Consider the following 57,671-nt stretch of genomic DNA (forward strand, 5'->3'; position numbering starts at 1 on the left):
AGACTTTGTGGGCGTTGGTGGCACCTGGCGTTCCAATACGGCTCATATACGGCTCCTGCAATGCAATTGCGCAGAGCATATCAAAACTTGCCTGCAGTGGCCGACTTTTTCCGGCCACTGGGCTATAGTCTGCGCAAAAAAGTAAGAGTACTTTGAATGAACATAAAATTATGCCCGCGTTGTGGCCAGTCCAATGCCTGTATGGCGCAAACTGACAGGCCACAGGACTGCTGGTGTATGCAGCTAACGTTGTCAGCAACCTTAAAGGGCCAATTGCCTGAAAGCAGCCAGTGTTACTGCGAGCGCTGCCTGCGACAACTGCAGCAACAGGCCGAGGCACAGCCGCAAATTTATCGGCCGGTTCAGCCCTGAGGCGGGTCGGATTTATCGTCAGCTTTAGCGGTTTGGGCGGCCGCTTGTTGCCACTGGCCTGAACGCTTCATTGCGCCCCAGCTGCTTTTACTGTTGCGCATCCAACGCCACAACCCCTTCAGCCGCCACCAGGAGTTCAGCTGGCGATAACCAAAGTTTTCAATAATCGCCAGGCTAAATAGCCGCAAAATGCTGCGCCGCCCCGGGTATACCGGGTATGACATTTCTTCCAGCACCAAAGCCACCACCGAAATCAGCACACCAAAGCCAATAGTGGCGACCAGAAACGCCAGCATAGCGACCGGATCCAACCAGCCGGCCAGCCATGCAGTCAACATAAAGAGGTAACCAGCCACTTCAATGGCAGGACCAAAAGCTTCAAAAATTAGCGAAAACGGATAAGCCAGCCAACCGACAGCGCCAGCTTTGCGGTGAAATAACAAGGAACGGTTGGCCATCAGACTTTCCAGCAAGCCGCGCTGCCAGCGTACCCGCTGGTTGCTCAGTGTCGCCAGGTCTTCAGGCGCTTCAGTCCAGCACACCGGGTCTGGAATAAAGTAAACCCGGTACGGCCGCTGCGTTAACCGGAACAACTTATGCAGCCGCACCACCAGCTCCATATCTTCACCAATGGTGTTATGCCGGTAGCCACCGGCTTCAATCACAGCCGATTTACGGAACACCCCAAAGGCGCCACTGATAATCAATAAACAATTCAGTGGTGACCAGCCCAAACGACCGAACAGAAAACCGCGCAGGTATTCAATGATTTGCAGCTGAGGCAACAATTTTTCCGGCAACGCGGCCTTGAGCAATAAGCCGTCTTTCACTTCGCAGCCATTGGCAATGCGCACCGTGCCACCGGCAGCAATCGCATAGGGATCATCCAGAAAAGGTCGGATAATGCGCTGCAAACTGTCGCGTTGCAAAATAGAATCGGCGTCCACCCCACAAAACAACGGAAACCTGGACAAATTAATGCCCGCGTTTAAAGCGTCGGCTTTACCACCGTTTTGTTTGTCGATGACTTTCAGGTTTGGATAACGGCTGGACTGGTAAATTCCCAGTATCGGTTGGCAAGCCAGGTGCAGTGGACAAGTGGCCGAAGAAGGCACCAGCTGAAACTGTTCTTTCAGCACCTGCATGGTTAAATCTTTTGAGCCGTCGTTGACGACTATGACTTCGTATTCAGGGTAGGTCAGCTGTAACAAGGAATGAATAGAACCAGAAATGGTTGCTTCTTCATTGTAAGCAGGCACCAGCACCGAAATAGGCGGTAAAAAGCTGGCATAACTGGCTGGCATGAGTTCGGTGCGGGCAGACTGGATCTGCCCACGCATCACCCACAGCGCAATCAGGTTCAGTGCCAGATAACCTAAAGACAACAACACGAAATAGCCGATAAACAGCCATTGCAATACAGCCACCACCGGGCTGCCCAGGCCAAACTGCAGGTCCTGCTGCAACTGAGTTAACCAGTCCATGCTGTCCTCTTCATACGTTCGGTTTCATCCAGTACCTGATGCAATATATCCCGGGCGAAGGGGTCGTCCAGTTGCAGCCAGTGTTGCTGTTCTTCCACACTGACATCCGGTAGCTGCAACAACGACTGTGCAGCCCGGTAGCGCACCCACCAGCTTTTATCCTGTAACAGGATCAGCAACAAGGGCACATCGTCTTTGCTACCCAAGCGTCCCAGCGCTTTGGCCAATTGAACTCTGACCTGCCAGTGCGGCGAGTTATGCAATAAACGCAGCGCAGGCAACAGATCCGGGGAAATGGTACTGGAGCAGGCGGTGGTCATCAGCTCCATCTGGTCCGGGTATTTCTCCAGCGCCAGCAGCACCAGCGGCTGACAATCGAGCGGCGACAACAAGGACATCAGTTTGATCAAGCGGCCCAGCTCTTTTACTGTGGCGCGTTCAGCGCTTTCAGTTAAAGCCCGGACAACTAACTCCGAAGGCAATCGCACCAATAACCCGGCCAACCGGCTGACCGACCAGTCGTCCCTGTGTAGCTGAGACAGCACCACAGGCAGCCCCAGCCAGGGGTCGATAGATAATAAAGAGCGGGCGGCCACCAGCGAAAACAGTGTTCTGGAATCAATCACATAAGGCATTAATTTGGCGAAGGCTTTTTTGTCCTGCACCAATCCGAGCGTCATAATCGCCGTCAGTTTTTTTTCATTGTCAAAGCTATCCAGCCATTGGTGCATCACGGGCACAAAACCCAAGCGTTGCGCCAAATCGGCCAGCCGCTCCGACGCAGAGCCCCGCACCGTTTGCTCCAGCTGCAACCACAACTGCACCACCACACCAAAACCAGCAGCGTCTAATGAAGGCAGCGGCTCCGCTGTTTGTTCCGTGTCATAAATCCAGCTAAACAGCAGTGGTGTCCATTGCTCGGTCGCCTCTTTGCGGTGCAAGTTACGCTTATCCCGCTCCTTGTGCATCACCAATGCCAGCACCAGCAGCAGCAAGGTCAGCACCAACAACGCAGCAGTGCTGTACCAGACTAATTGCAACAGCGGATCAGAAACTGTAGCGGACACTCAGACCATACTCCGTTTTCTCATACAACACGTCCTGTTCAGACCAACTGGCGTTGTAGAGCAATTGCCAGTTCGGGCTCAGCCCGAGCTGACCAAAAAAACCATAACGGCTGACATCCATCACCAGTACCCGGTTAGGTAAACGTTCCAGCTCCTTGCCTCGGACTGCCAGCAGTGTGATGGAGTCCGTGTCATTGAAGTAGTAACTCAGTTGCAGTAAATGGGTGTTGGCCGTTCCAGCGTCTTCTGGCCTTGAATGATAAAAGGTATAAGCCAGCCGGTAAGCCCCTATATAATGCTCATTCATCAGGCTGTAACTGTGGCTGTCCTGCTCGTCGTCCTGACTGAGCATCACGCCAGGAGTCACCACCCAGCCCGGAGTCCAGGACCAGGCCAGCTGCGAGCCGTAATTCAACTCAGGACGCACCCGGTTTTGTGGGCTGTACGCCGCCTGCCACAACCAGGTCAGTTCATTATTGAGTTTGTAGTTACCATCAAACAACCATTCCTGGTCCTGCAAGCCAAAACGCTCGCTGCGCTGATAACGGCCACCCCAGCCATAGGCGTCCTGCTGCTGGCGCAGGCCGGCAAAATAAAACCAGCCATCGGCCAGACCATTGCTCAATTGCTCTTGTCCCGAGCCTATTTCCAATTGCGTCGCACCAGCAAGCCCAGGGGCCAGCACCAACGCAGCCACGCATAACATTCTCATCAGCGCCTCTCCATCAGCCGTTTTAAACGGGCACTGAACTCATGAGGCTGAAAGGGTTTCACCAGATAATCATCGGCACCTTTTTTCAAGGCCGAGGCAATGTCCGATTCGCCCATTTTGGCGGTCAGTATCAACACCGGAACTTTCTGGCCGTGCGGCTGTTTACGGAGCTGCTCCAGCAAATACACGCCGTCCAGAAAAGGCAGCATCAGGTCCAGAATTACCGCAGAAAACCCTGGCTCGGCAATACGCTGTTCCGCCGCAATACCGTCTTTCAGCCACTCCACCTGATAGCCTTCACGCTGCAGAATAAACTGCAACAATTTACCTATCAGCTCATCATCTTCAATCAACAGTACAGTGGGTTTCATCGGATTTCCCTTTCAAAGCTCCCTTCTAGATATTCGATTTCGGTAGCAGGTTCAAGCCATCACCGGAAAAAGTCCTGCTTTCAGCTCTCAACCTTGATTTTTGTATACATTTTTAATTAATGTGTACAAGCAATTTCGAGGTGACTATTTCGAGGTGAGCATGCTGCTCAAAAGTTTACCGGCCATCAGTGCAGGTTTTGTCGCTGTTTTAGTGGGATTTGCCAGTTCGGTGGCTATTGTGTTTCAGGCCGCTGCCAGCGCCGGTGCCGATCAGGCAGTGCTGAACTCCTGGTTGCTTGCTTTGGGGTTGGCATTGGGGCTGACGGGGATCAGTCTGTCCTGGTATTTTCGTATGCCTGTGCTGACCGCCTGGTCAACGCCAGGAGCCGCTTTGCTGGTCAGCAGCCTGCAGGGTTTTAGTCTGGCAGAAGCGACCGGAGCCTTTATGCTCAGTGCAGCGATAAGCCTGGTGCTGGCACTGACCGGCTGGTTTGACAGTCTGTCCAGGCGCATTCCACTGCCGGTCGCCAGTGCCATGCTGGCTGGTATTTTGTTTAACTTTGGCGTCGCCCTGTTTAGCGGTTTGCAACAGGACTTTGTCTTGGTGCTGGGCATGCTGCTGTGTTTTTTAATCAGCAAAGAGTACTGGCCCCGTTATGCCACAGTGCTAACACTGGTCGTCGCGTTGATTTATGTCAGTCTGACCGGCCAGTTTCAGCCCGGTGAGCTGAGCCTGAGTTGGCCCAAGCCAGTCTGGGTCAGCCCAGAGTGGTCACTGGCCGCATTGATGGGCGTGGCTATTCCCCTTTGTATCGTCACCATGACGTCGCAGAATATTCCTGGTCTGGCGGTGTTACAAAGTGCCGGCTATCAGGTGCCCGCCCGTCCTGTACTGGCCGGTTGCGCGTTAAGCAACCTGCTGTTGGCGCCTTTGGGTGCCTTTTCAGTGAATCTGGCGGCCATCACCGCCGCAATTTGCGCCAGCCCGGAAGCCAACCCAGACCCGGCACAGCGCTACAAAGCCGCCATTGCAGCTGGTGTGTTTTATCTGCTCAGTGGCTTATGCGGCGCTGCGGTGGTTGCTTTATTTCTGGCGCTGCCTGCTGTGCTGGTCAGTGCTATTGCCGGTCTGGCGTTGCTCGGCACCATCAACAGCAATCTGGGGGCCAGCCTGCAGCCTGGTCCGGCCCGGGAAGCCGGCTTAATTACCTTGCTGCTGACGGTGTCCGGCATCAATTTCTTTGGCATAAATTCAGCCTTCTGGGGTTTAATTGCTGGCTTGGCGGTCTATACACTGCAGCAATGTATCCAGCGGAGAAAAACGGCGTGAAATCATTAAGTCTTTATCAACGCTTACGGCAGGATATCCGCCAGGGTATCTGGCCCGCGGGTCAGCTGATGAATCAACAAAAATTGTCAGACCATTACCAGGTCAGCCGCATTCCGGTGCGGGATGCGTTGCAGCAACTGAAAGCCGAGGGTTTGCTGGTGATGGCTGGCAAAGCCAGCCTGAAAGTGCCGGAGCTTTCTGCAGCCGAAGCCGAAGAGCTGTACCAAATTCGTTTGGCGCTGGAGCCATTGGCGTTGGAGCGCGCCTTGCCAGCCCTGAGCTTTCACCAATTAGGCCGGGCTGAGGATTTATTACAGCAGATTGAACAGCAACAGCATTTATCTGCGGCAGACCGTGGCGCCATGAACTGGCAGTTTCATGCGTTGCTGTATCAGGCTGGCGGGCAAAGCCCACAGCTGCTGCAACTGCTGGACAGAGTGCATCAGCAGGTCGAACGTTATCTGGGGTTTCAGGAGCTGGCACTGAACTACGCCGACACCAGCGCCACCGAACACTGGCAGTTATTGCAGTTGCTGCGCGACGGCCAGAGCCAGCAGGCGCTGACGCTGTTGCGCTCACATATAGCGCAGGCAGGCCAGCTACTGGTTCAGCATTTAACGACGCTGGAACAAACGACGGCCAGCGAGCAAAGCAACGCCGCTGACTAACCACAACCAGGACAAGGACCCTGAAGAACCGGACGAACCTGAAGAGCCAGACTCTTCAGCATCCAGGTTGTACTGGGTATTGGCTTTCAGAGTCAGGCTTGCTGCAGTGTCTGGCGCATCATTGATCACAGTGATTTTTTCAATCACCACCATATTGGCTGGGGTAATAGGCACATTGGCTGCTGCATCTGCGGCACTGTAATTACGCAGCGGGAATTTCGGTAAAGCCCCGGTTCCTGGCTGATACAGGCTGGCCACCGGGTCAATGATGCTCATGCCCGAACCAGTGACTATACCAAATACCGTAAAACCGCTGTTTTGACGGTCCAGATTCAGCTTATTGCTTGGGTCATTGTTATCAACCAGGTTGATAAACCATTGGCTGGTGGCACTGTCTGGTAAATATTCCCGTTTCGCCATTGCAATGGTGCCACGCACGTTGGACCATTTAGGCTCATTTTTTACCGTCGCTTTGGCAGTGACAGTCAACAGTGATGCATCATTGTTACCGCTGGTTTTGTAGCCACCACCCTGTACCATAAAGCCTTTCTCCGCTCTGTGGATGACGGAATTATCGTAAGAGCCATCTTTTAAATAACTTAAAAAGTTCTGCACTGTGGCAGGGGTGCTCTGGTCAAACAGGTTGATTTCAAAGTTGCCCATGCTGGTTTCTACCAGGACTATGGTCGCGTGAGCTGCCTGGCTGGCGGCCAGTAACGACAGGCCCAACAAGCTTTGTTTTACTAATGATGTCATGTTGCATTCCCAAACAAAAAAAACGCTGCACTCTAAACCATGATTTCAGGCAAACTCCAGCCGAATTACAATTAGTCACGAATTCAGTTGGCAAGGCTGATCGGTTTACATAAGACAAATTGCATGGTGATATTGTGTTCCTGAGAAAGCGGAGTAAGCTGGACCTGCATTACGGCCAAACCAGATAGTATATTCACCTGATGATCTTGCCTTTGTTGAACTCTGAACCGTTACGAACCTTAGGCCAGGCGTTGGTGATGGTAGTGAGCTATCTGCTGCTGGGAACTGCGGCGCTGAATCTGGCCATTGCACCCGCCTTTGCCACCGCCCTATTTCCACCTATCGGGGTCGCTGTCGCATTAACTCTGTTATGGGGTAACCGCACCCTGGCCGCAGTTTGGCTGAGCGCCCTTCTGCTCGATTTCAGCACCACGAATGGGCATACCTGGTGGATTTCTGCCGTTATCGCCACCAACAGCTGTCTGAGCGTAGCGCTGGCGGTCACTTTGGTCCGTCGTTATGCCAGTTTTCATCCCGCACTCACTTTCGAACGCAGCATTATTGGGTTAATGCTGCTGGCCGGCCCGGTCAGCTGCCTGCTGGGTTCCAGTCTGTCGGTGCTATTGTTAGTTCAGACCGGCCATATCAGCGCCGATCAACTCGTTCTGACCTGGCTTACCTGGTGGGTAGGTGATGCCTTGGGTGTTACGCTGTTTGTGCCGCTGGTGTTTGTTGTGCTGGCCAAGCCACGCAGTATCTGGCGTCCACGTTTTCTTACTCTGGCTTTGCCGATGCTGATCAGCATGGCGCTGGTCACCTCACTGTATAGCCGGGTTTTGCTGCAACATCAGGAAAGTACTCAACAGCAATTTTTTGAGCAAGCCAAGCAGGTCAGCAGCTCTTTTCAGTTCCGCCTTAGCAGAGTCATTCAGCAGATGCAGGCACTGGAGCGATTGCTGGCGCTGAATCCACAGCTGACGCAACAGCAGTTTGCCGACTTTTTACTCGACTACAACTGGGCCGACTCCGGCGTGCTGGCATTCGACTACCTGCAATGGCTGAGCCCTGAGCAGCAGGCTCAGTTGCCAGCCGCTATCCAGCTGCGAAACTTTCAGCAAGATACACCGCCAACTTCCTATGCCGCTGTGACCCTGCTGACGGCAACCGCTTCCGGGGATACCTCGCGACTGGGCCTGAATATGTGGTCTGAAAAGCAGCGACAGGACGCATTGGATTACGCTGTCGTTTCAGGAAAAATCAGTATGACAACGCCAGTCCGGTTGCAAACTGGTGAATCTGCGGTGTTGCTGTTTCTACCAAGGTTTAAGCCGGCCAGTTCCGGCCTGACAGAAGAATCTGGCTGGCCGGGTTTGTCTGGTTTTATCTGTGCCGTATTAAGTACGGATTTATTGGTCGACTCCAGCCTGAAACAGTTTGACCATAGCAATTTTCATCTCACTATCACTGAATTGGCCAGTCATCAGCCGTTCCATAACGAAGCGCTGACTTTACCCGACTACGCCCATTATCTGGACTGGAATCAAATCTGGTCCTTCGCCGGGCGTTCCGTCGAACTCAGGCTGCAACCCAGCAAAGCATTCCTGGACCGGCATTCCGCTTTGTATAGCTGGTATGTGCTGGCCGGCGGTTTAGTGCTCTGCAGCTTATTGGGGATCTTTCTGTTAATACTGACCGGTCGCTCTGCCCGAACCGAACACCTGATTGCCCAGCGCACCAAAGAGCTGAGTTCGATTCTGGACAATGCGAACGAGTCCATCATTATTGTGGATCAACAAGGACTGATTGAGCGCGTCAATAAAGAAACCTCGGCATTGTTTGGCTATGAGGTGGATGAATTGCTCAAAGCTCCTGTCAGTAAGCTGCTGGCCATACTGCCAGACCATCGGAATCATCAGCTACTGCAGCCGCTCCAGCTGGACCAGCTGCAAGCCTGGGTGGGCCAGACCAGAGAACTGACAGGCCTGCATCAAAGCGGTGAGCAACTGCCATTGGAGATAGGCTTAAGCCGGGTGGATCTGGCCGACAAACACCTGTTTACACTGATGCTGCATGATCTGCGTGAACGTAAAAAAGTCGAGCGGATGAAAAGCGAGTTTATCTCTACCGTCAGCCACGAACTGCGAACACCGCTGACATCGATTAAAGGCTCCCTTGGCTTATTGGTCGGTGGCGTCGCCGGCCCGTTGCCAGCCCAGGCGTCACAACTGCTGCAAATCGCCAAAATGAATACAGACCGGCTGACCCGGTTGGTGAATGATATTCTCGACATTGAAAAGCTGGAATTTGGTCAGTTGAAACTGCAACCGGCTGAAACCGACATTGCAGCAGTGATGCAGGAAGCCCTGCAACAAAACCAGGCCTATGCAGAGCAGTATCAGGTCCGGCTGACCTTTAACGGCGATGCGGATCCCGGCCATTATTGCCTCTATCTGGATAAGTTCAGGCTGTTGCAGGTGCTGTCGAACCTCATATCCAATGCGGTGAAGTTCTCGCCCATCCAGGCTGAAGTGCAGCTGGGTTACCAAATAGTCGGGCAATTTGTTGAACTCCGGGTACAAGACCAGGGCTGCGGTATTGCCGAGTCTTTTCGCAGTAAAATATTCGACAAATTCGCGCAGGCCGACAGTTCGGACAGCCGGAACAACCAAGGCTCAGGTTTGGGCCTGAATATCAGTAAAACTCTGGTTGAGATGATGCAAGGCCGGATTGATTTTGAATCTGAAATCGGTGCCGGTACCACCTTTATTCTGTACTTTCCGCTGTACCCGGCAACCCATGCTAATCCCAGCTGACGTTATTGCCGCCTTGCACCGCCCTTTGCAGTAATTCAATCAGGGGAACAGCCCGCTGGCGCAGACTGACCGGGGCGTCGGACTCATCATCAATTTTTGCAGCGGAGTTTTCGTCCTGCCAGTGCTGCAGTTGCTGCTGCAGTCTGGCCAGACAGGCCGCGACATCTTCCGCATAAAAGGCACCAGGCACCTTACCGCTATGTCCCATCATCTGCAGCAATTGCACAGCCACCTGGCCAAACATGGTGATTGAGGCCGAATCTTTTGAATAAAAAGTGACTAACATAACCACCTCCGAACCTCACATTAAGCAGTATAGAGCGCTTTGCCAGCCACAGTACAAAGCACTACGACACCTTCGCCCTGCTTTGACGGAATTTGTTCAGTACAGAAAGCACTTTTTCACCGGAAAATGGTTTGACGATAAATGACGACGCGCCGCTGCTAATGCTTTCTTTCACGTTCACCAAGGTGCTGACACCACTGACCATCACCACAAAGCATTCCGGGTTAATTTCTTTAAAACGCCGCAGCAGAATGAGGCCCGATTGATCGGGCAATTCAATATCGAGAAAGACCAGTTTCGGCTGGTGCAAGTTAAACAGTTTTAACGCTTGTGACGCCGTACTGGCATGCTGGTAGCTCCAAATGTATTTTTCCAGCCGGGCTTCAAACTTCAGATTGGTCAGGTTATTTTGCAGCAACTGCCGGGTAAACTCTTGATCATCAACCAATAATACCGTGTGGGTCTCGCGCATTCTCAAGCACCTCGGGTTTTCAATGCCACCAACAGAGAGCTCAGTTGCTTCGCCTGCGGTGGAATGTTTTGCTCTTCCCACAACAATTGCAGTTCATGCGCAAGGGCTGAAATTTCACCTTCGCCAAAGCAGGCGGCATTGCCTTTCAGCCGATGCACAATATGCTTCACCGTCTGCCAGTCACCTGCCTGCGAAGCAACCTCTAACTCGATGGCAGCCTGCGTCAGTGACTGCAGAAACAGCTGCTGCAAATCCCCCGGCACCGCCAGTTTCTGTAACTTAATCCGGGTCAGCGACCCCAACCAGGCATGGATATCCGCCCAATTCCACGGGCTTTGAAAATGCTCAGCGGCTTCAGGCACATGGCAGGACCCAACACAAAGTACGCCTAAAGGAATGTCGTAACCCGCTTGTCGGATGAGTTGCAAATTATCCGACAGCTCAGGCGGAACCGCATCGGTCAGGCAAAGCATGGCGTCAAAATGTTGCACCAGAGCCAGTTCAACCCATTGGGTAAGGGAGCTTGCCAGTGTGGTCTTGTAACCCGCTGATTGCAGCTTAGATTCCACATCTGAACAAGAATTTTCCTGAGTTAAATCAGTGATCAGAAGTTTAAGTGGCACAATGAACTCTCAGCTTTTTTCTGTTAAAACCAGTATGTGCCGTGGACGCCTGTCAGGTCAAATCTGTCTTAGCGCAACCGGCTCGGGCTATGCTGTACCTGCCCGTCTCCTAAAGTTGGCCTGTTAGTCGGATTCATCTGGAAATAACGGGTTGAACTGCTTAGAGTATTAGCAGAAAGAGTGGAAGGAAATCCCATGAAAAATGTCAGTCTGAGCCAACGTATTTACCTGAGTTTTTTATTAATCGTCGGCGCCATCGTGCTTTGCGGTGCCTTATTTTATCAGCGGGCACAAATTAACGAAGCCAATGTCACCTCCATCGAAAAGTCCGATTTCAAAGGGATGGATATGGCCAGAGACATCCGCCGGGAAACAGCGGATCACTGGACTGAGCTGAATCAAATTGTGATTGAGCTGAAGTTGACGCCGGGAAACAGCAGTCAAATCCTTGCGACTGGCAGCACGACCCTGCAGTCGATGGAGAAAAGTATTCAGGCCACTTACCAGGATTATGCAAATACCATCACGCTGGAGAAAGACCAGGAGTTATACAAGCAACTGCAAAACCAATTGGACCTGTACTTTAACCTGGTGAAAGGCACATTGGCGCAAGCGGCAACCGGAGGTGACGAGCCTCTGATGCTGGCGTTAAACCAAGGGAAAAGTGCCTGGTTTGCCGCCCGTGAGACCTTAAATGAAATGGTCAACCTGAATGAAAACAGCTTTAACACCAATGTGGACTTGTTGCATAAAGGCATAGTACGCAATGTATACGTGGTATTCAGCGGCATCCTGCTGGCCATCCTTATTGCATCCGCCAGTGGTTTCTTTTTGCGTCGGGCCATTATGGCGCCTATTGCATCAGTGTTAACCGGTATGCAAAAGATGGGCGATGGCGTCCTGACGCATCGTATTGCAATGCACAATAACGATGAATTCGGCACCATCATCCAGGGGTTTAACTCGATGGCCGAATCGCTGAAAGAGCTGGTCCTGCAGACGCAAAGCTCAGCGGTTCAACTGGCGACTTCTATAACCGAGCTGGCAGCCACCTCCAAACAACAACAAGCCACTGTCACCGAAACCGCCGCCACTACCGCGGAGATTGGCGCCACCTCCAAACAAATTGCCGCCACAGCTAAACAATTACTGCAAACGGTAAATGAAACCGCAGATACCGCCGATCAAACGGCCCGCTTGGCGCAAACCAGCCAGACCTCCGTCAGCAATATGGACGACGTGATGCGTCAACTGTCGTCTGCTGCCGAAATGGTCGCAGGCAAGCTGGCCTTGTTGAATGAACGCGCCACAGGGATTAACCAGGTGGTGATCACCATCATGAAAGTGGCAGATCAGACCAATCTGTTGTCACTGAACGCCGCCATTGAAGCCGAAAAAGCCGGAGAATACGGCAAGGGCTTTACCGTGGTCGCCAACGAAATCCGCCGCTTGGCCGACCAGACTGCTATTGCCACCTTCGACATTGAACAAATGGTGCGCGAAATACAGTCTGCAGTGGCAGCTGGTGTGATGGGGATCGACAAGTTCTCCGAAGAGGTGCGGCGCGGTTCCGCCGACATGGTGCATATCAGCGAACAACTGTCGCTGATTATTGAGCAAGTGCAAGAGCTGGCACCACATATTCAGCAGGTCAACGAAGGGATGGGCCAGCAATCCGAAGGCGCAGAACAAATTAATCTTGCACTGAGCCAACTGACGGATGCCACGTCCCAGACGGTAGAGTCGCTGGTGCAAACCACGGCAACTGTCGACAGTATGACCGACATCGCCGGCAAGTTACGCACTGGTGTCAACAGGTTTAAGGTCTGAGTCATGGCCAGCTCAGCTGCAGAGGCCAGTCGGTTACATTTACTGTTTCGGTTACAGCATGACCTGTATGCCATTCAGGCCACCGAAATCGAAGTGGTGCTGCGTCGGCCGACGCTGAAACAGTGCCCGGGAGCCCCGGTATGGGTTGCAGGCCTGTTGCACTATCAGGGCACTTCCGTGCCAGTGCTGGATTTATACCAACGCCTTTTACAGCGGGAAGCCGACTGGAAAACCAGCACCCGACTGGTGTTGGTGCATTATAAAAGTCAGCTGCTGGGCTTACTGCTGGAACAGGTCCATCGCTTCGAACGACTGAGCGATCAGCACTGGCACGACAGTCGGTTGCTGCTGCCAGACAGCAAATACCTCGGTCAGGTACAGCAACACGAGGCTCTGGGCCTGATTCAGCAGGTACAGCTGGCAGAGTTATTACCGGGTGATGTGCTCAAGGTACTGTATCCGCAGGCACAAACCTGAGGTCACCTGCATGACAGCGTTGATTGAACAACTTTTGCAGCAACGTATCGGCATGGATATCCGCTCTGTCGGTCAACAAAGCCTTCAACGGGTGTTATCCGGGGAATTGCAAAAATTCGCCTGCAATCTGAGTTCGTATCAACAGCAACTGCCGCAGTCCGACGCCATGTGGACCTCCCTGGTGGAAGCCATAGTGGTGCCCGAGACCTGGTTTTTTCGTTACCCTGAGTCGTTTCGTCTGGTGGCCGAACTGGCGTCGCACCTGTTGAACAAACAGGATGGGACTAAGCTGTCGTTGCTTTGTTTGCCTTGTTCAACCGGAGAAGAACCCTATTCGCTGGCCATTACCCTGATGCAACAAGGCTATCAGCCACACCAATTCCAAATTGACGCGCTGGACATCAATACCAAGGTGCTGGCTCAGGCGAAGCAAGGTAGCTTTCGCGACTATTCATTCCGTGGTTGCCCTGCAGGTTTAAAAGAACGTTATTTCACCGCACGTGACGGGCTTTATCAAATCCATCCCGAAATCCGGAAAACCGTCAATTTCCGCTATGGCAATTTATTAGACCCAGCCAGCTTGCCGCCGAAAAAATACCATTTGGTATTTTGCCGTAATCTGCTGATTTATTTTGATCAGGACACCCAACAAGCCGCGGTGCGTCAGTTGAGACAATTAATGCTGTCCACGGCTTACCTGTTTTCCGGCCCGGCGGAAACCGGTGCTTTTGTCAAAGCGGGCATGGTAAGCCTGACACAGCGCGACAGCTTCGCTTTTGCTGACCCACAAAAGCAGCCTCAACTGGAACCAGCTAAATCCACAAAGGCCACAACTGTCAGTGCAGCGGCGCTTAAAACACCGAAAATGTCCCCGGCTAAACCGGCCGGGCAGACCGGCAGACCGAGCAGCACCAGGGTGTTACCTCAAGCTGCGCCCGTCAAAAAAAATACCTCGTTGCTTGACGACATTGAGCGTCAGGCCAACCAAGGGCAGCTGACTCAGGCACTGGCACTGTGCCAACAAGCCTTGATTGAACTGGGACCCTCAGCTCAGCTGTTTTACTTATGGGGGCTGCTGTCAGACAGTCTGAACCAAAAAGGCAATGCCGAGATCTACTACCGAAAAACCCTGTATATTGAACCCTTACATGCACAGGCGCTTAAACAATTAGCCGCTCTATTACGCGCACAAAATGATTACGCCGCCGCAGAGCGTTTTGAACAGCGCCTGAACCCAAGGAAATAGCGATGGACCCTTTACTCTCCAACGACCAGGAACAGTTTTTCGATCCTTGCTGGAAAACCATAGGGATTCAGGGCAACCGCAGCTGCGAGAAACTGCAGCGCCATACCCACTGCCGGAATTGCGAAGTCTTCGCCGATGCAGCCGCCCACTTGCGGGATCAGTTTCAACTGTTAGCCTGGTCTGATGCCGCAGAGCATGTGACCCACCAGACAGCAGAGCAAAGCCCGGACGCCACCCAGCACCTGTTGTTCCGGCTTGGTGAGCAATGGTTTGCCATTCCCAGCCGCTTTCTGGATTTAATTATTGCGCCTGTCACAGTACGAAAAGTACCGAACCGCCATAGTGCCACCTTACTCGGAGTCTGCAACGTCAGAGGCCAATTGTTACCTTGGGTGTCATTACACAAATTGCTGAGTATTGACGCTGCAGCGGCAGCCGAAGGCGTTCAGTCCCGTTTGCTGGTACTTAATCATAGTTCCGGGCATCTGGTCAGTCAGGTCGATCAGATACTGGGCATCCATAAACTGGAGCCTGAATTCTGGCTGGCCAAACAACAGAGTTCAGATCAACTGTTAAGTACAATTACCCTGGGGGTGGGCCGGTACCAGCAACTGGACCTGACGCTGTTGGATTGCGCTGCCTTAATGGGCGCCATGTTAGGGGAGCTGCAATGAACGATCAGTTTCAGAATGCCTCGTTACTCGAACTGTTTTTGCTGGAGGCGCAGGCCCAGACCCAGTTATTAGACCAGGGGCTGATCCGGTTATCTACCCATCCAGCCAGTCCAGCAGAGCTGGAAAGCTGTATGCGGGCCGCCCATTCAATCAAAGGGGCCGCGCGTTTGGTTGGGGTCAACCCTGCCGCCGATCTGGCCCATGAAATGGAAGAATTATTAGTGCTGGCGATGCGCGGCCAGGTATTGCTGAGCCCCCAGCAAACACAGCTGCTGATGCAAGGGTCTGCGGCAATACTGCAACTGGCACAGGGCCAGACAGTCAGTCAACTGGCGAGCCTGATCCAGCAACTGAAAAACTGCCTGAACCCAAGCAGCAGCGAAACTGCAGCCCCAGCCACACCAGTTGTCACTGAGCCGGTTGATGCCGAGCCAGACATCATGGTAACAGAGCAAAAAAGCGGCCCACATGAAGAACAAAAACGTTCCGGCACAGTGCGGGTCTCGTCGGAGCGGCTGGACTTGTTGCTGGATTTAGCCAGCCGGGCCCTGGTGCTTTCAAAGAATTCACAGCAATTTACCCAGCAGCTGATCCGGCTAAAAAAGAAACAGCAACAAGCAAAAAAAATGCTGGAAGCGGTGCGCGATAAACTGGTAGAGCAGCAACTGCCGGACTACTTCAACACGGCCTTAGCAGATTTAGGCCAGTTGCTGACCGACACTTCGGATCAAGTGCACAACAGCCTGCAGCACTACGATGAAACAAGCTGGCAGACACTGCTGCTAAACCAGAATCTGTACGACGCCGCGTTGGCCTGCCGGATGCGGCCCTTCAGCGATTTATTCCAGGGCAAAGCCCGCATGGTGTATGAGTTGTCGTCGTCCATGGGCAAGCAGGTGCAACTGCAGGTCTCAGGCGAAACGACCTCGGTCGACCGGGACATGCTGGATAAACTGGAAGCACCGCTGCTGCACCTGCTGCGCAATGCCGTAGACCATGGCATCGAACAGCCACAGCAGCGCAAAGACAAAGGTAAACCCGAACTGGCCACTATTTCGCTGAACGCCTGGCACTCGGCAGGTTTCCTCTATATGGAAATCAGTGACGACGGTAAAGGGGTCGATACGGAACAAATTAAGCAGCGCGTACTGAGCCGGGGTTTGTCCACAGCCGAGGCTGTGGCGCAGATGAACGAAGAAGAGCTGCTGGCCTTTTTGTTTTTACCCGACTTCAGTCTGGCCAAGCAGGTCAGCGCGGTGTCAGGCCGCGGCGTCGGTCTGGACGCAGTCCAGCATGATGTCAAAACTCTGGGCGGCGATATTGAGCTGCATAACAACCCTGGCCTCGGTTGTAAATTTTTATTGCGCCTGCCGGTCACCGTTTCGGTAATTCGCTCTGTGATAGTGCAGCTGCAACAAGAACTCTACGCCGTACCACTGCCTCGAATTGAGACCATGCTGCACCTGACACCGGACGACATCAGCACACTGGAAGGCCGGCCTCATTTATGGTGGCAAGGCGACGCAGTGGCACTGCTGCCCTTGTCACAGCTGCTCGGCTTTGGGTCTGTGACCACAGCCTCCGAGGCGCTGGCCGTGTTGATATTACAGGATAAAGGCCGCAAAATTGGTCTGGTGGTGGACAAACTGCTGGGCGAACAAAACCTGGTGGTGTTGCATATGGACCCGCGGCTGGGACGAATTTCCGGCGTGATGGCCGGCGCCGTCTTATCGGACGGTTCGCCCACCTTGATCCTGGATGTCGACGACGTGCTGGTCAGCGCCCATACCGAACTCAAACAAGGCCAGAGTCTGAGCTTCAGCCAAAAGGCAGCGGAGCAAAGCAGTAAGAAAATTCTGGTGGTGGATGACTCACTGACGGTGCGGGAACTGGAGCGCAAATTGCTCAGCAACCAGGGCTATCAGGTGAAAGTCGCGGTGGACGGCCTGGAAGGCTGGAGCATGTTAAGGGCAGAGGCCTTTGATCTGGTGGTCACAGATATTGATATGCCCAAAATGGATGGTATCGAATTGGTCCGGCTGGTACGCTCAGATGCACGGCTTAACCGCTTGCCGGTGATTGTGGTGTCCTACAAAGACCGCGACGAAGACAAAAATCGCGGACTGGAAGCGGGCGCAGACTATTATCTGGCGAAGTCCAGCTTCCATGACGAATCCTTGCTGGAAGCCGTCAGGTTACTAATCGGAGATGCTGCAGGATGAAACTAGGGTTGTTGCTCGCCCATGCCGGCGAACACAGCACACTGGAACAGGCACTGGGCAGCCAGTATCTGCTGGCATGGCGCTGCCAGCAGATCAGCCAGGCCGACAAACACTGTACGTCTGACCCGGTGGATTTAGTCTTGGTGGAACTGCACCAACACTGGCAGTCAAACGAGCTGGAGCAGATGCTGCAAGGCTTACCTTGCCCCGTGCTGTTGTTTTCGACCGATGGCCTGGATCACACCAAAACAGTGTTTACAGCCTTAGGCGCCGGCGCCAAAGATTATGTAGCGCTGAAATCTGGTGCTGAGCTCAACTTCAGCCTGCTGCTGAAAAAAATCCGTCAGTTTGATGTCTTGCATCATCAGGGCCGGTCATCACCGCAGCTTGCGGCTGAGTCCCCAGTCGTTATTGCCATCGGAGCCTCCACCGGTGGCCCCAGCTCCTTGTTTGAACTGATCAAAGCCTTACCGAAAGAATTTAAAGCAGCGGTGGTGATTATTCAGCATATAGACGGCCGCTTTAGCGCGGGCATGGCCCAATGGCTGGAAAACGCTACGTCGCTTCGGGTCAAGCTGGTCCAGCATAATGAACCTCTGTTGCCAGGCGTGATCTATATAGCAGGAGCAGAAGCTCATTTAGTGGTGTCCAAAGAGGGCCGGCTGCAACTGAGTCAGCAACCTGAAAACAGTTTATTTAAGCCATCCATTGATGTGTTTTTCTCTAGTCTCAGCACCTATTGGCAAGGACATGCCATTGGTGTGCTGCTGACTGGTATGGGCCAGGATGGTGCTTTGGGATTGAAACAAATGAAAGAGCGTGGTTGGCCCACCATAGCGCAGGACCAGGCCAGCAGTGTTGTTTATGGCATGCCCAAAGCGGCAGTGCATATTAAAGCGGCCAGCGAAGTATTATCACTGGACAAAATAGCCACCCGACTGATTCAATTATGTTCGAAGTGATCCACAGGAGACTAAAGCAGTGCCTACTGATAGCCTAACGCCCCTTTCATCTGTCGATGTAACCAGCAATGTGATGGTTTTGCTGGTAGACGATCAGGCACTGGTTGGTGAAATCATCCGCCGCATGCTGTTGAACCAGGAAGGCATCGACTTTCATTTTTGCTCAGATGCTGACAAAGCCATGGACACTGCACTCTTGATTAAACCCACTGTCATTCTGCAGGATTTAGTCATGCCCGGCGTGGATGGTCTGGATCTGGTGAAACGTTACAAAAGCCACGATGAGCTGAAAGATATTCCGGTCATTGTGCTGTCTGCCAAAGACGAACCTGCCGTTAAATGTTCCGCTTTTGCCACAGGTGCTAATGACTATCTGGTGAAACTGCCGGACGCTGTCGAGCTGCTTGCCAGGCTGCGCTATCACTCCAAAGCGTATCTGGCGTTAAAACAACGGGATGAAATCTTTAAAGCCCTGCGCAACAGCCAGCAACAGCTGCTGGAAACCAATCTGCAGCTGGAGAAGCTGATGCGCTCTGATGCACTGACCGCTCTGTTTAACCGCAGGCACTTCGACGAATGCATTGAAATTGAATGGAAGCGAGCAGCAAGGGAGCAGGCTCCGCTGTCGTTATTGATGATCGATGTCGACTACTTTAAATATTACAACGATACCTTTGGCCATGTTGCCGGGGATGTCGCTTTACAGAAAATAGCCCAGGTCATTAAAAACAACTGTTATCGGCCCGCCGATGTCGCAGCTCGGTATGGTGGTGAAGAGTTTGTGGTACTGCTACCCAATACCAACCTGAGCGGGGCCTGTCTGGTGGCAGAAAAAATCCGCCAACAGGTGCAGGAGGCCGCAATTACCCACGTAAAACCGGCGGAAAATAGCTGCGTAACAGTGTCTATCGGTGTAGCCAGTATTCTGCCTGACCAGCAACAGCAAACCACCGCGCTGATTCGACAAGCAGACGACGCGCTGTATCAGGCTAAAGCGGCAGGCAAAAACCAATATGCGCCGCAGCAAAGCTGATTCGGGCACTCCCATTTAGCGTTAACAACGCAGGCCGGAAACAGGCCTGCTTTTTGTCTACTGATAACAGAAATCGACACCATTGATGGTTTCACACTGCTCTTCTGCAGGCTCATCGTCAGTCTGAGCAAAAAATAACCAGGCAGCACCCCAAATATCACAACGCCGCCAGATAGTGCTGGCTTCAGGGTTTTTATCATCGCTATGATAGATGCTGCACCTGAGGAGGTTTCTTGAATTTACTGCGCTTTTTGTTTTTGCTGCTGCTGTGCGTACTGACAGCATGTAGCCAGACTCCGCCACCCGCTGACCAAACAACTCCACAGAGCCTTCCGGTCATTGCACCAGCGGCACCAGTGACATTTGTGCACCCGCTGCCCGGCGCCAAAATAAGTTCAGGTTTTGCCAACTATGTGCTGAAAAGCCGCGGCCGTAAGCATCACGGCATTGATTTTTCCGCGCCGCAAGGCACCCCAGTCTACGCGGCCAGTTCAGGTGTGGTGCTCAGTGCCGACAACTTCAGTCTGGATAAAGCTTTTGGCAATGCGGTACTGATTGAGCATGGTGACAAGCTGACCAGTTTGTCCGCCCATTTGTCACGGCTGGATGTGCGGATGGGTGACTTTGTCCAGGCTGGACAACAAATTGGTCTGGTTGGTAAAACTGGCCGCGCCACAGGTCCGCATTTGCATTTTGAAATCTGGCTTGGCAGTGTGCCACAGGACCCGAAAGGCTTTTTGCCCTTTCTCACCAGTTCGTTACCGCTGAATGCAAATTAGCAGTTAACCCCAACGTTACAGTTAGATATACAAACAGGAACAGGCTCAGTACACTGAGTCGTTTTTTGCAGTTGATGTATTTATTCAAAGGATGATGACGATGTTGAGTTCCCACTGGAATCGCTGGTTGTTATGTCTGGCCAGCATTTTGCTAATCTCCGGCTGTTCCTCGGATCGCACAGACGAAGCGACCACTGTATCCAACTTGAGTTTGTCGTCTACTTTGCTGAACACGGCATACCCCAGCCAATTTGTCACCATTACAGCCACGGTTTCCGATGAAAACGGTGCTGCGCTTTCCAACGCCACAGTGCAGTTTTCTACCAGTCTTGGCAGTTTCAGCCCGGACACAGTCGTGACCGAATCCAGTGTAAAAACTGACAATGGCAGTCAACGCGGGCAAGCATCGGTCCGGCTCTACCCCGGAGCTCAGCCCGGCACGGCCACCATCACGGCCTATGTAAACGGGTTACGACAAAGTACCACGGTCACCATTGAAGGCACTGTGGTGCAGCCCGAACTACCAGACCCAACCACCCTGGCGATTTCCAGCTCTGAAAGCGCACTTTATGTCAGTGGCGTCAGTCAGTTAGAAAGTTCGGCCATTACTATCCGTTTGCTCACCTCATCCGGCGCAGCGGCGAAAGATGCGCCAGCAGGCATTAATAATGTGCGGGTGACGCTGGTCACCTCACCAAATGGTGGCGAGACTTTATCCGGCCGTCAGGCGTCTGGTGAAGTGATTAAAGCATCACAAAGCCTGGATGTGGCCAGTCAGGGTGGGGTAGCCACTGTGACCCTGAATTCAGGCCGCCTGCCCGGTGTGATTGAACTTAGTGCCGAAGCCCTGAATGACCAGGGCCAGCCGTATAACCCGGCCATTCGTGCCACCCTATCGACCATCAGCATTGCGTCAGGCCCGGCTCACAGCATCGTATTCAGCTATCCAGTCACCGACAGCATCACTGACCTTGGCAATGGCATTTACCGCAAACTGGGCGGTTTATTGGTCACCGACCGCCACGGCAACCCGGTGGCCGACGGCACCGTGATCAACCTGGGTGTGATTGACAGCGTGTTAGTCTCCAACCGAGAGCCGGTGATTGACTATGGCTTCACCAAGACAGTGGCCGATGGTCTGGCCAGCACAGTGCAAGGCCAGGCCAATCTGACCGATCTCAGCAATGCGTTATTCCAAAGTGCAGTGATCACCCGCAACAACACCAGCCGCTATATTCAGGCGCAGGACAGGGTATTGCTGTTCAATGCACAAGCTGAAGACAAAAGCCGCTTTGTCGCTGTGGCGCCCAGCGAAAGCAGCAGAGTTCAGGTGAACAAAGCCTACCAAAATACCGACGCTGAGTTGGAATACCTGATTGGCGCCTCTTTATTGGGCGCTCAGGTATCCGGAACCGACCCGGCAAAAGCAGACTTAGTCAGCGGCCAGGCCATCACCAAAGACGGTAATGCCACCTTTTACCTGACTTACCCGGCCGACAACAGCAGCATTTTGCACGGTTGTTTGCCGACCGATATCGACACGCGCCAGTCACCGATGGCGTCTTCTCAGGTCTGGATAGTGGCCGAAGCCAGCGGTTCAGGCGCAACCAGCCTTAATGACCAGGCCTGCTTTAGCGCCATCAGCCCGTTATCATTAAGTGCCAATACCACCGCAATAAGTAAAACCAGTACGGTAGCGCTGCAACTGGTTGATCAAAAGGAGATTGCGTTGCCCTTTATGCCGATCACTGAACTGGTGTCTTATGGCCAGAATGCAGGCGGCCTGGTGGTGACTGTCAGCCCATATTGTGCCAACAGAGACGACCGCAGAACAAATGCCGCTGGCTACTGTAATCTGGACATTTCAGTGGCAGGCGGAAGCAGTGGAGATGCAGCCACTATCACCTTAATTGCTGGAGATGCGCGGTTAGATATAGCCGTCAGCATCCCCTAAGTGCCAATCAGGCGGGCAACCGGATGCGGGCGCAAAACCCGCATCTCTGGCCTGCAGTGTTCAGCCGGTTGCTCAGTTCCAGCTGGCCACCACAACTTTCCACCGCGCGGCGGGCTATCGACAAGCCAAGGCCAACGCCGGGTTGCTGATTATCAGCCCGGAAGAACGGCTGACAAAGCTTTAGCAAATCGGCCTCGCCGACGCCCGGTCCCTGATCCAATACTTCAAGTAAAACGTGCCCGCTATCACTGTGCAACCGCAGCTGTACTTCGCTGCCTTCCGGGCTGAATTTCAGCGCATTTCGCAGCAGGTTTTCCAGCGCTCTGGCCAGCAGTTCGCCGTCGCTGGTCAGCGGCTGCTCAGCGGGCAGGCGGGTGGTTAACCGAATTTGTTTGGCCTGGGCTTCCAGCTGCGCATCTTCAGCCACCGACTCGGCCAGCTCGACTAAATCCAGTTCATGCGGCTGCACAGGCATAGCGCCACTGTCCAGCCGGGAGAAGGTCAGTATTTCACCCACAAGCCGGTCCAGCTTCAGCGTTTCGGCTTCCACTTTATCCAATAAAGCCGGGGTATCCTCTGGCGTTTGACGGCCAAGCGCTACCAGCAGCTGCAAGCGGGCCAGTGGTGAGCGCAGTTCGTGTGACACATCATGCAGCAGACGCTGCTGGCCGCTGATGGCCTGCTCCACACTTTGCGCCATCAGGTTAAAACTGCGCGCCAGCGCGCCAAACTCATCGCCCCGGCCCGTGACTTTGGGCCCGAGCTGGGTCAGCCAACGGTCTTTGGCTAACGAACTTAACGCCAGCTTTAATTGCCGTACCGGCGAGGCGAAATACCAGGCCAGCGCCAGACTGACGCCCAGACTGGTCAACGCAACGGCCGCCACCAAAAACAACGGATGCCACCAGAATGGCAGCTTAAAGGGCGGAGGGCCGCCAGGTGAATGCCGCGGACCGCCTGGTTCAGGCCTGAACCCTGGCTCGTCAAACCGCATCTCACCCGGGGGCGGTGGAGGGCCATTACGTCGCTCAGGTTCGTTAACCGCCACGGCGCGAATGCCACGAAACCATTCCAACACCGACTCATTGCGCGGTTGCAGCAAAAAGAACCATGGGCTGGTTGGGTTTTGTGGCAGCATGCCGCTTTGTGCCTGCAGTAGATCGGCCCAGTTATCCGGCACCACCCGGCCTAAATAATCCTCGCCTTTGCTGTTGACCAATAAAACCTGGTCACGGGCCATCGGCTCCTGATCCCAGCGTTTGAGCACCACTTCCAGTGCACGGAAATCGCCGTCCTGCAGCAGAATTTGCATCGACTCCAGCACCACCCGCATCGGTGGTGTGATCAGGAAATGCTGGCTGCCGCCGCTCTGCTCGGAATAATACTGGCTGGCCTGGCCCGCCCCCCAGACCAAAGCACCGGCGAGCAGCAAGGCCACCCAAAATGCCAGTAAAAATTTCCAGAAAATCTGCCCCATCTCAGTCGTGTCGCATCAGTTGGTAACCTTTACCACGCACAGCGCTGATCCAATGCTGGTCATCTGAGCGTTTGCCCAGCTTTTGGCGGATATTGCTGATATGCACATCCAGGCTGCGATCGTACTGGGTCAGCACTTTACCCAAAGCCGCCTGGGATAATTCGGCCTTACTGACCACTTTGCCCACTTGCGCCGCCAGCGACCAGAGTACGCTGAACTCAGCGCCGGTCAGGCTGAGCAATTCGCCATTCAGCCGGGCCTGACGATTGCCGGAATCCAGCTGCAAAGGCCCGACTTTCAGCTCTTCTGAGCCGGTATTTTGCTGTTGCTGCACCCGGCGCAAAATGGCGCGGATGCGCGCCATCAGCTCACGTGGCAGGCAGGGTTTGGCAACATAATCATCGGCGCCCAATTCCAGCCCCAAGACTTTATCAATGTCGTCACCTTTAGCGGTCAGCATCAGGACCGGCAACTGGCTGGTCTGACGCAACTGTTTGAGCAATGAAATGCCATCCAGCCCCGGCATCATCACATCCAACACCACCAGTTCAATGCCTGGCGTGGCGGCCTGCTGCAGGCCCAACTGGCTGTCGTTGGCCACATCCACCTGAAACCCTTCACGCTGCAAATAGGTGCTCAGCATAGAGGTCAATTCACGGTCGTCGTCGATCAATAAAATATGGTGCAAAACGGACTCCTCATTCATTCAGCCATTTTAACGCCCGGCTGCACAGTAATTGAGCGGATTTACATAACTAAACACTCGGGGCTTTTAAACGGATCCGCAGCAAAGTGCTGCTCGCCGTCACATACAGCCACTGCTGATCAGGGCTCAGCGCCACATTGGCTGCCGCCACGCCGGTGCGGATGGTGCCCAGATGATGCGCCTTGGCATCAAACAGCCATACTCCACCAGGCCCGGTCGCCAGCAAATGGCCCGACTTCAGCACTTTCAAACCATCGGGTAAGCCGGCTTCAGTGGCTACTTTGTCTGTGGCATCGAAAAACAGTTCCGCGCCGCCCAAAGTTCCGTCTGCTTTTACCGCATAACGCCACCACTGCGCTGCTTGTGGGTCTGAGTTGGCCACATATAAAAACTGCTGATCCGGCGAAAACGCCAGGCCATTGGGCCGGGTTAACTTATCCGTCAGCAACTGCAGCGGTTTGCCCGGTTCAAAGCGGTACAGGCCATTAAAGCTCAACTGCTTCTGCTCCGATTGGTCCGCATTTTTCAGGCCATATGGCGGGTCGGTAAAGTAATAAGCGCCACTGCTGTGCTGCACCAGGTCATTCGGGCTGTTCAGCGCCTTGCCCTGATAAGCGGTTACCAGTGTCTGGTAGCCAGGCTTGCCATCTTTGATGCCGTTGAACAGCGCCAGCCGTCTGTTACCATGTTGCGCCAGCACCAGCTGCCCTTGTTGGTTGAAGATCAGACCGTTGGAGCCTTCGCCTAAATTTTCCTCCTGGTTCAATTGGCTGTAACCAGAAGGCTGCAGGTAAGGGCTGGCGCCTTTGCCTGGCTGCCAGCGCCAGACCGTATTTTGCGGCACGTCAGAAAACAGCACAGCACCTGTTTTCGGCTCCACCACAGGCCCTTCCGCCCAACGAAACCCCTCAGCCAGCAGCTCAAATTGCGCGTCGGCCGCCACAATCTGCAACATGGCAGGGTCATTCACCTGCACAGGGTCTTTCTGAATCGAAGCGGCAACTGCCGCAGTCGCGGTCAGGCTGGCCGCAAACAAGCACACAAATTTCATAGACTATGTCCCTTTTGAATGATGATTCAGCTTAACAAGCTTGCGAGCTGTCGGTCCATGACCTGATGAGCCGAACTGCGGATTTGAAAAAAAACATAAAGGGCAGAGACATCTAAGGGAAAAAAAAAGCCGGTTACCCGGCTTTTTTCTTTTAATACAGAGAATTAGAAGGTCACATTTATGCTAAACCAGAGGTTACGTGCTTTGTCTTTGTTGTTAAAGTGATCCGTAAAGGTGGCCTGATAGCCATTTCCACCTGCGCTGTCCAGCACACAACTGGAACCTGAATCACACTCAACAAAGCTGATGTCATAGCCGGTAAAATCCTGATCAAACAGATTGTTGATCCGGGCTGTTAACGTCACCGAGTCACTGGCGCGGTACGAAGCCCCTAAATGCACCACTTCATAGGCTTTGTAATAACGTTCTTTGCTGTTGTTTGCATCCCAGGATAAAAAGCGTTTGGTCCGGTATTCTGAGGTCAGGAATACATTCAGTAAGTCCGTTGCCGCCCAGTCCAGCGTCAGGTTGGCCATATGTTTGGCGCTATTCCCCAAAGGCAAGCCTTGTTCTGCCCCGCTCTTTTGTTCACTGTCGGTGTAGGTGTAGTTACCACGCAACGCCAGCACTTCACTGATTTGCCAGCGACCGGCAAGCTCTGCGCCCTGAATAGTCACTTTGTCGATATTGACCGTTTTACTGCTGGTGGCATAACCTAAATTGGCATATTCACCGGTGCTGGTGCAGACAATGCTGGTGGTTGGGCCGCATGGTTGTGAATCAATTTTGTCGTCAAAATCGTTCTGGAACAAGGTAATGTTGAAGTTGTGGTTGTCTGCACCATTCCAGTACAGCGCAATTTCTTTTGACACGCTGGTTTCGGGCTGCAAATCAGGGTTACCAAACTGTGGCGATGTGCCCTGGCCACCAAAACCAACAATACCAGGGTACAGCTGCGAGGTTTTTGGTGTCTTGTAACCGGTAGCCACACCACCTTTTAGGGTCCAGGCGTCATTCAGGGTGTAGACACCGTATAAACGTGGGCTGAGCTGACTGCCAAAGACCTGGTGGTCATCGTGACGCAGGCCAGTGGTTAACGAGAAAGCTTCAGTTAAATCCCAGGTATCTTCCGCAAAAACAGCCCACATATTGTGTTCCTGCACGGCGCCAGGATTGCCGCTTTCCATGCCAAAGACTCCATCTTCCAGCTCACCACGGATCAGCTGTGCACCGGTCACCAACACATGCTGGCCAGCAAGCTCGAAAGGCATATCAAGCTTGGCGTCCAGCGTATATTGATTGCTGGACATTTTCCGTTTGGGCCGTGGCAGGAACGTCGCTTCCGCCAACGCTCTGCGGTCATCCACCGGCATACCGGCATAAGGGCCGGTGCCATCAAACATACTGAGCAATAAGCTACGTTCTGCCGTGGTAAACGGCATGGTGCGGCCATGATTTTGTGTGTCTACATAGGCCAGGGACACAAAGCTGTTGCCAAAATCCCATTTGCCTTCGTGACTTAACGACCAGGTGTCGCGGCTGAATTCCTGAGTCTCGCTGTACCCCACCTGAGGGTTAGCCCGGCGTGACCAGACACCGCCATTGGTGCGGCAGGCATTCTGGTTGTTGCCTGTAGCACCGAGACAGAAATTACCGGCCTGCCAGATGCTGGTAATGTTATCGACCGTACCAACCGGGTACTCGCGGCTGCCGTTGTCGTTGATAATAGGCGTGTTGTCGTATTGTTGATTAGAGCTTTCAATGTCAAACCAAATGCTTTGGTTACTTGTTGGCGTCCAGCTTAACCGGCCACCCAATACTTCGTTGTCGTTATCGACTGTTTTGCCACCGGCACCAAAACCCAGAGAACGCTCACGTACTTCACCATTCGGGTAAGCGACTGACGCATAGGCCGGACTGGAGGCCATACGATTGTATGCACTGCCACGGACGGACATGCCCAGTAGGCCGGGTATCAGTGGGCCAGCCACATTAAAGTCAGTGGTAATATCTTCGCCATAGTGGTCATCGCTTTGCAAAGTGCGGCTGTGGCCGATGGAACCCGCCCATTCGTCGCTTACCTTTTTGGTGATAATGTTAATGACGCCGCCCATAGCATCAGCTCCATATAAAGTAGAGGCCGGGCCACGAATCACTTCAATACGTTCAACAGCTTCCAGCGGCGGCATATGCCCGAACTGGTTACCACCAAAGTTATTCGGGTAAATGTCGCCGTGGTTATTTTGTCGTTTGCCGTCCACCAGGATCAGCGTGTAATCCGCACCCATGCCACGCATACTAATGGTGCCCTGGCCAGTTTTATCACGGGTTTCACCTATGTCCACCCCTTCCAGTTCACGCACCGCATCCAGCAAGGTGGTGTAAGGTTTGTTTTTCAGCTCATCATTGGTAATTACGGAAATAGAAGCCGGTGCATCTACCAGTTTTTGCTCAAAACCAGATGCAGTGACAACAATCACTTCAATAGTGTCATCGGTTTTTACATTGTCGTCAGCCCAAGCGACGCCTGAGGCAAACACAAGTTGAAGCGCTAAAGCGAGCTTGGCGGGGCGGGATTGCAGCACAGCGGACTCCTATCCGTAGGTTTTGATTAATTTGAGTTAAGCTTTGTAAAGGTGGACAATGATAACCATTCTTATTTCAAGATCAACCGCATGTGATAACTATTTTCAATTGCAACAGAACCCTTATGTAAATTTGACGTAAATCTGCTGAAATTTACCGCGACCTTCTTGTCATTGATAACCGTTCTCATTAACATGCAGGCAAATTTTTTCGGAGAATGCTGTTGAAAACCTCAAGCTGGGCCCGTTGGATGCGCTGGTTACACAGCTACAGCGCCATGCTGGTGCTGGTGCTGATGCTGTTTTTTGCCATCACCGGCATCACCCTGAACCACCCAAACTGGACCCTTAGTGCCGGCAAAACTACTCAGTCGCAGCAAGTACCATTGCCGGACAGCCTGCCCGACTTATTGGCGCTGGACGAGGCAGAACAAGCCACTGCGACAGCGGCTTATGTGAACTGGCTGCGCACTGAGTATCAGCTCAAAGGTGGTTACAGCCTGAACCTGATGCCAGACGACGCGGTGCTGGAGCTGGACTTTAAACGCCCGGCCGGTTACGCCGCCGTGGTGATCGACCTGGAAAGCCGCACGGCCGAAATAGACACTGAATTTGGCGGTTATCTGGCACTGGCCAACGACTTACACAAAGGCCGCTATGCCGGCGACAGCTGGAAATGGCTGATTGACCTGACCGCCGTGACCTGCATTTTATTTGCGTTATCGGGTTTTTATCTGCTGTGGCGTCAGCCATCGCAACGTGATTTTGGTAATGCCACCGCAGTGGCAGGAGTGGTACTGGCGCTGGTGGCCTATATCGCCTCGTTGCACTAACCACCTTTGGACATACAAGGAAAGCCTATGACATTAAAACCTTTGCTGCTGGCGCTGGCGTTAAGCAGCGGCCTGGCGCACGCCAACGACCTGCAAATTCAGCTGGAAATTCCGGCCATCGACACTGGTACCTACCACCGGCCTTATGTGGCGGTCTGGATTGAAAACGAGCAGCAACAGCCGGTGCGGTTGATCCAAACCTGGGTAGAAAAACCGGACTGGATTAAAGACTTACGCCGCTTCTGGCGCAAAATTGGCCGTTCAGACAAAGCCTTAGTCGACGCCAACACAGGTGCCACCAAAGGCCCGGGCCAGTACAAGCTGAGCTGGGACGGCAAAGACGATCAGGGCAATGCAGTAGCGCCAGGCAAATACCTGTTGTTGGTGGAAGCCGCCCGCGAACAAGGCGGGCGTAACCTGGCCAAACAAGAATTTGACTGGAATGGTCAGCCGGTAAAACTACAAATCCCTGCCAGCATCGAGCTGGGCAACATTCAACTCAACAAGGATTAAGCCAATGAAAAAACTTGCTCTGGCCTCGTTACTGCTGGCCACCACAGCCGTGTCTGCCCACACCCTGTTTATTTTACCCAGCCACTTTGTCGCCAGTAAAACCGGCACCTGGGTGTCTGCTGACGTTTCAGCCGGCAATATGACCTTCGCCGTCGACAAAGGCGTGTCGCCAGACAACGTGCGCCTGGTCAACCCACAAGGCCAGGTGGAAACCATTGCGCACAAATACCAGGGTAAACGTAAATCTCAGGTGGATGTGGAGCTGACGCAGGAAGGCACCTACCGGCTGGAAATGGCTGGCCCGGCCCGCTACTTCACTGCCTATAAAGTCAACGGTGAGCGCAAGCGCCTGATGGCCGATAAAGAAAGCCGCGCCAAAGAGCTGCCAGCCAACGCCACCGACGTGGTGACCATGCAAAACCGCAACCGCTCTATGGCCTTTATTACCGTGAACAAACCAAGCAACAAAGTGCTGGAACTGACCAACCAAGGCCTGGAGTTTAAGAGCTCTGTGCACCCGGCCGACATAGTGGCTGGCGAACCAGTCACCTTTACCTTTTTGGTTGACGGCAAACCTGCTGCAGGGGTCGAACTGGATGTCTCCACTGAAGGTGAACGCTACCGCGACGAAGCTGGCCGTATCGAGTTTAAAACCGACGCCACCGGCCAGTTCAGCTACACCCCAAGCAAAGCCGGCGCTTTTTTAATTGAAGCGCACTACAGCAACAAAGCCGCCACCGCCAAAGCCGACCAACAAAACGAAGGCTTAACCCTGACGCTGGAAGCGACACTGCCTTAAGCTTTATTCAATGGGGCTGCAAAGCAGCCCTTACGTTCCCATAAAAAAACCATTTACAGCCACGTCATTTCAATCCAGAATCATTATTCCCCAAATAAGGCTCAAGGAAGAATGAGCCCAATGCTTTGTTTTAAAACCATTCGACACCTATGGCTGCTTGCACTTTGCGTATCCAGTACAGAAACATACGCTAATACTACCCAGCATATTTATGACGCCAGAGGCAGGCTGATTGAAGTCTCTAATGCATCCATATCATCCACTGTGTACTATAAAATGGATGATGCGAACAACAGAATCGCAACATCCAATACACCGATCCCAGATACCCCGGTCATTTCGTCATTCAGCGCCCCTGCTTCTGTGGCAAAAAAAGGCGCCTCTGCATCCATCAAATGGACCTCGACCAATTCAACCCACTGCTCCATAGCGGTTGGGGGCGATGCCAGCATGTACCCCAGCTTACCGACTTCAGGCACTCAGGCCGTCGTCATGCTAGACACTACAGCTGTGGTGGTTTGGTGTCATAACAACGGCTTATCCGCTTCTCAAGGTCGCATTATTCAAGTGAATGGCATTCAGAACTGATCTACGGACCGCAGTAAAAGGACTACTTACTATGTTTAAAATTCGAACCGGCTTAGCATTATGCTGCCTGGCCAGCGCCTTTCTGTCGCAGGCCGAAGAAGCGCTGCCACTGTTAAAACCTTTGAGCGTTGAAAAAGACGTTAACCAAATTGATTTATTGTCCGGCAAGTTTCACCCACAAATGCCGGTACTCAGTGTACCGGCAGCACCACGGCTTTCGCTGGAATCGCTGCAACGCTTTGATTCCAGAATGACCGGAGTTTTGTATAAAAGCGGTGCCTTTTTCAGCGGCTACACCGAACGCTTTCAAACCTTTTCTGTGACTTTTGGTGGCAATACCTCAGAGCAGTTCAGCTGTAAAATGGACATCTGTGAATCCACTGTCACTACAGGCTCAGAAATTTCCGGAGTTGTAACCAACGCCTCGTCCAGCTTTATCTACACCCAAGGCAGTACAGGCATTCGGGTGCAATACAATTCCAGCTCATCTTTTGTGTCCTACGCCAACAATGCAGCAATCAATAAAGACCGGGAGGGCACCTGGTACGCCACCGCCATTTATTACCCGGACGGCGAAACCATTAACATCAGTTATGACAAAGGCTTTGACGCCAGCGTGAACTCACTGATCACCTTTCATCGCCCAACCCTCATCACTTCGACCCTGGGGTATCAAATTGCCCTGACCTATATGTCGAATGACCTGGCCACGGGTACTGGTGGCTGGAGCAAACTACAAACCGCCACCCTTAGCAAAAGCTCAGCTACAGGCGTTGCCCTGGCCAAATACACCTATGGCACCAATGGCACAGTGACCGATTTATCTGGCCGCAGCTGGACCTACAGCGGTTATGCCAACGCTTCTGGCGGCAGCGAAGCAAGCGGCAACTTCAGCCTGACATTACCCGGCAATGGCAGTAGCAGCCAACAAGTCTCCTCTGCGACGCTGAATTATTCAGGCCAAAGCCATAACCTGTTTGCCACTTCGGTCACCAACAATGGCCTGAACTACAGCTACAGCTACAACACCTCGGGTAGCCCGGACCCACGCAAATTTTTCACCAAAGTGACCATTAGCGGCCCGGCCAGCTATAGCCGGATGCTGGATTTGCAAATTTATGGCGACGTAAAAAGCCAAAGAGCCCGCATTACCAAAGACACCAATGGTTTAGGCCAAAGCACTTTGTACGAATACACCACAGGGGACAGGTTACAGAAAGTAACCTACCCGGAACAAAACCGGCTGGAATTCACTTACGATGTTTTTGGCAATATTACGCAAAAACGTCAGGTAGCCAAACCTGGCTCTGGCCAGGCCGATATTGTCGAAACCGCCATTTACCCTGGAGCCAGTGCCTGCCTTGATATCCTTTGCTTTCGCCCCAGCAGCATCACCGACGGCTCAGGCAATACCACTGACTACACCTATTATGCAGACACCGGAGCTGTTCAGACCAAACGCGAACCTGTAGGGGACAATGGCGAGCGCCGCCTGACCACTTACACTTATGATAATCTGGCAGGCTTCAAGCGCCTGACCAAAGTGTCGGTTTGCACCCCAAGCACCTGCGGCACCCAGCACGAACAGGTCACCAAATACACCTATTGGAACAACACCGCCCTGGTGGCGACAGAAACCAAAACCAATGGGGTGAATAGTTTTAGCCAAGTCACCAGTTATTCCTATGACAACGCTGGCCGCCAGACGGTTGCCGATGGCCCGGACGCAGGCACCGATGACGCGGTGTATTCCTATTACGACAGCATTGGCCGCAAAACCTGGGAAATTGGGCCAAAAAATCAGTTTGGCACTCGTGTTGCGACCAATTTCAGCTACCGCAACCAGGACGACCAGGTGTATCAAACCATTACAGGTTATGTGAAGGTGGACGCCGGCCCATCCTTTGAAGGTCAGCGTTTAACCGAAAGCAAAGACTTTAACAGCAATGGTTTAGTGACCAAAATCAGTCAGATAGCAGACACCACCTTGTCGGTGCAGCAGTTTAGCTACGACAGCCGCAACCGCCTGGCCTGCAGCGCCACCCGCATGAACAAAGACTACTTCGCCGCCCTGCCGAATGACGCCTGCAGCCTGTATATCTCGGGCAACTTTGGTGACGACCGGGTGGTGAAAACCAGCTACGACGTACTGTCGCGGGAAACGCAAATTCTTACCGCCTTTAACACCAGCGCCGAAGCGGTGGATGTGGCCATGTCGTACACCCCTAACGGTCAGGTGCAAAGCCGCACGGATGGCCGGGGCAATACCACCAGCTACAGCTACGACGGCTTTGACCGCCTCAAACGCACCACCTTTGCCGACGGTAGCTATGAAGAAAACAGCTACAACGCCAACGGCACCCTGCAAAGCCTGCGTAAACGGGACGGCGTGCTTATCAGCCATGAGTACGACGGCCTGCTGAATGTCACCCGCACTTATGTCGGCGGTGAAAGCGATATTGTCTATGACTATGACGGCCTGGGCCGCCAGACGCTGGTGACCCGCGGCAGCCAGACTGTAGGAACCACTTACGACCTGGCTGGCCGGGTGGCACAAAGCACCACCAATGGCCGTAGCCTGAGTTATCAGTATGACGCGGCTACCAACCAGCGCACGCGCATGACTTTTCCGGATGGCGTCTATCTCAGCTACAGCTACGCCCCCGATGGGGCCCAAACCACCATTCAACTGAATGGTTCCTTCACCCTGGTCAGCTACAACTACAACGGCTTTGGGCAGTTAAGCACCATTACCCGTGGCAATGGCCGGAACTCCAGCCTGAGCTATACCCCTAAAGGTCAGTTGGAAAACCTTAACCATGCCAGCATCAACACCACGGCCTTTAACTACAACCCGGCTGGTCAACTGAACCACCGCACTGTGGACAACAGTGCCTGGCAAACGGCTATCCCTGTGCAGTCGCAAATTAGCTACTACACCGCCAACGAGCTGAACCAATACAGCTATATTGGCAGCAACAGTCTGACCTACGACAATAACGGCAACCTGCGCACCCATGACGGTTGGACCTACAGCTACAACGCCCATAACCGCTTAACTTCTGCGGTTAAAACCGGCAGCACGCTCGCGTTAGGTTATGACGCTACCGGGCGTTTAAACAGCAGCACCTTAAACGGTACGGCAACCACCTTCCTCTACGACGGCAACGAGCTGGTGGCGGAGTACAACAGCAGCGGCACCCTGCTGCGCCGCTATGTGCATGGTGCCGGCAGTGACGACCCACTGCTGTGGTTTGAAGGCTCGGGCACCGGTTCGCCCAGCTATTTACTGGCCGATGAACGTGGCAGTGTGATAGCGGAAAGCAACGCTTCAGGCACAGTGACGACCACGCACCAGTACGGCCCTTATGGCGAGCCTATCAACAGCAGTGCGTCGCGTTTTCGGTATACAGGGCAAATTCTGCTGCCGGGCACCGAGCTGTACCATTACAAAGCACGGGTGTACCATCCAAAACTCGGAAGGTTTTTACAAACCGACCCATTGGGCTACAAAGACGGCATCAACTGGTACGCCTATGTCGGCAATGATCCGATGAATATGGTGGATCCGAGTGGAGGAACAGGAGTACCGTTTCCGCTCACACCAATGGATAAAGGGGTCGGACCTACGGGGCAGCAAGATTTGACGCTTGAGCAACAAGCTGTTGGCGCTATGCTGGTTATTGGAGCTGCCAGTTTATTGATACCTGATCCAACAGATGCATTTTTTGCAGGCGTTTTAGCGAGAACAGCAAATGTAAGCCGTGGTGCAGAATCAACGATGAATGGAGTTAGGCTAGAAAAGCAGTTAGCTTCTGACCATCAATTAACGGAACTAGCAAGCGGCGGAGGTACTATTATCAGCCAACCAGCAAAACAGGCGAATAGGGTTGCAGCTCAGTATGGTATTGACGCGAAGAACGTTCAAAAAGTTAGTTCAAGCAAGCATATATCGAAAGATAGACAATCAATTGAGACACATGCTTTTAGAGACGCATCAACCAACAAAGTTATGGAGCCGAAAACGATGGTATGCATAGGTTCAAGAATCAAAAAAAATAGCTGCTAGAGATTTATGTATGACTGAATTGATGCGAATAGAAGCAAGTAATGGAAATTTTTATATAAAAATTGTAGGTCCATGTGATGGTTCTTACAGGTTGGAAATGTATGCTGCTAAGTATGATGACGAGGAAGAACAGCATTATTTTGTAAGAGTATCGCCAGATCCATCTGGGCGATTTGGTGACATTGCATTGGCTAAAAGGGAGGCTGAACTCATATTAAACTCAATGGAGCAGTTCTCTGAATAAACAATTTTAACCACTTATTTTCCTTGTTCTCCAAGTCCCACTCAGCCACTAACTGAGTGGGACTTTTCTTTTATTTCATTAAGTTACGGTAAGTTGCCATCTGCGCACGCATGACGGTTGGACCTACAGCTACAACGCGCATAACCGCTTGACCTCGGCCGTTAAAACCGGCAGCACCTTAAACCTGGGCTATGACGCCAGCGGGCGTTTAAACAGCAGCACACTCAATGGCACGGCGACCACCTTCCTCTACGACGGCAACGAGCTGGTGGCGGAGTACAACAGCAGCGGCACCCTGCTGCGCCGCTATGTGCATGGTGCCGGCAGTGACGACCCACTGCTGTGGTTTGAAGGCTCGGGCACCGGTTCGCCCAGCTATTTACTGGCCGATGAACGTGGCAGTGTGATAGCGGAAAGCAACGCTTCAGGCACAGTGACGACCACGCACCAGTACGGCCCTTATGGCGAGCCTATCAACAGCAGTGCGTCGCGTTTTCGGTATACCGGGCAAATTCTGTTACCGGGCACCGAGCTGTACCATTACAAAGCACGGGTGTACCATCCGAAATTAGGCCGCTTTCTGCAAACCGACCCATTGGGCTACAAAGACGGCATCAACTGGTACGCCTATGTCGGCAATGATCCGATGAATATGGTTGATCCACAGGGAACTTACGGTCGGGGTAAAGGCTGGAGCAATGAGAGCTGGAAGAAGTTTGATAAAGCGCAAAAACAGCTGTCAAAAGACATGAAAAACGTAAGCTCAAAGCTCAAAGATATGGCAAGTAACCTGAAAGACGGAGAAACAACCGAAGATGGCTATTCTGCATCTCAGCTGAATTCTATGGCATCGAGTCTTGATAAAGCCACAAAAGCTTTAGACAGCACAGGGACCAAGGCTTCGGGTGGATTTATGGCTTATGCAACAACGGCAAACCAATCAGGTTGGGAAGCAAGAAAATTTGGCGAGGCCCCTATAGGCGGTAGCTGGATGTCTGTTAATACGGAACATTCACAATTTGGTGGCGGCCATTTTAAATTCATGATAGGGCACGAGGCTTTACATAATGCTGGGTTACGACACTCCAACGACAGACCGCCATATAGGTATGGTTCCCCGTTAGAAAATATGCGATATAAAGCTATAGATATTGGGAATCGGCATGAGAATCCAGACTATGTAATGAGTGAGGTCTACCCATGAAAATTTTATTGAAAATTTTATTGAAAATTTTACCATTTATCATTTCATTTGGATGCATTGCGGATAGTTGCTACATCTCTGCCGAATCAGTTAAAGAGTTGAGTGCCTTAAATCAAAGGAACTTTACATTTAATATAAAACGAACAAAGAACAATGGATGGGTTGGGATCGAAGTCTTTTTACCAAAGGTCCTCAATGGGGAAAAATTTCATTCTATCGAGTTAGCTGGCATTTCAAGCAAAACTAATGAGCCATTATGGGTTATACCAATAGCTACATCCAAAGATCATCCAGATAACAGCCTTCTGGTTGCTGAGTTATTCCCACCCGAAAATCTGTTGGAAAATGCAAAGTTCTCAATTTCGTATGGCGAAGGAAATTGCTTGCTATACATGAGTTACGACGTTCGGCAATTAGAAAAAAATAGGAACCACTGAGTCAAGTCTTACAGCTGGCCCCTAAAACCAAGCCCACTCAGTCAGCGACTGAGCGGGCTTTTTTTTAAGTTATAGCCTTCACTACACCGCCAACGAGCTCAACCCATACAGCTACAACGCGCATAACCGCTTAACCTCCGCCGTTAAAACCGGCAGCACCTTAAGCCTGGGCTATGACGCCAGCGGGCGTTTAAACAGCAGCAGCCTAAACGGTACGGCGACCACCTTCCTCTACGACGGCAATGAGCTGGTGGCGGAGTACAACAGCAGCGGCACTCTATTACGCCGCCATGTGCATGGTGCAGGCAGCGACGACCCGCTGGTGTGGTTTGAGGGGTCAGGAACAGGCTCACCTTCGTACCTGTTAACCGACGAACGTGGCAGTGTCATCGCCGAAACCAATAGCGCTGGCACTGTCACCACCACCCATCAGTACGGCCCTTATGGCGAGCCGATAAATAGTAGTGGAGCGCGTTTTCGGTATACGGGGCAAATTCTGCTGCCGGGCACCGAGCTGTACCATTACAAAGCACGGGTGTACCATCCGAAGCTTGGAAGGTTTTTACAAACCGACCCACTGGGCTACAAAGACGGCATCAACTGGTACGCCTATGTCGGGAATGACCCGATGAATATGGTGGAACTGGGGAATACCGGGGGCTATTTACGGAGCCATCGCAGGAGCCTCTGGAGGTTTTGTAGCTTCAGGCTCAGGATTTAAAGCAACAGCCATTGGAACAATCGCCGGAGCAATTGCAGGTGGAGCTGTAGGATTCGCAGCACCTCAAACATCGCATGTAGCGGGCTTAGCAGCAGCGGGAGCAGTTGCAAGTTTAGGCGGGCAAGCTTTGGGCTCAGTAGCAAGCGCCGCTACTGAAAAGGGGCTAAGCAACCTGTCAACCGAAGACATAAAAATAGACACAACAACAACTGTTTTAGGTGCTGTTGGAGCCGGAATGTAGGAGGGCGTGAAGCCAACTTTTTTACAGGTCTGCAAGGGGACGCGCTAAATGCGTTAGGTGTTGACTTAATGAGGGCTCATATCAGTGCTGTTGACTTTGATTTTAATAACAAAATAGGCATACCAGGGTTGCTTAGTCCAACTCAAGTGGCTGCATATCATCATGGAGTGTTCAGTCAGCATGGCTTAGGGGCAGGGCAATTTGGAGGGACGCTTTTCAATACTTCGCCAAATTTGATGAGGTCAATATGGTGTGCAGGTTGTGACCATAAAGGGGCGGCAATTCGATGATGAGAACAAATTTATTCTGGATATGTGTGCTCTCTTTAATAAGTGTGGCTGGCTGTGATATTCAAAAATCGGTGCTATTGGGGGATTCGGTCTATCAAATTCCTGCCGAGTATTTGATTACCCCACCTTCGGTGTTTGAAATGGAAGAGGGTGATAGTGATGCTGGTATGGTTGGTTTGACTTTTAACCAAGATCAGGATTTTTCGGAATACTTAGGCGCTGATGCTTGGCTGCCCAAAAACTCTATTACCGCAATACTGTATTCGCGTGAGGGCACAAAGTTGACAGGCATCTCGCCGTTATTTTCACGTCCTGTAGAGTTTTCGATTGAAGGGAAGCAACTTGTCGAGTTTGAGAATAGCTACCGCCTGTTCAATGGTAATACTCGTATTAGTTGGCAAGCTTTTCCAAAACAGCAAACTATTATTTATGAGACTGATGTTAAGGCTAAGTGGGTAGCTGATTGTATTCCTATGGGAGGCATGAAAGGGAGTGAACAAAGTCATGAATCTATAGATATTCCTACGTCATGTAGGATTGATATTGAATATCAGAATGTGATTCTAAGCCTTACGACTTCCGAGAAAAATCTGATAGGTCATGCTGACAAAATTATAAACTCAGTGCTTAGGAAAATAGATTCATGGAGAGTACTCAACGGGGGTAAAACCTGATGTCCCGTTGTTGTCCTGTCCGAGTGTACGGCAAGATGATTGAAGGTTTTGGTAACGCCATTTGTTTAAAATTCAAACAATCTGGCTTGGGTTTTTAACTAAAAATCCCTGAAAGGGAGCAGAGTTTGTAGCGTTCCTTAAAAAATCATATTCTTTTGAGCGAGCGATGGCTATTGAGGGAACCGCTGCCTCGCAGGCAACTACCAGTACAACGTCAGCGGCAAACCCAACCGTGAACTGCTGCGCCGGGTCGATGTACGGCCCGGTAAAACCACCAGCACCTTAATGCTCGGCTCCTTGTTTGAAAAAGTCACCCTGCCTTCCGGGGTGGTGGAGCATAAGTTCTATTTTGGCGATGCAGTGGCTACCCGAAGAACCGCAGGGGGCGACCAGGTGTATTACCTGCACAAAGACCAGCAGGGCAGCACCACCGCCATTACCAATCCCACTGGTGGCATTGTTCAGCAATTCATCTACGACCCCTGGGGCAAACAGTTTGAGGTCACCACCACCAGCCTGACTTACAGCAGTCAGGCGGTAAGCTCGGGCTACACAGGCCATGAAATGGTCAATGACTTTGAAGTGATTCATATGGGCGGGCGCACCTATAACCCTGTGCTTGGCAGGTTTATGCAGGCGGATCCGTTTATTCAATCACCCACTAATTTGCAGAGTTATAACAGATACAGTTATGTGCTGAATAACCCAATGAGTTATACCGACCCCAGTGGGTATATTTTTAAAGCGCTGAATAAGGCGTTTGGTAAGTTTGCGCCTTTTGTTGGCTTTGCACTGATGTTCATCAACCCTATTGGTGCATGGGCAACAGCAAACTGGTACCAAGCCGCAGCTTTTGGGTTTATGTCTGGGGGTGTCGCCACAGGCAGTTTGCGCGGGGCTGCGGTTGGGGCTATTTCGGGAGCCGCGTTTCAGCAGGTCGGGGCCAGCTTTAAGGCTGACAAAGGTTTCTGGGCCCAAGGGGGAGCCGGACACGTAGGCACACATGCAGTGACTGGAGGAATCACTTCAGTCTTGGGTGGCGGCAAGTTTGGTCATGGGTTCTGGAGTGCGGGTTTCACCAAAGGGTTAGATGTGAACTCGCTGATCCCTGGTGTTGGCGATGGACTTAATGCAGCCCGTGCTATAGTGGCAGCATTGGTAGGCGGCACCATTTCCGAGCTGACCGGTGGCAAATTTGCCAATGGCGCGATAACGGCAGGCCTGGCGCAAGCCGTGAACGGCAACTCATTCTGGGATGATGCAGAGATGCTGGCGGAAATGGCGGTGGATTTTATGCCGGGGTCTGCGCTTGTCAGCTGCGCCAGTAGCAATGCCTGCAGTTACACCGAATGGGCTATTGCTTCAGCAGAAGTCGCTGCTGTTGTAATACCGGGCGGTGTGGCGGTACGAGTGGCGTTTAAAGCCTTTCAGAAATGGAAGGCGGCTTCGCAGGTGGTAAGGACTGGTGCAGAAAGCGCGAAGCAAGCTGCTGATTTATCAAAACACCTTGGATACTCGCAGAAATATGGCCAAGCCGGTGTAAAAGAGCTCGAAAATGGGCGTGTGCGTTATTATGGTGAATTACAGTCTGCAAGCAAGCCTGGTGAGATGGCTGGTCGTCGGTATGTTCATGAATTTGATCCTGCCACAGGAAGATCCCGTGGATGGCACGAAACGTTGGATCATAGCGGGAACGTTCGCCAGATAAGACCTGAGATGAACAACGGGTCTAAAACACACTATATCTTTGATCGTGATGGTAATTACACTGGGAGCTGGTAATTATGAAAATTACGCTTGCTGATGTGCGCGAGGTTTTTCAAAAAGTAATAGAGGGTAATCTTTCTCGCGAGGCTGCTGATAGGTGGGCTTATGAGGTTGTCCAGAAATCAGAATTAGGGAGTTTGGTTTTTTATCCGATGGATGACGAGAAAAAAATTTGGTCGGGAATAATGTACTTGTATGGAATAGATAGTAAAGAATCCCCAAACGAATATCTTCATTCGCTTGATGACATTCGTGATGCAATGCATACAAAGCTCGATTGAACCAACGGTGTCCTGCCCGAATGTCCGGCGAGATTATTGAAGGGGTTTGTAAAGCCGAATTGTTTAAAAGTTAAATAATCCGGCTTAAGTTGTTCACTAAAAACCCCTGATTGAGATCAGAGTTTTTAGCGATCTTTAAAAAGTGTTCTTCTTTTTGAGCAAACAGCGGCTATTCAGGTAGCCGCAGCCTCGCAGACACCACCAGTTTTGACTACGGCCCCAACCGTGAACTGCTGCGCCGGGTCGATGTACGGCCCGGCAAAACCACCAGCACCTTATGATTAGAACACTCATTTGGCGCAAGTAAATTTCTTTCTGATCAATGATTAAGTGAATTATTGCGCGCCTTAGCAAATGTAGTACAATCAGGTCCAAACAGTTGTATACACAAGGATGCGTCATGAAAGAAAAACCTATATGGTTCTTTATGTTTTGGGTACTGTTACTGCTGGCTGGCTTTACTCCTAGCCAAGCAGATGAACAAACTACTCTTTCCCCTTTTCACCCCGAGCAAATTTCCACTTATAGCCTGAGCCCGGATCAGAACTTATGGTTTTTATCTGGCAAAAAGATTATGCAAACCCAGTATGTCGATGGCGAGTGGCGCCCAAAAGCGGTGTTTGGCGTGACGCCATACGTTAGCCGACTAGCTGCGTCCTCAAACTATGTCTGGACCATTGACGAACAAAAGATTATGGCCTACCAGCGGTCTGAGCATGATCTGCAACTGTTTAGCGAAACAGCCCGCCCCTCTCACTACTTCACCTGGATAGATTTTACCGCGGCGCTGGACAGCGAAGGTATTACCCTGGCCCAAGGTGAAACTCTTTATACAGCGGAGCTTGTCGCAGGGGAAATCCAACTGCAACAGCTTGAAAACACTGGTTGCTTTCGGGTTACCGCATTAACGCGCACCAAAGACTGGCTGCTATTTTCCTGCGCAGAATCTCAAACCTATATCTACCAGAACACGGGTACAGGTTATCAGTTAAAGCAAAAGCTGGACGGGGGGCTCTTGTTTTTCCATCAACAGGCTAACTCTATTTCCGTTTACAAACAGCAAGAACGTCAGATCCAAACCTACGCCTTGGCTGATTTAAGCCTGCTTAACACAATCGATGGCGTAATGACGCGATACCAAAATTCGAATACTGCTTTGGTTTTGGCTGAGAAAGCTGTAGCAAACTCTGAGACTGGCTATTTAGCCTTTTTGCGCTTAAATGCCTCAGGTGAGGTGATTGACGAGCGCCGCATTGGCGACAACTTTTTTTACGACCCATCGTCTCTGCCAAACTTACAATCCTTTCTCTATGATGCCGGTGACAAAATCTTCCGTAACTTTGAATATTGGCAAAAAGATCCTAACGACGGCCGCTATTACTATAAAGGCGATGACTGGCAATACAAACTCGGGTTGTCCTTGTCCGACTATCAATCTTTTCCTGAGGCAAACGGTTTTGCTACTGGTTTTAACGGCAAGCAAATCTGGTCCGCAGAACAAGGCCAAATGCCCAAATTGCAGGGTTATGTTCATTTAGCAACTCCGACCTACCAATATGTGCTTATTAACCAGGTGGCCCAGCACCAGCAAAACTGGTGGGTGGCAGGGCTAGACCAAAACACCCAGCGCCTCTATCTAAAGTTGTGGACTCCTGATCAGACCTTTGAACAGATTGAAATTCCAACAACTCAAGGTGAAGGGTCTATCGAACCGTTATTCTACAATGACACCAATGACTCTCTGCTTGTGGCGCGGATAAAAGGAATTATTGTCTCCTGCCAGTCAGCAAGTGCTCTTCGCACCCCTTCTCAATGCCAGTCATTTGAAATGCCAAGCCAAAGACAGACGCCCGTATTTACACGGCAAGGAGTCCTGTTATTTCATGCCCAAAGTGGCGATAACGTCGATGCGGAAATGTATGAATTGACTGCATCGGGCTTGCAGCCTCGCTGGAAGACAAAAGTAAGTTACGATTTTATGTCCCAGACAAAAGTGTATATAAAAGACAGCGGTGTATTACTTGGAGTGAATAATCATCTTATTCTTGAAGGACCTGCGCAAGGCACTTTTAGCCCCAGTTTCAATAGCGAACTGACTTCAAATTGTTACCTACGCACAGAACAAGATGTATTGTGCACCACCCCTTTGACCTTATTCCGTTATTCCTCTGATTATAAGCAAGTCATACGATTCAACTTTGCTAATGAATCCAGCCCCTTTTATCGCTCGCATCACTTTCACAGTGATCTGACAGGGCAGGTGTTATTGATGACCATGGGAGATACACAGTTGACAACTGACGCCATGATCACCCGGCATCAATTAGCCTTTCCGTTATTGCAATTTACAGGCAGGGAACTGCCGGTATCTGTATTGCAGGGCGAATCATTGGTTGTCGACGCAACTCAAATTCTGACGCCCTTATCTGGCCTTAGTGTCACAGCCTGGGGATGGTCTGAAGAATTTTGGGTGCCTAGACAGCGCTTATGGCAGGAATTAGGCAATAACCGCTGGCAGCTGAACACGCAGAATGAGGTTGCCCGCTACAATGCAACGGTTGGCATTGGGTTTGGGGTCACTGAAGGTGACTGGCAAGCGTCAGCTGGCACATCGCTGAGAGTACTTAACCTGAATGATGCCCCCAGTCTGAGAATGGAAAACTATATAAATGACTTAACCGTTGGCAGCAGTTGGTTGCTTGTGTTCGACGAGGCGATTGAAGACATTGATGGCGATTCTCTGACCTATACAACCCAAAACTTACCTGAAGGGTTCGTACAGCAGGCAAAGGGTGTACTGGCCACACCAAAGGCAGCAGGCCAATACCAATTCACCGTAACCGCCACCGACCCGTCCGGAGCCTCGGTCACCGCGACATTCTCCGGCACAGTGAGGGACAGACCAGTAGTGAACTTGCCTAACCCTCCTGCTGAATCCTCTTCAGGCAGTGGTGGGTCTGTTGGTTGGGGATCCTTGCTGGCATTGCTGCTACTGGCACTCAGGCGAGAGTTTGGACAAAGCCGGTGCCCTGCGCCAGCCCAGACTTAAACTTTCTGAATAGCTGAGCTGCGTACCACCAGCTGGGGTTCGAACACGGAGTCCACCTGCACGTTCTTTTTGTACAGGTGTTTCAGCAGCCAGAGCGCCGCCATTTTGCCCATTTCGTGAATGGGGTTGTTGATGGTGGTTAGCTTTGGCACCGCATAGCGGGCAAACGGAATATTGTCGTAGCCGACAAAAGACATTTCCTGCGGTATTTTCATGCCACGTTCCAGGCAGGCCGATATCGCGCCGGACGCCATCTGGTCGTTGGCACAGACCACGGCGGTAAATGGCTTGCCGCTGTGCAGCAATTGCTCCATACAGGCCACACCGCTGTCTTCTTTATAGTCGCCAGCCACACACAAGGAAGGGTCAAAGCGGGCGCCGTATTCGGTCAGCGCACGCTGATGGCCAACCAGGCGCTCCTGGGCGTCGTGTTTTTTCGCCGGGCCTGAGATATACGCAATATCGCGGTGGCCCAGCTCCAGCAAATGACGGGTGGCCAGGTAGCCACCCAGTTCGTTTTCCAGGTAAATGCAGCGCTCTTTAATCGGCTCTATGTAGCGGTTAATCAGCACTATCGGCGTTGGGCCTTTACTCAGGGCAATCAGGTATTCGTCGGACACGGCTTCCACGTCCAGGATCAGTGCGTCCACACCGCGACCAAGCAGAAACTCAACACTGTCAATTTCCTGCTCGGCATTGCTGTGGCCAACCGCAATAATGACGTGTTTATTGTCGAGCCGCAGTGACTCTTCAATTTCCGCCATCATCGGGCCGTAATAAGGACCATCCAGTTGCGACACCAACACACCAATACTGTTTGAGCAGTTGGACGCCAGCGACTGGGCAAAGGTGTTGGGCCGGTAACCCAGCTTGTCCATCGCCTCCAGCACCTTTTTACGGGTTTTGTCGCTGACGCTGTCGCTTTTGTTCATCACACGCGACACTGTGGCTAAAGACACACCTGCCAGCTGTGAGACGTCATAAATGGTTGCCATAGTGTCGCTGTTGTTCCTTATCCGGCTGTATCGCCAAGCTGACCACGTTGTTGTAAATCCTGATGTATTTCAGCCACTTTTTTAGTATTGAGCAAGTAACTTCTCATCACCAGCGCCACCAGCACCGAGCCAATAGCAGGCAACAGAGTGAAGGACAGCAGTATGCCATGTTTGGCCTGTTCTGTTTGCTCAACATCAGCCTGATAACCAAAACCAGACAACAACCAACCCGCCGCCGCGCCGCCAATGGCCAGGCCCAGCTTGATAAAGAAGATAATGGAGGAGTACACCATGCCGGTGGTGCGCACGCCGGTTTTCCACTGGCCGTAGTCGACTGCGTCAGCCATCTTCGCCCACAGCAATGGGGTGGCCGCATTAAAACAGAAGTTCCACGCCATAAAGGCAGCAAAAGCAAACCAAAGCTGGTCCGCCGCAATCCAATAGGCCAGAGCGCAGAAGGCCGCAGCAGCCAGTTGCAGGCCGATATAGGCTTTCACCTTGCAGACTTTTTGCGCCAGCGGCTGCGCCAGCATACAACCCAGCATACTGCTCAGCATGCCCAGGGTGATAAACAGCGTAATGCTGTCAGGCTGCTGCAGGTAATACTTCACGTAGTAAATGGCGATGGTGTTTTTCAGCACATTGCCGGTCAGCAGGAAAATGGCCGCCAGCGACAGTACCCGCCACTGGTCGTTTTGCCACAAGGCTTTAAAGTCTTCTTTAAACGGCCGTTTGGCTTCAATCTGAGTTTGAATACGCTCTTTGGTACCGGCAAAGCAGAGTAAAAACATGCCGACGCCAAGAATACTCATCACCAGAATGGTCAACTGGTAGCCTTTGGCTTTATCGCCCGCGCCAAAATAGTCCACCAACGGCAAGGTCAGGCTGGACACCAGCAAACCACCAATAAAGGCACAGACAAAGCGGTAGGACTGCACCGACACCCGTTCTTTCGGGTCTGCGGTCAGCACGCCACCCAAGGCGCAATAAGGAATATTTACCGCGGTGTACACCAGCATCAGCAGGGTGTAGGTGACAAAGGCGTAAATCATTTTGCCGTCGGCGGAGAAATCCGGCGTGGTGAACGCCATCACACTGATCACACCAAAAGGCAAGGCGCCGAACAAAATAAAGGGCCGGAATTTACCGTATTTGCTTTGCACCCGGTCGGCAAAAGCGCCCATCAGCGGATCGGTTACTGCATCGATAATGCGCACCGCCAGAAACATAAAACCGACAAAAGCCGGTGATAAACCGTAAATGTCGGTATAAAAGAAGGCCAGAAACATCATCACTGTCTGAAACACGATGTTACTGGCGGTATCCCCTAAGCCATAGGCTATTTTTTCCCGCACCTTCAACATAGTTAGATCTACCCTGTTTTTTTGATTTTTATCGTGGTGCTACCCCGTCATGCGCGGGGTAGCCGAGCGCATTAAGTTCTGCTTTGCAGCAATTGGCGGTAAGCATGACCGCTTTGTTTGATGGTTCGTTGCTGCGTGTTGTAATCAACATACACAATTCCGAAGCGTTTCGAATAGCCCTCAGCCCATTCAAAGTTGTCCATCAGGCTCCAGGCAAAGTAGCCCTGCACATCCACTCCGGCTTCCACCGCCTGATGCACCGCATTTAAATGCAGCTGGTAATAACGCTGCCGCTGTTCGTCATGCACCTGGCCCTCTTCGACATGGTCGGCACCGGCTGCGCCGTTTTCTGTAATGTAGATGGGCGGTAATTTGTACTTCTGATGCATAGAGGTCAGCAAGTCATAAAAAGCCTGCGGGTAAATTTCCCAGCCAATATCGGTTTTTTCGGCATCTTTCATATCGACTACGGCAAACTCCTGGTCGGAATTGGCGGTGTAGACATGGCGGGTGTAGAAGTTCACCCCAAGGAAGTCCAGCGGCTGGCTGATCAGCGCCATATCGCCCGGTTGAATGTCCGGCTTCTCTTCAGCGATCAGCTTCTGGAAATAATCCGGGTACTGGCCTGTCATCACCGGCTGCAGGTACCACTGGTTGTAGTACTGGTCGGCCTGCTCGGCGACGGCTTTGTCGGCAGCACTGTCGGTGTGCGGGTAACAAGGCGTAAAGTTCAGCACCAGGCCATTAAGCGCATGTGGCGCGGTGCGGCGCAGCACCTGCAAACCTAAGCCGTGTGCCAGCAATAAGTGGTGCGCCGATTTACGGCCATTGCCACGGCCTGTTAAACCCGGCGCATGAACGCCCACTTCATAGCCTAAAAACGAGCTGCAGAAAGGTTCGTTTAACGTGGCGTAACTGTACACCCGGTCACCAAAAGCCGTGCTGACTTTTTCTACGTAATCAGCAAACTTGTACGCCGTTTCGCGGTTGAGCCAGCCCCCTTTGTCTTCCAGGTGCTGTGGCAAATCCCAGTGATACAAGGTGACGAAGGACTTAATATTGCGCGCTTTCAGCTCGTCCAGCAGATCAATATAAAACTGCAGGCCTGTCGGGTTCAGCTCACCATCCAGTTGGATCAGCCGCGGCCAGGACAACGACAAGCGATATGCGTCCACGCCCAGTGATTCGATCAGATCTAAATCATCGCGCCATAACCGCAGATGGTCACAGGCGGTTTTGCCGTCTGAACCATCTTTAATCTTGCCGGCCGTGGCACAAAACGTATCCCAAATGCAGGGCAGCCGGGAGTCAGCCGCACCTTCAATCTGGAATGACGCAGTGGCCACGCCGTACAAAAACTGTTTTTTGCGGAGCAGCGAATGCTCGGGTAGTTGGTACATGCTCATCGTTGTTCACTTTTCTGTTGTTTGTCTGTCAGTTTGGTCTATTTGACCAAATGTAATCGCTTTCATTTTTGCTTCGGCCGTTATGAAATCTGGTAGTTGCTTACCGGAATTAGCTAACTGAAGCGGATAAACAGATTGGCGGTCAGCCGACCGCCCGGAATAGCTGCCGAGATGTCCGTGGCCGGATTCACCAGGCCACTGTGCAGCAAATTACCTGGGTACAGCAGCAGCCGGTTGGGCTGATAATCCAGGGCCTGGTACAGCTCGAAATGTTCATTGCCTTGCTGGATATAGCCGTCAGCCAGCCCTTTGGCATCAACAAACTGCTGCAGGCTGTTGAAATACAGTTCCTTGTTGGCGTCACTAACCCGGTCGATGCCAGTGCTGCGCTGGCGGAAAAACCCAGTCCCGCCATGCTCGCCAGCATCCAGATAATGCAGCAGCGCAAAGACATAAGGATCAGTGGTGTCAAAATGCGGCACCCGCTGCATTGGCTTTAACCCGGCTGGCGCTTTGGTAATTAACGAGAAACTGCAGTCACCGGCCTGCACCTTCAGTTCAGGTGGGATCTGGTACAGCTGCCGTACCAAAGGCGCCAACGCTTGTAGCACTTCCAGCACATAAGCTTTTGGCAATGCGGCCCGCACACCAGGGTAGAGGTAACTGCGCACATCACTGAACTGACTTTGCCTGGCCTGCTGCAGCAACGTGCTGCTGTCTGCCAGCAACTGGTCCAGCACCAGCACAGGGCACTGTTCAGCACCCAGCTGCAAAATTTGTGGCTGCAACTGAGGGTTCAGGGCATAAGGCGAGGCGGCAGCGACGGAGCTCATTGCACCGCCGTCTGGCAGTAATGCCGGATAAAGTCGTTCACGTCCGGATAGCCAGACACTGTCTTTCGCACATTGGCTTTGATCTTGTCGAGAAAATCACGCAGCTCTTCCGGGCTCATCGAGTCGACAATAGGGTGATACTGTTGCTGTATCAGGCCCTGACCAATCATCACCTGTAGCCAGGACGCTTCACCAAACAGTTCCAGGCCAATTTTGTAAACCCGGCCTGTTTGCGCAAACAGATCCAACCGGTGTTGCAACGACTCAGGCACCGGCATCGACTGGCAATAGCGCCAGAACGGGCTGTCACTGCGGTCGGTTTGTTTGTAGTGCAGAATAATAAAGTCGCGGATGTTCTCCATTTCCTGCTGCGCCTGGCGGTTATATTCGGCAATGTCGGCCGGTTGAATGCCATAAGACGGAAACATCTGCAGCAGACGGATGATATTACGCTGGATCAGATGAATACTGGTCGATTCCAACGGCTCCAGGAAGCCGCTGGACAGGCCAATGGCCACCACGTTTTTATTCCAGTGTTTGCGCCTTGTGCCGGTGCGGAACTTCAGCACTTTCGGCATCATCAATGGCTCGCCCTGCAAATTTTCCAGCAGTTTTTGTTTGGCAACGTCGTCGCTCCAGTATTTGGAGCAAAACACCATGCCATTACCCACCCGGCTTTGCAGCGGAATACGCCATTGCCAGCCCGAGTCGTGGGCAATAGAGCGGGTATAAGCCACTGGCGCCGACACTGTTTTAGTTTGCACCGCCACCGCACTGTCGCACGGCAGCCAGTGGCTCCAGTCGTCGTAGCCGGTGTGCAGTGCCTGCTCAATCAACAGGCCACGAAAGCCGGTGCAGTCGAGAAACAGGTCGCCTTCAATCAGTTGGCCGTCCTGCAGTTGCAGCGCTTTGATGGCGCCGTCGTCATGCTGCAGCACCTGGTCAATTTTGCCTTCAATGCGTTTCAGGCCATGTTGTTCGGCCAGCTGGCGCAGGAACTTGGCATACAAGCCAGCGTCCATATGGTAAGCATGGTTTAAGTCCTGGTTGGGCAACACCGCAAAACGGCCTTCACGGGCCGCCAGGTGTTCAACGCAATAGTCACCAATCTGGCTGGCCAGGCCCAGTTGTACACCACGACGCCAGAAATGCTGAAAACCACAGGCCCAGCAGTCTTTGCCTAAAAAACCAAAAGAGTGGATGTAGTGCTTGTCGATGTCGTGCCAATGCTCAAAGGCAATACCCAGCTTAAAAGTGGCATTGGTGGCAGCCATAAACTCGGCTTCTTTAATGCCCAGCAAACGGTGAAAAATATGCAGGGTAGGGATGGTGGCTTCGCCCACGCCGACAGTGCCAATTTCTTCGGATTCCACCAGGGTAATTTGCAGGTTTTTGCCCAGCATTTTGGCCAGTGCAGCCCCGGCCATCCAGCCTGCAGTGCCGCCGCCGGCAATCACCACCTTTTGCACTCTTGGTTGCATTCGTTGCTCTCTCTAGCGTTTCAGTTTATTCAGTAAGTCAGCCCGCAGTTTGCGTGCTTCCAATTCGGGTAACGGCTTTTCCAGCATGCCGAGTGCCTGTGAGCTGATCTGCTGCTGGTCGACCTCGTCGTGGTCGAACACGTAATAATTAAACAGCGCCTGCCAGGCCTGACGCTGGGCTTTGGGTAAGCTGCGAATACCCAGTACGGCGGCCAGCAATGCGTTATTTGGCCGGCCTAAATAGCCCGGCGTGTCGCGCCACCAATGGGTCAGCAGCACATTGACGGCTGCCTTGCCTGTCACCTGATGCCACCACATGCTGGGAATAAACAGCAGGTCGCCCGGTTCCAGCCGCGCCAATTGTGCGGCTTGCAGCGCCTCACGCGCTTTCGGAAAACGCGCGAAATCCGGCTGGTTAAAATCCACCATGCTGACATCCTGGCCACCCGGCGCAAACTCCATCGGTCCAGGGTATAAATTCGCCACCTGTTGCGGCGGAAACAATAAAAACTCGCGTTGCCCCACCAGGTTGCAGGCCAGGTTATGCGGAAAGTCATAATGCGCCGCTATTTGTGCCTGATTGCCAATCCACAGGCTGGTCAGCGGCTGCCAGTCGCTCAGCGGCAGCTGATGCTGTGTCAACAGGCCAGGAAACCAGCGGCTGACTTCAGTCGAGCCCATATAGAGACAACGGCCATCCGGCTCGGCTGCCAATGCAAGTAACTGCTGGCCAAACTCAGCAAAACTGACGCGGCCACCACTGTAGTTAAAGCCGGTCTGGTCAGCGTTATAAAACACCCGGCCTTGCGCTTCTTTGTGCAGCGCGGCCACAGCCACTGGTTCGCCACTGCTGCAACCAGCAATAAAATCCAGCGCGGCTTGCGCCGACTGCAGCCCCAGCTCTACCAACGGCCAGTGAGCACAAAAACCGGCCAGCACCAGCGGTTCGCTGGCGTCACGCAACAAAGCGCTCAGCTGCTCGGCTGAAACGCCTTCAATGCGCCGGACCGCAGTCACTGTCATGCGGCCTGCTCGTTCTGTTTCTGCTGCTGATTTTTCAGCTTTAACAGCTTCATTACCTGGGTCTGAGACGCCAGCGCCATGTAAATGGCCTGCAGGTACCCCTGCTGTTGCAGCGCGGCCAGTTGCTCAGCACTGAGCGCGGCCAGTTTTTCTTCATGAATGGTGTAGAAGCCGACCAACTGGCGTGGCTGGCCATCATCCAGCTTCACTTCCATGGTAAAGGGTTCCAGCAATTGCAGCGCCAGCAGTTGTTCGACAAAACGGCGGCCGTCTTCCATGCCCAGATGCAGGGTTTCCATCAGGCTGGCCATTTCGTCCAGGTAGGCTGAGTTACCGCCGTACGGCAGAAACAGCGCTTCGCCTTCAGTCTGGCTGACCCGCGGATGCTCCAGGTCGATATGCAGTACGCGGTGAATTTGCTCCACACCGTCTTCGGTGACTTTTTGCTGGCCAATTAAAAATGGCTGGCGGCGCACACTGAGCGGAATGTACAAGTCCTGCCAGTTGTTGTGCTGTAAAAACAGGTTTTCCTGGTGCTGAAAGCCAAATAACGCCACCGGGAAAAACTGACCGGTGTGTTGGTCTTTATGGAAAAAAATCGGGTAATAGCCCTGCACAGTGCGGAATTCTTTTGGGAAGGTCAGCGCAAACCACTGGTTGTCGCCATAAGCGGCGCCGCGGTCTTTAATCACTTTTAAGTCTTTATGCTCGACACTGCTCAGTAATACATGATTTGGCATCAAAATCTCCTGTTGTTCTGCTCAAAGGCTGGCTTAAAGGGTCGGTAAGCCGTACCTGTGAATTTTTTCTAATAGTTCTCTGTTGGCTGACAGCGCCTGGCGCATCGCCGCCGTTTTCTTCTGATTGTCCTGAAAATACTGTCGCGCTTTTTGCTGCAATGAGGCTTTGTCATTGGCATAGTGGCAGTCCAGCCCCATGCCCATCAACACATACTGATAACTGGCGGCCGGAAACAGCTGATCAGCCTGACGGATATCGGCTGGCATAGGCGGCTGATGCCGCCAAAGCTGCAGCAGCTGTTGCAGCGACTCCGGAATGCTGTTGCGTTCGCGGTGCATAAACCAATAGTCATGGTCGGCCCGGCGGCTCAGCACATAGTGTAATTTGAGGAATTCGACAATTTGTTGCCAGTGCTGCTGAAAGCCTGCATTGATGCGGGCCGCCATTACCGGCAACAGGCTGAGATCACCTGGCAGCATGGCCGCCAGGGTTTTGGCTGTCCATTCCACCAGTGCCAGCGCAGACGCTTCCAGTGGTTCAATAAAACCTGCCGCCATGCCTATCGCCACACAGTTTTTCTCAAAACAGCGGGCCCGATAACCAGGTTCAAAACGCAGTAAACGCGCGTCGTCTGCGTTGGCGTCGGCCAGGTCCGGCTGCGCATCCAGGTAAGACGCCAGACGCTGCCTGGCCTGTTCTTCACTGCAATGCGCCGATGAAAACACATGGCCGATGCCACGACGGCTTGGCAGCGCGATATCCCACACCCAGCCCGCCGGCTGAGCTGTGGCTTTAGTGCAGCTGGCAATAGGGCTGTCAGGCCTGGCATAAGGCACCTGAATGGCCAAAGCACTGTCATTAAACAAAATATGCTGCTGGCTCACCCAGGGAACCTGCAGCTGTTCGCCCAGCAGCAAGGATGCCTGACCGGAACAGTCGACAAATAAATCAGCGGCTACGCGCTCGCCATTCTGGCCCACCACAGCGGCGATGCGGCCATCCGGCTGCATTTCCACCGCGCCAATATGCATCGGCAGGTACTGCACACCCAGCTTGCTGGTGGCGTGTTGCTGCAACAATTGGGTGAATTTACCGGCGTTTAAGTGATACCCGTAGTTGTTGATAAAGCTGTATTGGGCGGTGCTGATTTGTTTTGGCGCCAGCCCAAGTGTGACCAGGTCTTGCTGCGGGCAGACGGCACCGGCAAAACTGACTTCGCTGGCAAAAGGCAACCAATAAGGCGCCAGGTTGAATTCGGGGTAACCGGCTGGCAAGGTAAAGGGGTGCAGGTAATAACCCTGCCCGGCGCCATGCCAGTCATAAAATTCGGAGCCTTGCTTAAAGCTGGCTTCACAGGCAATTAAAAATTCAGTTTCGGACAAACCGATTTTTTCGAGGGTGTGGCGCATTGAAGGCCAGGTGCCTTCCCCTACGCCAATAATTTGCACGTCCGGTGATTCAATTAGCGTGATTTGGACTTTGGCCTGCGCCAAGGCTTTGCCTTGATCATAATTCAGCTCAGTTGCCAATAACGAAGCCGTCAGCCAGCCTGCGGCGCCGCCTCCGACAATGACAATCTGTTGTATCGCTGTATTCATAGCAGAGCCTGTTCAACTGCAAAATTCCGGCAGGATGAATAAGAGGGTGACGTGTTTGCCACCCTCTGTCCACCTTCAGTGATTAGAAGGTATAGCGGGCACCAAAGCTGTAGCGTGGGCCTGTTTCAACCAGACTCAGCACTTGCTCTTTGGCACGACCATGCACCCTGGTGTACTCGTCAGTGATATTCAGAGCTTCCAGATACAGAGTCAAGCCTTCCACCTGAGGGATGTCGTAGCTGACAGAGGCGTCAATCTGCGAATAAGCCTCAGTGTATTTCGGGTTGGCACCAGTGTCCTGACCACGGGAGTTCAGGAACTCGTCACGCCAGTTGTACGCCACACGGGCCTGGAAGCCATAATTCTCATAAAACACCACCAGGTTGGCCGTGTCGCTCAGACCAATCAGCGCAGGCTGGTCAACCAGCAGGTAGTTGTCATAAGTACGGCCACTGTCCACCATGGTGTAGTTGGCTAACACGCCAAAACCGGTTTCACCGAAAGCGTGCTGGACTGCAAACTCCCAGCCGTCGATCACTTCAGAATCAGCGCCGTTGGATGGCGTATTGATCTTGAAGATCATCAGCTCATCTTCACCTGCCACACCAGAGATGGTTTTGCCTGCCACATCCACACTAGGATCTGAACCGTAGTTAGCGAAAATCCAGTTACGGATTGCCGCCGCGTCAGGACCTACAGCAGCCAATGCTTCACGGTATTTTTTACCATCCGCAGGGTTTGGAATGCTGTAAATGGTCGAATCAACCACTGTGTTGCTGATAAAGTTTTTGGTGTCTTTACGGAAGTAACCGACAGACGCATAGCTTGACGGTGCGTAGTACCATTCCAGCGACAGGTCGATATTTTCCGATTCCAGCGGTAACAGGCTTGGGTTACCGGCCGAGCCGCTACCACCAGCACGGTTCGCCAGAGTACCGACCACTGTGCCACCCTGAATGGACACATAGTCCGGACGGCCTATGGTTTCGCTATAGGCAAAACGGGCCATGACGTCGTCCATCACTTCAATATTGAAATTGAAGTTTGGCAGCACGTAATCGTAATCACCTGTTTGTGTCTGGAACTCACGGTCACCTGTGGCTACCAGGGCAATCTCTGTGTCTGCAATCCAGTTAGCACCGTCATAAGACGCTACCGCTGAAGTGGAGGTGACGTCCGTTTTTTCATAACGCACACCGACATGCACGTCATAAGGACGGCCAGCCCATTCGCTTTCGTAGTTGTACTGCACATACAACGCCTGAGACTCTTCCATGGTGTAACGGTCGGTGTCACGGGCATAGTCAGTGGACGGGCAGAAATCTGTACCACAGTCACCAGCACCAGTGTAACCAGCCGGGGTATACAGCTGTTCAGCTCTGTCGCGGATCTTGTTGAAATCCCAGAAGAACATTTTGTTCAGCACTTCAAAACTCTGGCCAGAAGCGATAGAGAAATCGCCGCCATGGGCTTTGAATTTATCGTGAATGGTTTCAACCGGGAACAAGGAAGCATCAAAGTCGCCAGCATTACCGACGCCACCCCAGTCGTTCCGTTGCACGTTGACTGATTGTGAGTGGTTATCCACGTCCGTCAGTGAAATACCGAAGTCAATGCTACCTGCATCTTCAAATACGTATTCACCACGCAGTTGGTACTGGTCAATTTCTGACTTGTTACGGGCATTACTGAAGGTACTGCCTGTCACCAACATATCAGACGGCTGGATGGAATTGCCGCCTGCCACCGCCAGAATGGGCAGATCACCGGTAAAGTCGGTTGCAGCTGCTGTACGGACGAAGCCAGCCATACTCAGGGTGTTACTGGAACCCAAGGCGTGGTTAGGCTTGAATTCAGCGCTGGATTTGTGCGCGTCAAAATTCAGGTTCAGATTGTCTGTGGCCTGCCAGTCCAGGTTGAAACCAACAGAACCGCTTTGGTTGCGCACGCCGTAATCGCCTGCACCCATAGATAAATCCTGAGGTGTGGCATAGGTTTCAGAATACAGCAGTGGTGAAGACACCGGACCATCAGTCCAGATGTTCTGTGACGGCACAAAGGTAAACCAGGCAGAGACATCGTGATACTGGGTATCGATGTCATTGCGCATGTAGGTGTAATCCAGGCTGGCGGTCAGGTTATCGGTCGGCGCATATTGCAGCACCAGCTGGCCGTTGGTCCGTTCACGTTGCTGTTCTTCAAACTTGTAAATGGTGGTTTGCGGAACTGAGTAGATGTCATCCGGACCAGGACGGTTGACCTGACCCGCTTGAGGCACGCCACCCCAGGCGCCAGTGCCACCAGCCCAGTCATCGTCCGCAGTACCGGCGAAGCTGCGCCAGCCTGTGCCGACGTTGGCTTGCTGGTTACCACTTTCACGCTCCTGATAGCTGGCAGCAATCAGCACGCCAAACTTGCCATCGTCTGTTTTAGTGGAATACAAACCCGAAAGTTCAGGCGTAGCTGAACCTGTCTCAGAAGACTGGTCGTCTACCATGGCGACGTTCACTGTGGCTTTTTGTGAGCCTACAGTCAGTGGTCGCAAGGTTTGAATATCGATAGTAGAACCGATACCACCAGTGGCATGTTTTGCCTGGCTGGTTTTGTTCACTTCCACACCGCTGATTAAATCAGAGGCGATGTTGGCGAAGTCAAACGAGCGGGAGCCGGTGGTCACTGGCATCTGACGGCCGTTTAAGGTCACCAGGTTGAAGTCCGGGCCAAAACCACGGACAGACACTTTACTGCCTTCACCATTAACGCGGTCAATCGATACGCCGCTGATGCGCTGTAAAGATTCCGCTAAGTTGGTATCCGGGAATTTACCGATATCTTCGGCCGAAATGGCATCCACAATACCTGTGGATGAACGTTTGGTGTCCATAGACTTAATCAGACTGCCACGGATACCCGTTACAGCTATTACTTCTACGTTTTCTTCTTTTTTGGATGCAGCCTGATCATCAGCTGCATACGCAGGTGCCAATGCCCCAACACCGAGCACCAAAGACAAGCTGGTGGCCAGCCTGGTTTTGGTAAAGGTTTTCGAGTTCATGAATGTTTCCCTGTCGACTGTGCTTAGTTTCGTTGTTTGTCGGGTTTGCACAGGTGCTTGCACCATTAGCAAACAGCGCACTTCTGAAAGCGCTTTCAGAAGTTAGGTTAATTTTTCTAAACCGTCAATACAATAAAAATAAATCCATTAAAAAGAACATAAAATGAGCAGCACAAATTAATAATAACTGATATTTTTCATAAAGATAAAACGAAACCCTTTGTTGCACCCTCCGCAAAGCGCACAAAAATACAGCTGACCGATGCGAACAAATTTGCTACAACCAGCCAAGGTACAGATTAAAAAATCATTGGCACAACGGTCATTTTCAGCTATTTATGAAAGCGTTTTCAAAAAACTAAAAAACCGGCACTGAAGGCTCTGCTCTTTCACCGGCGGATAACATAAATGGTCAGCTCCCCGCTGATCGGGACAACAGGACAGCAAAAGATGCATCGACTTTATCCATTAGCCGCAGCAATAGCTTTGGCTCTGACTGCTTGCACGCCACAACAGGCCGCCCCTGAGCAGACCGCCGTGACAGACACCGCCAGCTTATGGCCAGAACACCATAGCCCGCTGCCCGCCAATGCGGAAAAAGAACAGCAGCTAAGCCAGCTGATCCAGAACATGACCGTAGAGCAAAAAGTGGCGCAGCTGATCCAGCCGGATATCCGCTGGATGACGCTGGACGATATGCGCACTTATGGCTTTGGTTCTTACCTGAATGGTGGCGGTGCTTATCCAAATGACAATAAAGCCGCCAGCGCGGCCGATTGGCTGGCCTTAGCGCAACAGCTGCATGAAGCAGGTGTAGACGCCAGCAAAGACGGCAGCAGCATTCCGCCAATTTGGGGCACAGACGCCGTACACGGCCACAACAATGTACGTGGCGCCACTGTGTTTCCGCACAACGTGGCCTTAGGTGCGGCCAATAACCCGGCTTTGGTGGAAGCCATAGGTAAAGCCACCGCCGAAGAAGTCGCCGCGACTGGTATTCATTGGGTGTTTGCTCCCACTGTTGCCGTCGCCCGCGATGACCGCTGGGGCCGCAGCTATGAAAGTTACTCAGAAGACCCTGCCTTAGTGAAAAGCCTGGGCGCAGCACTGGTCAAAGGTTTACAAGGCCCAATTGGCGCTGAATTTCTGGCACCGGGCCGGGTGATTGCAACCGCCAAACACTACCTGGCTGACGGCGGCACCAACGGAGGTAAAGATCAGGGCAACGCAGAGATTACCGAACAACAGCTGATTGACCTGCATGCGCAGGGCTATTTCAGTAGCCTGGACGCTGGCGTGCAAACCGTCATGGCGTCGTTCAGCAGCTGGAATGGCGAAAAAATGCATGGCAATGGCTACCTGCTGACCGACGTGCTGAAAAAGCGCTTAGGTTTTGATGGTGTGGTGGTTGGTGACTGGAATGGTCACGGCCAGGTGCCCGGCTGCACCAACCAGAGCTGTGCCGCCGCCATTAACGCCGGTGTCGATATTCTGATGGTGCCTGAACACTGGAAA

At 52.4% G+C, this 57,671-nt stretch carries 49 protein-coding genes and 1 pseudogene (2 of these 50 only partly in view); 26 read left to right on the forward strand and 24 right to left on the reverse strand.

The genetic code is table 11. The features are described from left to right. A protein-coding gene (purT, locus tag ACFO3I_RS01635; protein ID WP_377331211.1) for a formate-dependent phosphoribosylglycinamide formyltransferase crosses the window boundary here: on the reverse strand, window positions 1-46 show its start. It extends 1,139 nt beyond the left edge of the window; the window shows 46 of its 1,185 coding nt (coding positions 1-46); its start codon is at window positions 44-46; its stop codon lies off the left edge, out of view. A gap of 110 nt (window positions 47-156) precedes the next feature. Between purT and ACFO3I_RS01640 the strand changes: the two genes are divergently transcribed. Then, window positions 157-372 (forward strand): cysteine-rich CWC family protein, encoded by a 216-nt coding sequence (locus tag ACFO3I_RS01640; RefSeq protein ID WP_377331213.1) that lies wholly within the window; start codon window positions 157-159, stop codon window positions 370-372. On the opposite strand, the gene ACFO3I_RS01645 is transcribed toward ACFO3I_RS01640, so the two are convergent. Genes ACFO3I_RS01645 through ACFO3I_RS01660 form a run of 4 tightly spaced genes read right to left on the reverse strand, consistent with a single transcriptional unit; the run spans window position 363 to window position 4,006 of the window. Further along, window positions 363-1,856, reverse strand: a complete 1,494-nt coding sequence (locus ACFO3I_RS01645) for a glycosyltransferase family 2 protein (protein WP_377331215.1) — start codon at window positions 1,854-1,856, stop codon at window positions 363-365. The two genes, ACFO3I_RS01640 and ACFO3I_RS01645, sit on opposite strands and share 10 nt — an antisense overlap. Continuing rightward, window positions 1,844-2,923 (reverse strand): HEAT repeat domain-containing protein, encoded by a 1,080-nt coding sequence (locus ACFO3I_RS01650; RefSeq protein ID WP_377331217.1) that lies wholly within the window; start codon window positions 2,921-2,923, stop codon window positions 1,844-1,846. Before ACFO3I_RS01650 ends, ACFO3I_RS01645 begins: the two co-directional genes overlap by 13 nt. Then, window positions 2,904-3,635 (reverse strand): YaiO family outer membrane beta-barrel protein, encoded by a 732-nt coding sequence (locus ACFO3I_RS01655; RefSeq protein ID WP_377331218.1) that lies wholly within the window; start codon window positions 3,633-3,635, stop codon window positions 2,904-2,906. Before ACFO3I_RS01655 ends, ACFO3I_RS01650 begins: the two co-directional genes overlap by 20 nt. After that, complete coding sequence (locus ACFO3I_RS01660; RefSeq protein ID WP_337841809.1) at window positions 3,635-4,006, reverse strand: response regulator transcription factor; 372 nt, start codon at window positions 4,004-4,006, stop codon at window positions 3,635-3,637. Before ACFO3I_RS01660 ends, ACFO3I_RS01655 begins: the two co-directional genes overlap by 1 nt. Window positions 4,007-4,166: 160 nt before the next feature. Here ACFO3I_RS01660 and ACFO3I_RS01665 point away from each other — a divergent pair, with 160 nt between their 5' ends. Further along, window positions 4,167-5,336: a benzoate/H(+) symporter BenE family transporter gene (locus ACFO3I_RS01665; protein ID WP_377331221.1), complete on the forward strand. Its 1,170-nt coding sequence runs from the start codon at window positions 4,167-4,169 to the stop codon at window positions 5,334-5,336. Further along, window positions 5,333-6,004 carry a GntR family transcriptional regulator gene (locus ACFO3I_RS01670; protein ID WP_377331222.1) on the forward strand — a complete coding sequence of 224 codons (672 nt, stop codon included), beginning with the start codon at window positions 5,333-5,335 and terminating at the stop codon, window positions 6,002-6,004. Before ACFO3I_RS01665 ends, ACFO3I_RS01670 begins: the two co-directional genes overlap by 4 nt. On the opposite strand, the gene ACFO3I_RS01675 is transcribed toward ACFO3I_RS01670, so the two are convergent. Next, complete coding sequence (locus ACFO3I_RS01675) at window positions 5,951-6,760, reverse strand: peptidylprolyl isomerase (RefSeq protein WP_377331224.1); 810 nt, start codon at window positions 6,758-6,760, stop codon at window positions 5,951-5,953. The two genes, ACFO3I_RS01670 and ACFO3I_RS01675, sit on opposite strands and share 54 nt — an antisense overlap. Window positions 6,761-6,972: 212 nt before the next feature. Here ACFO3I_RS01675 and ACFO3I_RS01680 point away from each other — a divergent pair, with 212 nt between their 5' ends. After that, complete coding sequence (locus ACFO3I_RS01680; RefSeq protein ID WP_377331226.1) at window positions 6,973-9,573, forward strand: ATP-binding protein; 2,601 nt, start codon at window positions 6,973-6,975, stop codon at window positions 9,571-9,573. On the opposite strand, the gene ACFO3I_RS01685 is transcribed toward ACFO3I_RS01680, so the two are convergent. From ACFO3I_RS01685 to ACFO3I_RS01695, 3 genes are all read right to left on the reverse strand, one after another. Beyond that, window positions 9,560-9,859, reverse strand: a complete 300-nt coding sequence (locus ACFO3I_RS01685; RefSeq protein ID WP_377331227.1) for a DUF1840 domain-containing protein — start codon at window positions 9,857-9,859, stop codon at window positions 9,560-9,562. The two genes, ACFO3I_RS01680 and ACFO3I_RS01685, sit on opposite strands and share 14 nt — an antisense overlap. Before the next feature lie 61 nt (window positions 9,860-9,920). Beyond that, entirely contained in the window at window positions 9,921-10,331 is a 411-nt protein-coding gene (locus tag ACFO3I_RS01690) for a response regulator (protein ID WP_377331229.1), read from the reverse strand. 2 nt (window positions 10,332-10,333) lie between these two features. After that, the gene (locus ACFO3I_RS01695) at window positions 10,334-10,954 is read right to left on the reverse strand and encodes an Hpt domain-containing protein (protein ID WP_377331231.1); all 621 of its coding nucleotides are present in this window, start codon (window positions 10,952-10,954) and stop codon (window positions 10,334-10,336) included. 195 nt (window positions 10,955-11,149) lie between these two features. Here ACFO3I_RS01695 and ACFO3I_RS01700 point away from each other — a divergent pair, with 195 nt between their 5' ends. The 7 genes from ACFO3I_RS01700 to ACFO3I_RS01730 are packed head-to-tail and all read left to right on the forward strand — an operon-like array spanning window position 11,150 to window position 19,398. Further along, window positions 11,150-12,784 carry a methyl-accepting chemotaxis protein gene (locus tag ACFO3I_RS01700; protein WP_377331233.1) on the forward strand — a complete coding sequence of 545 codons (1,635 nt, stop codon included), beginning with the start codon at window positions 11,150-11,152 and terminating at the stop codon, window positions 12,782-12,784. A 3-nt stretch (window positions 12,785-12,787) separates the two neighbouring features. Beyond that, on the forward strand, window positions 12,788-13,261 hold the full coding sequence (locus ACFO3I_RS01705; protein WP_377331235.1) for a chemotaxis protein CheW: 474 nt from the start codon (window positions 12,788-12,790) through the stop codon (window positions 13,259-13,261). 10 nt (window positions 13,262-13,271) lie between these two features. After that, window positions 13,272-14,507 (forward strand): CheR family methyltransferase, encoded by a 1,236-nt coding sequence (locus ACFO3I_RS01710; RefSeq protein WP_377331237.1) that lies wholly within the window; start codon window positions 13,272-13,274, stop codon window positions 14,505-14,507. Window positions 14,508-14,509: 2 nt separating this feature from the next. Further along, window positions 14,510-15,181 carry a chemotaxis protein CheW gene (locus ACFO3I_RS01715; RefSeq protein ID WP_377331238.1) on the forward strand — a complete coding sequence of 224 codons (672 nt, stop codon included), beginning with the start codon at window positions 14,510-14,512 and terminating at the stop codon, window positions 15,179-15,181. After that, the gene (locus tag ACFO3I_RS01720) at window positions 15,178-17,403 is read left to right on the forward strand and encodes a hybrid sensor histidine kinase/response regulator (RefSeq protein WP_377331240.1); all 2,226 of its coding nucleotides are present in this window, start codon (window positions 15,178-15,180) and stop codon (window positions 17,401-17,403) included. Before ACFO3I_RS01715 ends, ACFO3I_RS01720 begins: the two co-directional genes overlap by 4 nt. Then, a complete protein-coding gene (locus ACFO3I_RS01725; RefSeq protein ID WP_377331242.1) occupies window positions 17,400-18,365 on the forward strand; it encodes a chemotaxis protein CheB in 966 nt (321 codons plus the stop codon). Before ACFO3I_RS01720 ends, ACFO3I_RS01725 begins: the two co-directional genes overlap by 4 nt. Window positions 18,366-18,384: 19 nt before the next feature. Continuing rightward, window positions 18,385-19,398, forward strand: a complete 1,014-nt coding sequence (locus ACFO3I_RS01730) for a GGDEF domain-containing response regulator (RefSeq protein WP_377331244.1) — start codon at window positions 18,385-18,387, stop codon at window positions 19,396-19,398. Between the two features lie 57 nt (window positions 19,399-19,455). Here ACFO3I_RS01730 and ACFO3I_RS01735 read toward each other — a convergent pair whose 3' ends face one another. Beyond that, the gene (locus ACFO3I_RS01735) at window positions 19,456-19,683 is read right to left on the reverse strand and encodes a hypothetical protein (protein ID WP_377331246.1); all 228 of its coding nucleotides are present in this window, start codon (window positions 19,681-19,683) and stop codon (window positions 19,456-19,458) included. A 71-nt stretch (window positions 19,684-19,754) separates the two neighbouring features. Between ACFO3I_RS01735 and ACFO3I_RS01740 the strand changes: the two genes are divergently transcribed. Both ACFO3I_RS01740 and ACFO3I_RS01745 read left to right on the forward strand, forming a co-directional pair. Next, a complete protein-coding gene (locus ACFO3I_RS01740; RefSeq protein ID WP_377331247.1) occupies window positions 19,755-20,177 on the forward strand; it encodes a M23 family metallopeptidase in 423 nt (140 codons plus the stop codon). A gap of 100 nt (window positions 20,178-20,277) precedes the next feature. After that, window positions 20,278-22,131, forward strand: coding sequence for an Ig-like domain-containing protein (locus tag ACFO3I_RS01745; protein WP_377331248.1), 1,854 nt, complete (start codon window positions 20,278-20,280; stop codon window positions 22,129-22,131). 7 nt (window positions 22,132-22,138) lie between these two features. Here the strand turns inward: ACFO3I_RS01745 and ACFO3I_RS01750 are convergent, their stop codons facing one another. From ACFO3I_RS01750 to ACFO3I_RS01765, 4 genes are all read right to left on the reverse strand, one after another. After that, entirely contained in the window at window positions 22,139-23,608 is a 1,470-nt protein-coding gene (locus ACFO3I_RS01750; RefSeq protein WP_377331250.1) for a sensor histidine kinase, read from the reverse strand. 1 nt (window position 23,609) lies between these two features. After that, complete coding sequence (locus ACFO3I_RS01755) at window positions 23,610-24,296, reverse strand: response regulator (protein WP_377331252.1); 687 nt, start codon at window positions 24,294-24,296, stop codon at window positions 23,610-23,612. Window positions 24,297-24,363: 67 nt separating this feature from the next. Beyond that, a complete protein-coding gene (locus tag ACFO3I_RS01760; RefSeq protein ID WP_377331254.1) occupies window positions 24,364-25,365 on the reverse strand; it encodes an SMP-30/gluconolactonase/LRE family protein in 1,002 nt (333 codons plus the stop codon). Window positions 25,366-25,529: 164 nt separating this feature from the next. Then, on the reverse strand, window positions 25,530-27,950 hold the full coding sequence (locus ACFO3I_RS01765; protein ID WP_377331256.1) for a TonB-dependent receptor domain-containing protein: 2,421 nt from the start codon (window positions 27,948-27,950) through the stop codon (window positions 25,530-25,532). A 218-nt stretch (window positions 27,951-28,168) separates the two neighbouring features. Between ACFO3I_RS01765 and ACFO3I_RS01770 the strand changes: the two genes are divergently transcribed. From ACFO3I_RS01770 to ACFO3I_RS01780, 3 genes are read left to right on the forward strand one after another with little or no spacing between them, the layout of a single operon-like run. Further along, window positions 28,169-28,783, forward strand: coding sequence for a PepSY-associated TM helix domain-containing protein (locus ACFO3I_RS01770; protein ID WP_377331257.1), 615 nt, complete (start codon window positions 28,169-28,171; stop codon window positions 28,781-28,783). Window positions 28,784-28,810: 27 nt separating this feature from the next. Then, on the forward strand, window positions 28,811-29,296 hold the full coding sequence (locus tag ACFO3I_RS01775; protein ID WP_377331259.1) for a DUF2271 domain-containing protein: 486 nt from the start codon (window positions 28,811-28,813) through the stop codon (window positions 29,294-29,296). 4 nt (window positions 29,297-29,300) lie between these two features. Beyond that, complete coding sequence (locus ACFO3I_RS01780; RefSeq protein WP_377331260.1) at window positions 29,301-30,095, forward strand: DUF4198 domain-containing protein; 795 nt, start codon at window positions 29,301-29,303, stop codon at window positions 30,093-30,095. 269 nt (window positions 30,096-30,364) lie between these two features. Here the strand turns inward: ACFO3I_RS01780 and ACFO3I_RS01785 are convergent, their stop codons facing one another. Next, the gene (locus ACFO3I_RS01785; RefSeq protein ID WP_377331261.1) at window positions 30,365-30,547 is read right to left on the reverse strand and encodes a hypothetical protein; all 183 of its coding nucleotides are present in this window, start codon (window positions 30,545-30,547) and stop codon (window positions 30,365-30,367) included. Window positions 30,548-30,714: 167 nt separating this feature from the next. On the opposite strand from ACFO3I_RS01785, the gene ACFO3I_RS01790 reads away from it, so the two are divergent. From ACFO3I_RS01790 to ACFO3I_RS01830, 9 genes and pseudogenes are all read left to right on the forward strand, one after another. Further along, complete coding sequence (locus ACFO3I_RS01790) at window positions 30,715-34,752, forward strand: RHS repeat domain-containing protein (RefSeq protein ID WP_377331263.1); 4,038 nt, start codon at window positions 30,715-30,717, stop codon at window positions 34,750-34,752. A gap of 10 nt (window positions 34,753-34,762) precedes the next feature. Continuing rightward, a complete protein-coding gene (locus ACFO3I_RS01795; protein ID WP_377331264.1) occupies window positions 34,763-34,996 on the forward strand; it encodes a hypothetical protein in 234 nt (77 codons plus the stop codon). A gap of 100 nt (window positions 34,997-35,096) precedes the next feature. Next, window positions 35,097-36,200, forward strand: a complete 1,104-nt coding sequence (locus ACFO3I_RS01800) for an RHS repeat domain-containing protein (protein WP_465269129.1) — start codon at window positions 35,097-35,099, stop codon at window positions 36,198-36,200. Next, window positions 36,197-36,637: a hypothetical protein gene (locus tag ACFO3I_RS01805; protein WP_377331267.1), complete on the forward strand. Its 441-nt coding sequence runs from the start codon at window positions 36,197-36,199 to the stop codon at window positions 36,635-36,637. The genes ACFO3I_RS01800 and ACFO3I_RS01805 overlap by 4 nt, the downstream gene beginning before the upstream one ends. Window positions 36,638-36,743: 106 nt before the next feature. After that, window positions 36,744-37,358 (forward strand): annotated as a pseudogene (locus ACFO3I_RS01810) (RHS repeat-associated core domain-containing protein); the annotation flags it as partial. Window positions 37,359-37,885: 527 nt separating this feature from the next. Beyond that, a complete protein-coding gene (locus tag ACFO3I_RS01815) occupies window positions 37,886-38,563 on the forward strand; it encodes a hypothetical protein (protein ID WP_377331270.1) in 678 nt (225 codons plus the stop codon). 285 nt (window positions 38,564-38,848) lie between these two features. Then, on the forward strand, window positions 38,849-40,345 hold the full coding sequence (locus ACFO3I_RS01820; RefSeq protein WP_377331272.1) for an RHS repeat domain-containing protein: 1,497 nt from the start codon (window positions 38,849-38,851) through the stop codon (window positions 40,343-40,345). Between the two features lie 2 nt (window positions 40,346-40,347). Then, window positions 40,348-40,611, forward strand: coding sequence for a hypothetical protein (locus ACFO3I_RS01825; protein ID WP_377331273.1), 264 nt, complete (start codon window positions 40,348-40,350; stop codon window positions 40,609-40,611). Window positions 40,612-41,011: 400 nt separating this feature from the next. Continuing rightward, window positions 41,012-43,660 (forward strand): putative Ig domain-containing protein, encoded by a 2,649-nt coding sequence (locus ACFO3I_RS01830; RefSeq protein ID WP_377331275.1) that lies wholly within the window; start codon window positions 41,012-41,014, stop codon window positions 43,658-43,660. Here ACFO3I_RS01830 and ACFO3I_RS01835 read toward each other — a convergent pair. From ACFO3I_RS01835 to ACFO3I_RS01875, 9 genes are all read right to left on the reverse strand, one after another. Beyond that, on the reverse strand, window positions 43,657-44,655 hold the full coding sequence (locus ACFO3I_RS01835) for a LacI family DNA-binding transcriptional regulator (RefSeq protein WP_377331276.1): 999 nt from the start codon (window positions 44,653-44,655) through the stop codon (window positions 43,657-43,659). The two genes, ACFO3I_RS01830 and ACFO3I_RS01835, sit on opposite strands and share 4 nt — an antisense overlap. A 17-nt stretch (window positions 44,656-44,672) precedes the next feature. Then, window positions 44,673-46,019 carry a glycoside-pentoside-hexuronide (GPH):cation symporter gene (locus tag ACFO3I_RS01840; protein WP_377331278.1) on the reverse strand — a complete coding sequence of 449 codons (1,347 nt, stop codon included), beginning with the start codon at window positions 46,017-46,019 and terminating at the stop codon, window positions 44,673-44,675. Window positions 46,020-46,090: 71 nt separating this feature from the next. Continuing rightward, window positions 46,091-47,425 (reverse strand): GH1 family beta-glucosidase, encoded by a 1,335-nt coding sequence (locus ACFO3I_RS01845; RefSeq protein ID WP_377331279.1) that lies wholly within the window; start codon window positions 47,423-47,425, stop codon window positions 46,091-46,093. 113 nt (window positions 47,426-47,538) lie between these two features. Beyond that, window positions 47,539-48,258 (reverse strand): DUF6445 family protein, encoded by a 720-nt coding sequence (locus tag ACFO3I_RS01850; RefSeq protein WP_377331281.1) that lies wholly within the window; start codon window positions 48,256-48,258, stop codon window positions 47,539-47,541. Then, window positions 48,255-49,739 (reverse strand): tryptophan halogenase family protein, encoded by a 1,485-nt coding sequence (locus ACFO3I_RS01855; protein ID WP_377331282.1) that lies wholly within the window; start codon window positions 49,737-49,739, stop codon window positions 48,255-48,257. Before ACFO3I_RS01855 ends, ACFO3I_RS01850 begins: the two co-directional genes overlap by 4 nt. 12 nt (window positions 49,740-49,751) lie before the next feature. Beyond that, window positions 49,752-50,762 carry a cupin-like domain-containing protein gene (locus ACFO3I_RS01860; protein ID WP_377331284.1) on the reverse strand — a complete coding sequence of 337 codons (1,011 nt, stop codon included), beginning with the start codon at window positions 50,760-50,762 and terminating at the stop codon, window positions 49,752-49,754. After that, window positions 50,759-51,502: a SapC family protein gene (locus ACFO3I_RS01865; protein ID WP_377331286.1), complete on the reverse strand. Its 744-nt coding sequence runs from the start codon at window positions 51,500-51,502 to the stop codon at window positions 50,759-50,761. The genes ACFO3I_RS01860 and ACFO3I_RS01865 overlap by 4 nt, the downstream gene beginning before the upstream one ends. Window positions 51,503-51,535: 33 nt before the next feature. Continuing rightward, window positions 51,536-53,101: a tryptophan halogenase family protein gene (locus ACFO3I_RS01870; RefSeq protein ID WP_377331287.1), complete on the reverse strand. Its 1,566-nt coding sequence runs from the start codon at window positions 53,099-53,101 to the stop codon at window positions 51,536-51,538. A gap of 82 nt (window positions 53,102-53,183) precedes the next feature. After that, on the reverse strand, window positions 53,184-56,156 hold the full coding sequence (locus tag ACFO3I_RS01875) for a TonB-dependent receptor (protein ID WP_377331288.1): 2,973 nt from the start codon (window positions 56,154-56,156) through the stop codon (window positions 53,184-53,186). Between the two features lie 450 nt (window positions 56,157-56,606). On the opposite strand from ACFO3I_RS01875, the gene ACFO3I_RS01880 reads away from it, so the two are divergent. Further along, window positions 56,607-57,671, forward strand: the 5' end (the start) of a protein-coding gene (locus ACFO3I_RS01880; RefSeq protein ID WP_377331290.1) for a glycoside hydrolase family 3 protein. Its footprint extends 1,446 nt past the window's final position; only the first 1,065 of its 2,511 coding nucleotides appear in the window; its start codon is at window positions 56,607-56,609; the stop codon falls past the right edge of the window.

Origin of the sequence: Rheinheimera marina, from assembly GCF_042654345.1 — a bacterium.
GTDB lineage: Bacteria > Pseudomonadota > Gammaproteobacteria > Enterobacterales > Alteromonadaceae > Pararheinheimera > Pararheinheimera marina.

Excerpts from the sequence above, each read along its gene's own strand:
- ACFO3I_RS01710 (WP_377331237.1), top strand. The coding sequence starts at position 13,272 with ATGACAGCGTTGATTGAACAACTTTTGCAGCAACGTATCGGCATGGAT.
- ACFO3I_RS01870 (WP_377331287.1), bottom strand. The coding sequence starts at position 53,101 with ATGAATACAGCGATACAACAGATTGTCATTGTCGGAGGCGGCGCCGCA.
- ACFO3I_RS01700 (WP_377331233.1), top strand. The coding sequence starts at position 11,150 with ATGAAAAATGTCAGTCTGAGCCAACGTATTTACCTGAGTTTTTTATTA.
- ACFO3I_RS01790 (WP_377331263.1), top strand. The coding sequence starts at position 30,715 with ATGTTTAAAATTCGAACCGGCTTAGCATTATGCTGCCTGGCCAGCGCC.
- ACFO3I_RS01665 (WP_377331221.1), top strand. The coding sequence starts at position 4,167 with ATGCTGCTCAAAAGTTTACCGGCCATCAGTGCAGGTTTTGTCGCTGTT.
- ACFO3I_RS01645 (WP_377331215.1), bottom strand. The coding sequence starts at position 1,856 with ATGGACTGGTTAACTCAGTTGCAGCAGGACCTGCAGTTTGGCCTGGGC.
- ACFO3I_RS01865 (WP_377331286.1), bottom strand. The coding sequence starts at position 51,502 with ATGCCAAATCATGTATTACTGAGCAGTGTCGAGCATAAAGACTTAAAA.
- ACFO3I_RS01685 (WP_377331227.1), bottom strand. The coding sequence starts at position 9,859 with ATGTTAGTCACTTTTTATTCAAAAGATTCGGCCTCAATCACCATGTTT.
- ACFO3I_RS01735 (WP_377331246.1), bottom strand. The coding sequence starts at position 19,683 with ATGCTGTCAGTACGCACAGCAGCAGCAAAAACAAAAAGCGCAGTAAAT.
- ACFO3I_RS01750 (WP_377331250.1), bottom strand. The coding sequence starts at position 23,608 with ATGGGGCAGATTTTCTGGAAATTTTTACTGGCATTTTGGGTGGCCTTG.
- ACFO3I_RS01675 (WP_377331224.1), bottom strand. The coding sequence starts at position 6,760 with ATGACATCATTAGTAAAACAAAGCTTGTTGGGCCTGTCGTTACTGGCC.
- ACFO3I_RS01825 (WP_377331273.1), top strand. The coding sequence starts at position 40,348 with ATGAAAATTACGCTTGCTGATGTGCGCGAGGTTTTTCAAAAAGTAATA.
- ACFO3I_RS01845 (WP_377331279.1), bottom strand. The coding sequence starts at position 47,425 with ATGAGCATGTACCAACTACCCGAGCATTCGCTGCTCCGCAAAAAACAG.
- ACFO3I_RS01835 (WP_377331276.1), bottom strand. The coding sequence starts at position 44,655 with ATGGCAACCATTTATGACGTCTCACAGCTGGCAGGTGTGTCTTTAGCC.
- ACFO3I_RS01770 (WP_377331257.1), top strand. The coding sequence starts at position 28,169 with ATGCTGTTGAAAACCTCAAGCTGGGCCCGTTGGATGCGCTGGTTACAC.
- ACFO3I_RS01720 (WP_377331240.1), top strand. The coding sequence starts at position 15,178 with ATGAACGATCAGTTTCAGAATGCCTCGTTACTCGAACTGTTTTTGCTG.
- ACFO3I_RS01875 (WP_377331288.1), bottom strand. The coding sequence starts at position 56,156 with ATGAACTCGAAAACCTTTACCAAAACCAGGCTGGCCACCAGCTTGTCT.
- ACFO3I_RS01820 (WP_377331272.1), top strand. The coding sequence starts at position 38,849 with ATGCTCGGCTCCTTGTTTGAAAAAGTCACCCTGCCTTCCGGGGTGGTG.
- ACFO3I_RS01795 (WP_377331264.1), top strand. The coding sequence starts at position 34,763 with ATGACTGAATTGATGCGAATAGAAGCAAGTAATGGAAATTTTTATATA.
- ACFO3I_RS01855 (WP_377331282.1), bottom strand. The coding sequence starts at position 49,739 with ATGCAACCAAGAGTGCAAAAGGTGGTGATTGCCGGCGGCGGCACTGCA.
- ACFO3I_RS01760 (WP_377331254.1), bottom strand. The coding sequence starts at position 25,365 with ATGAAATTTGTGTGCTTGTTTGCGGCCAGCCTGACCGCGACTGCGGCA.
- ACFO3I_RS01840 (WP_377331278.1), bottom strand. The coding sequence starts at position 46,019 with ATGTTGAAGGTGCGGGAAAAAATAGCCTATGGCTTAGGGGATACCGCC.
- ACFO3I_RS01805 (WP_377331267.1), top strand. The coding sequence starts at position 36,197 with ATGAAAATTTTATTGAAAATTTTATTGAAAATTTTACCATTTATCATT.
- ACFO3I_RS01745 (WP_377331248.1), top strand. The coding sequence starts at position 20,278 with ATGTTGAGTTCCCACTGGAATCGCTGGTTGTTATGTCTGGCCAGCATT.
- ACFO3I_RS01780 (WP_377331260.1), top strand. The coding sequence starts at position 29,301 with ATGAAAAAACTTGCTCTGGCCTCGTTACTGCTGGCCACCACAGCCGTG.
- ACFO3I_RS01815 (WP_377331270.1), top strand. The coding sequence starts at position 37,886 with ATGATGAGAACAAATTTATTCTGGATATGTGTGCTCTCTTTAATAAGT.
- ACFO3I_RS01830 (WP_377331275.1), top strand. The coding sequence starts at position 41,012 with ATGAAAGAAAAACCTATATGGTTCTTTATGTTTTGGGTACTGTTACTG.
- ACFO3I_RS01690 (WP_377331229.1), bottom strand. The coding sequence starts at position 10,331 with ATGCGCGAGACCCACACGGTATTATTGGTTGATGATCAAGAGTTTACC.
- ACFO3I_RS01725 (WP_377331242.1), top strand. The coding sequence starts at position 17,400 with ATGAAACTAGGGTTGTTGCTCGCCCATGCCGGCGAACACAGCACACTG.
- ACFO3I_RS01715 (WP_377331238.1), top strand. The coding sequence starts at position 14,510 with ATGGACCCTTTACTCTCCAACGACCAGGAACAGTTTTTCGATCCTTGC.
- ACFO3I_RS01640 (WP_377331213.1), top strand. The coding sequence starts at position 157 with ATGAACATAAAATTATGCCCGCGTTGTGGCCAGTCCAATGCCTGTATG.
- ACFO3I_RS01655 (WP_377331218.1), bottom strand. The coding sequence starts at position 3,635 with ATGAGAATGTTATGCGTGGCTGCGTTGGTGCTGGCCCCTGGGCTTGCT.
- ACFO3I_RS01860 (WP_377331284.1), bottom strand. The coding sequence starts at position 50,762 with ATGACAGTGACTGCGGTCCGGCGCATTGAAGGCGTTTCAGCCGAGCAG.
- ACFO3I_RS01705 (WP_377331235.1), top strand. The coding sequence starts at position 12,788 with ATGGCCAGCTCAGCTGCAGAGGCCAGTCGGTTACATTTACTGTTTCGG.
- ACFO3I_RS01660 (WP_337841809.1), bottom strand. The coding sequence starts at position 4,006 with ATGAAACCCACTGTACTGTTGATTGAAGATGATGAGCTGATAGGTAAA.
- ACFO3I_RS01785 (WP_377331261.1), bottom strand. The coding sequence starts at position 30,547 with ATGCTGGCATCGCCCCCAACCGCTATGGAGCAGTGGGTTGAATTGGTC.
- ACFO3I_RS01775 (WP_377331259.1), top strand. The coding sequence starts at position 28,811 with ATGACATTAAAACCTTTGCTGCTGGCGCTGGCGTTAAGCAGCGGCCTG.
- ACFO3I_RS01850 (WP_377331281.1), bottom strand. The coding sequence starts at position 48,258 with ATGAGCTCCGTCGCTGCCGCCTCGCCTTATGCCCTGAACCCTCAGTTG.